Raw genomic sequence first — 57,379 nt, 5'->3', positions numbered from 1 at the left:
CGAGCAGGCGCAGCTGATGCTCCGAGAAGCCTTGAATGGCGATGGAGAAGCCCCCCTGGTGGGCATAGATCTGATAGGAGAGGCCCGCCAGCTCGGCCTGGTAGGTGAGGGGGTTGAGGTGATCGGTGAGCAGCTCGACGACCAGGCGCGCCATGGCGATGTGGCGCGGGCTTCTGACCGCATGCTCGCTGTCGATGGCGATGTAGAGATTGCCCTTAGGCACGTTGAACTGAGGGTCATGCAGGTGCCAGAGACGAAAACCGGGCCGCTCGATGAGGGGGCTCGGCACCGAGGCGGCCAGCTCGGGCTGGCGGGCACTGAGGCGCTGGCAGATGAAAGGGTTAGGGGAAGGCAGCCGCAGCGCCGCATCCGCAAGGGCATCGCGCCAGCGTTGGCGCTGCTCGGCCGTGAGGCGATGCACCGCATAGGGGGTCTGGTACCACTGGGCGTGGCGATCGGTGCTCACCTCGGGGGCGGTGACCAGCAGCCTCAGGTTGTCCGGCGTGAAACGGTCCATCAGCGACAGCAGCGACTCAGGCTCGAGGCCGTTCATCATGTAGTCGCCATAGAGCAGATCCTGCGGCTCGTACATGAACAGGTTCATCACCAACCCCGAAACGGTGTCGATGGGGCGGCCGCGCTCTTGGAAGCGAAACGCCGATTCGAGCACCCAGCGCTTCTCGTCGTAACGCCATGGCTCAATGCCCTGCTCACGAATGAGGCGTAGATAACCAAACAGCAAGGCGACGATGTCGTCGACATGCCCAAGGCCGGCCGGAGTGAGCGCCATGGTGACACAGAAATCCTTGAAGTTGCTGCCGCTGATGCCACTGCCTGCCGAGAGTTGGTTGCACCAGCCCAGGTGCTTGAGCAGCGCCAGCAGGCTGCCATCCCCTTCGTGACCGATGAGGTGGCTTAAGAAGGTGAGCGGTTTTTGCCGGTAGAGGTGATCAACCGAGGGCAGCGGGAACACCACCGAGAGGCGACGGCTCTCCTTAACCGGGCGGATGTCGACGCGAATGCCGAGATCTTCGGGGCGATAAAGCGGCACGACCAACTGGGGAGCGCCCAAATTGCGATTCACGATGGGAGCAAAATAGCGTTCTGCCCACGCCTGCATCTGGGCAAGGCTGGCCGATGAGAGCAGTACCAGTGCCATCCTGTCGGCACTGTAGTGCTGTTCATAAAAGGCAATGAGTTCCTGGCGCAGATCCCGGCCGGGGCGATCGGACAGGGTCTCCAGATTGCCCACCGAGAACTTGGCGAAGGGGTGGAGCGGGTTGACCGTCTCTTTGTGCACCTGATAACTGCGCCGCACATCATCTTGCAGCTTGAGCTTGTACTCCGAATCGACGGCGCTGCGCTCCTTATCGACCAAGGCGGCATCAAAGGTTGGGCAGATGAAGAACTGGGAGAAACGGTGCAGTGCCGGCTCAAAATAGTCGCGGTCGATCTCGAGAAAGAAGTTGGTGAACTCGGTGCCGGTCCAGGCGTTGTTACTGCCCCCATGGCGGGTGATGAACTGCTGGTACTCGCCTGGTTTGGGATAGGTACAGGTGCCAAGGAACAACATATGCTCAAGAAAGTGAGCCATGCCTTGGCGATCGGCGGGATCATCAAAATGGCCGGTGTTGACGGCCAGCGAGGCGGCAGATTTGTCGGCGTCGGGATCTTCGATGAGCAGCAGCCGCAGCCCGTTATCGAGTCGCAGTGCCTGGTAGCGTCGGTGATCATTCGGACTGAGGTGCGGGATCATGCTGTGCTCATTACGCAAGTTATTGTCAAGTAAAGACAATTATTGACCCACGGGGGCTCCTAGGCAAATTCTTTTCTGAGAGCTGTACGATTGTTTCACCCAGATAGCCGGAGTAAAATTCCCGGCTCATTGAGGAGGCCCGATAAGGGCGAGGTAGTGATGAAGATCTATATCATGCGTCATGGCCAGGCTGGCATGAACGCCAAGAGTGACGAGCAGCGCCCCCTGACCGAACAGGGGATCCACGAATCGGTCATGATGGCGCGTTGGCTTTCCCCCCAACTCGAGACGCTCGATCGGGTCATCCACAGCCCCTACCTGAGGGCTCGTCAGACCTGGCAGGCCATATGCAAGGAGTTGCCTGTTCCCACCCATGTTGAAGAGAGCCCCGAGATCACCCCCTATGGGGATCCGGATTCTGTGGCGGCTTATCTTGAAGCGCTGGCCAGCCAGGGGGAGAACCTGCTGGTGGTGAGCCACCTGCCGTTGGTGGGGTATTTGGTGCATCAGCTCTGCCCTGGCCACGATGCCCCCTTGTTTGCCACCTCCGGGCTGGCTTGTATCGATTATCAGGACGGCAAGGGCCAGCTGAGCTGGTTAGAGGGGCCTCACACCATCCGATAAGAAACAAACTGTTAACATTTGGCCGGGCGTATAGTATAAATAGGTAATAGAAGAATAAAATTTCTCTTTATTAGCACTTTTTCGCAGACGCTGTGGTTGGATGGGGTAACTGTCGAGGGGTATAACATGCGTGTGTTCAAGAAGTATCTTCCGCTGATGATTGCCAAGCACGTCAAAACCTTTTTCAAGGGGCGAATTTATGTGCATGGCAAGGGGCGCTTCGATTTTGAAGGGGGACACCTCATCATGCCACGCCAGCCGGACGAACCCCATCGCAGCACGGTGCAGGAGGTCAACGAGTTGATTGATCGCCTGCATGATGAAGCGGCATAACCACTGCGTTCTCGAGTGAAAAGGCGGGCCTGTCAGGGCCCGCCTTTTCTTTATCCTCCTTTTCCATCATCACGCCATTTATTGCTGCTTATTTGCGCAAAAGTGGTCGTATCTCTTGGCGTGTACATGGGTGAGATCCATGGCCCTTGCTGGCTTATGTAAACGAAATGATGGCGATTTGTGATCTGCGCGTGCATTCGTGCTAAAAGTTTTTCTGGTCGCAGTGTTTGTGATGGAAATTCGCCGTAATTGATGGGAGTATCCGAACTGCTCAGGCCGGCGAAACTCCATTATAAAACGGTGCCTAGAGGGTGTATGGGTGGCGGGATCGCTGCCTTGCGTCGATTTGCCGTGCAATGCCTGAGCCACAGCAACGGACGCAGCCATCGGGCACTCAGGGATACGATTCAGATGACGAAACAACAACACCCTCTCGTGAGACTGCTCAATAGTACCAGCCTCGTCAGCCAGATCCTGGTTGGCCTGATCCTTGGTGTCCTACTGGCCTTGCTCTCCCCCGAGACAGCTAAGTCAGTCGGCCTGCTCGGTTCGCTGTTTGTCGGCGGGCTCAAGGCGGTGGCGCCGGTACTGGTCTTTGTATTGGTTATGGCGGCGGTCGTCGGCCATAAACAGGGCCAGAAGACCAACATGAAGCCCATTCTTCTGCTCTATCTGCTCGGCACTTTCTCGGCCGCCGCCGTGGCGGTAGCGGCCAGCTTTTTGTTCCCCACTGAGCTTCACCTCTCGGCCAGTTCGGCCGAGCTGACGCCACCGGGCGGGATCACCGAGGTGCTGCAAACCCTGCTGTTCAATGTGGTGACTAACCCGGTGAAGGCGCTGATTGACGCCAATTACATCGGTATTCTGGCGTGGGCCATCGCACTGGGGATTGCCCTGCGTCACGCCAGCGCCAGCACCAAGGCGGTCATCACCGATCTCTCCCATGGCGTCACCTGGATCGTGAAAGCGGTCATCCGCTGCGCCCCGCTCGGTATTCTGGGATTGGTCGCATCCACCCTGGCCGAAAGCGGCTTTGATGCCCTGCTCGGCTATGCCAAACTGCTGGCCGTGCTGCTTGGCTGCATGTTGTTCATCGCCTTGGTGGTCAACCCGCTGATCGTCTTTTGGAAGATAAAGCGCAACCCCTATCCGCTGGTGTTGACCTGCCTGAAAGAGAGCGGCATCACGGCTTTCTTCACCCGCAGTTCGGCAGCCAATATCCCGGTCAACATGGCCCTGTGTGAGAAGCTGCGTCTGCCGGAAGATACCTATGCGGTCTCCATCCCGCTGGGGGCCACCATCAACATGGCCGGTGCGGCCATCACCATCACGGTACTGAGCTTGGCGGCAGTGCATACCTTGGGCATGAGTGTCGATCTGGGCACGGCCATCCTGCTCTCCGTGGTGGCCACCATCAGCGCTTGTGGCGCCTCCGGTGTGGCGGGTGGCTCGCTGCTGCTGATCCCGCTGGCGTGCAGCCTGTTCGGTATCAGTAACGACATCGCCATGCAGGTGGTGGCGGTGGGCTTCATCATCGGCGTACTGCAAGACTCTGCCGAGACGGCGCTCAACAGCTCCACCGACGTGCTGTTCACGGCGGCGGCCTGTATGGCGGAAGATGAGAGCCTCTGTGAGGCCGCGGCGCGCGAGCCGAGCCAGGTTTGATCAAACACAATGAAAAAACGCCCTCCTCGGAGGGCGTTTTTTATTGGTGTTCTGCCGGTTTGGCTGCGGGCCAGCACCAGGCGACCAATGCCGCCCCGAGCAGGGCAGACACGCCACCGAGAAGCAGGCAGCCGAGCAGCAGTCCGGGGCCGACACTACCGAGTGATTGGGCCAGCCACTCCCAGCTCAGAGCAAAGGAGAAGGGGGCCGGCTCACCCGGGAGCAGCCAGGCTCCCACGCGATAGGCGCCATAGAACATCGGCAGCATGGTGAAGGGGTTATTGAGCCAGACCAGCCCTAGGGTCAGTGGCAGGTGAGCGCGCAGTACGATGGCGCCCAGGGTGGCCAGCAGCATCTGGCAGGGCAGTGGCAACCAGGCGCAAAAGAGGCCGACGACGCAGGCTCGGGTGGCACTGCGGCGATCCAACTGCCAGAGCTGGGGGCAGTCCAGATGCTGGCCGAAGCGTTGCAGCCTTGGGTGAGTGCGCAGCGCCTCGGCACTGGGCAGCCGGCGCTGTAACCTGGCAAGAAGTGTCATGGCGAGGCTCACAGAACATAGGGGAGGCGCAGTCTAACCGCCGCATGCCCGCACGGCAACGTCAGCGCCGCAGCCAGTGTTGCCACAACGTCAGCAAGAGGCGGGTCAACAGGTAGGCGAGCAGGGCGCAGAGCAGGCCGAGCAGCAGCGAGCCGAGCAGGAAAGGGGGAAGCAGACGCTCGGCTTCCAGTTCGAACCAGCGCAGGCTCCACTCCAGTTGAAAATGCTGGGGGGTGATCCCCAGCAACTTACAGCCGGTTTCGTAGGCGGCCAGGTACATCAATGGCAGGGTGGCTGGGTTGTTGAACCAGACCGCCACCAGTGTGAGGGGAAGATTGAAGCCAAGCCAGAGGGCGATGGCCACGGCGATCAGGCTGTGCATCGGCAGCGGGATCCAGGAGGCAAAGATCCCCGCTGCCACGGCGCCACTGAGTGCCACCGGCGTCTTTTGCCACAGGCGAGGCGCCAGCAGGCGATCGCCAAACAGACTGAACCACTTCTGTTGGCGCAAGGATTCACGGGTGATCCGAACCTGTTTGAACATCGCTTTCTCCCCTAAGAAGGGGCCAGTCTAGCGTCGGGCGGCCTCTTCGCCAATACCTGCGGGTTTGCACAGGGTGTGATGGCCGAAGCGGCGCCACACTGGCGGCATGGATGCTCGCCTGCTCTGTTTCTGTCTGGCCGCCAGCTCGGCCCTACTCTGGCCCCGCCTGCCGGCCTGGCCATGGGCGCTGCTGCCCCTAGTGATGTTGCTCGCTCTGCTGACGATGTCCGGGCGCTGGCGCGGCGGTGTGGCGGCCCTGTGTCTCGGTCTGCTCTGGATGCAGGGATCGTTGTTGCTGCGTCTCGGCTGGCTTGATGAACTGCCCGCAGGCCACGCCGTGACGATCGAAGGGACGTTGCTACGCCAGGAGCGCGCCGAGCCTGATTTTACCCGCCTGCTGCTGCGCCTGGACCGGCTAGGAACGCAGCAACGCTGGCCTGCACCACTGATCCAGATATCGGCATACCGGCCACTGCCCGAGTGGCCCACCGGCAGCCATCTTATCCTGAGCGTCGCCCTTAAGCCTGCCCATGGCCTGGCCAATCAGGCCGGCTGGGATGGGCGGCGTAGCCTGCTTGGCAAGGGGATCTTGGCCACTGGCTCCTTGCGCGCCGTGATGGCGGTGACCCCGGCCCCCAGCCACTGGCGCGATCGCTGGTTGGAGGCGGCAGAGCGGGCGTGGCAAGGGCTGGCGACGGCGCCGCTGCTACGGGCGCTGGTGTTTGGTGAGCAAGGGGGGATCAGCCGCGAGCAGTGGGATCTGCTGCGTGGTGCCGGGTTGACCCATGTGATAGCCATCTCGGGCCAGCATATTGCCATCGCTACCGAGCGGGCGCTCATCATGGTGCTGCTGTGGAGCCTGCTGCGCCAGCTCAGGCGCGATTGGCCGGGGTGGCGGATCTGGTTGTGGGCCTTTGCCGCCTTGGTGCTGTGGGACCCATGGGCGCTCTGGTCCGCCGGTTTCTGGCTCTCGTTTCTGGCGGTGGCACTGCTGCTGGTGGCCGGTTTGATTTGGGGGCGCCCCAACTTGTGGCGCATCCAGTGGCTCATGATGCTCGGATTGCTGCCGCTTCAGCTCATGCTGTTTGAAGGGGTAGCGCCGCTGGCGCTGCTGCTCAACCTGCTGCTGCTCCCCTTGTTTGCGCTGATCATCATCCCCTGCGGCTTGGTGGCGGGCCTGCTTGCTCCGCTTGGTGGGGCGGGGCTGCTGTTCTGGCTGGCCGATGCTCTGCTGGGTCATGTGATGCAACTGCTGGCCTGGCTCGATGCGGGGGCCAGACTCTGGTGGCCGCTACCTGCCGAGGGGGCATTGCTCTGCATTCCCCTGCTGCTGGCCTTCACCGCCTGGCGATTACCTGGCGGGCGCTGGTTGCTGTTGCCCTCGGTGGGGCTGATGGGGCTTGCCCTTTGGCCATCCCCTGAGCGGGTCGAGATCAGTGTGCTCGATGTGGGGCAGGGGCTCTCTGTGGTGATCAGCAAAGGCGAGCGAGCCATGATCTTCGACACCGGTGACCGTTACCCCGGCGGGTATAACATGGCCGATGCCGTCGTGCTGCCCAGACTGCGCCAGCGCGGGGTGCGGATCATCGATACCCTTATCGTGAGCCACAAAGACCGGGATCACGCCGGTAATCGAGCGGCGTTGCTGACCGCATTGCCGGTGCGCCGTGAACTCTCCTCTCATCCGTTTGGCCCCTTGACCCACCCCTGCATGGCAGGTCAAACGTGGCGCTGGAGCGGGGTGGAGGTGGCAGTGCTCTGGCCGCCGCAGGGGGGATGGCGTGGCCCTTCGGCGCGCAACAACAACAGCTGCGTGCTGCGCCTTGCCGGAGCAGGGTGGAGCCTGCTGCTACCGGGGGATATCGAGGCGCCGGCCGAGCGCGAACTGGTGCGCCGGCATGGGGCGGGATTGGCGAGCACTGTGCTGGTCTCGGCCCACCATGGCAGCCGCACCTCTTCGACCCCTGCGTTTGTGACGGCGGTATCGCCGGATCTGGTGATCCACAGCGCCGGCTTTCAGAACCGCTGGCGTTTTCCGCGCCCCGAAGTGGTGGCCCGCGTTGAGGCGGCAGGAGCCAGGCAGTGGGTGACCGGTGTGGTGGGAGAGGTGCGACTGACGGCAGGGGATAAGGGGCTCGATATTCGGGTCGAGCGTGAACATGGGCCTTGGTACCGACGCAGTGGAGCTTGGTGGAAACCGGCGCTTTGGCTAGAATAGCCTGTCATTTCAAATCACAAGCAGCTTCTTTCATGCAAGAAACCAGCAACCAGGCTAGTTGGCCTATCTTCAAGCGCCTGCTCGGCTATGTTCGCGATCGCAAGCTCGGACTTATCGGCGGCATCATCGGCATGCTCGGCTACGCCGCCGTTGACACCACCTTCGTCTATTCCATCAAGCCGCTGATCGACAAGGGGATCAATGGCAACGATCCGACCGTGCTCAAGTGGATGCCCTTCTTTGTGCTGGGCATAGTGGCGGTGCGCGGGGTGGCGAACTTTCTCTCCAACTACTGCATGGCCTGGGTCGGCAACCACGTGGTGATGCGTCTGCAACAGCAGGTGTTCAACCACATGGTGATCATGCCGCTGAGCTTTTTCGATCGGCAAAACACCGGTCATCTGCTCTCCAAGGTGACCTATGACGCAAGCCAGGTTTCCAACGCAGCCAGCAACACCCTGGTGACCCTGGTGCGCGAGGGGGCAACCGTCATCGGCCTGCTGGGATTGATGTTCTACCACTCTTGGCAGCTGTCGGTCATCTTCCTGATCGTCGGCCCTGTCGTTGGCGTGATCATCGGCATTATCAGCCGCCGTTTTCGCAAGATCAGCCGCCAGTTGCAGCATGCGGTAGGCAGCATCACCACCTCGACCGAGCAGATGCTCAAGGGTCATAAAGAGGTGCTGATGTTCGGGGGCCAGAAGGTCGAAGAGAAGCGCTTTTTCGATGTCAGCAACAACATGCGCCAGCAGACCATGAAGATGGTCGCCGCCGATGCCATCGGCAGCCCTGTGGTGCAGATGGTGGCCTCGGTTGCCCTGGCGGTCTTCCTCTATGTCGCGACCATCGACAGCGTGCGCGGCGAGCTGACCGCCGGTACTTTCACCGTCATGATCACCTCGATGATGATGCTGCTCAAACCGCTCAAAAGCCTGACCGACGTCAACAACCAGTTCCAGCGCGCCATCACCGCCTGCCAGAGCCTGTTCGGCCTGCTCGATACCGAGCCGGAGCAGGACAGCGGCACCCGCACCCTAGAGCGCGCTCGCGGCGAGATTGAGTTTCGTAACGTCACCTTCACCTATCCGACCAAAGAGAGCCCGGCGCTACGCGACGTCAGCTTCAAGGTGGAGGCGGGCAAGTCGGTGGCCCTGGTGGGGCGTTCTGGCTCGGGTAAGAGCACCATCGCCAGCCTTATTACCCGCTTTTATGACATCGATGAGGGGGAGATCCTGCTCGATGGGGTCAACATCCGCGATTACCGCCTGAGCGAGCTGCGCAAGCAGTTTGCTCTGGTCTCCCAGCAGGTACACCTGTTTAACGACACCGTGGCGAGCAACATCGCCTATGCCGCCGAGGAGCGCTACAGCCGCGAGCAGATCATCGAGGCGGCCCGCACCGCCCACGCCGACGAATTCGTGAGCAAGATGCCCCAGGGTTACGACACCGTGGTCGGCGAGAACGGGGCCTCCCTCTCCGGCGGCCAGCGCCAGCGTCTGGCGATTGCCCGCGCCTTGCTGCGCGATGCTCCTGTGCTGCTGCTCGACGAGGCCACCTCGGCGCTCGATACCGAGTCGGAGCGCCACATCCAGGCGGCCATCGATGAGCTCAGCAAACAGCGTACCTCCTTGGTCATCGCCCACCGCCTCTCCACCATCGAGAAGGCTGACGAGATCCTGGTGATCGACGAGGGGCGCATCGTCGAGCGTGGCAACCACGCCGAGCTGATGGCGCGCCAAGGCACGTATGCCCAGCTGCGGGCCATCCAGTTTGGTGAAAAGGGCTGATGATGGCCTCCCTTTGGTATGACAAGAGCCCCCTTCGCTGGGGGCTGTTGCCATTGGCGGGGCTGTTTGCCGCCGTCTCGGGGGCCCGCCGCGCGGCTTATCGCCTGGGGTGGTGTCAGGCCTATCGCTCAACGCTGCCGGTCATCGTGGTGGGTAACCTCTCGGTGGGCGGTAATGGCAAGACCCCTGTGGTGATCTGGCTGGTGGAGTCCTTGCGTGCCCACGGTTTTCGTCCCGGTGTGGTGAGCCGCGGTTACGGCGGCAAGGCTGCCGGCTATCCGCTGCGACTGACCGGTGACACCGGCACCGCCGAGGCGGGGGATGAGCCGGTGCTCATTCATCGCCGCTGTGGCTGCCCGGTGGCGGTCTCCCCCAAGCGGGCCGAGGCGGTGCGCCTGCTCGAGCAAAGCGGTGAGGTAGACATCATCGTCACCGACGACGGCCTGCAACACTATGGGCTGGCCCGCGACGTTGAAATCGTGGTGGTGGATGGGGTGCGCCGCTTTGGCAATGGGTGCCTGCTGCCAATGGGGCCGCTGCGCGAACCGCTATCACGGCTAGCATCGGTTGACGCCATCATCTGCAACGGCGGCGAGCCGCAGCCGGGGGAGTGGGCCATGCGCTTGGTGCCCGATGCCCCGCGCCGGGTGCTGGATGACGCGCCCCCAACAGGGCCGCTCGGCCCGCGCGTCGATGCCCTGGCGGGGATTGGCCATCCGCCCCGCTTCTTTACCACCTTGCGCGAGCTGGGTTACGACCTAGTGCAGGCGCAGGGTTACCCCGATCACCACGGCTTTGACGAGGCTGAGCTGGTGGCCCGCTTTAACGAGCGGCCACTGCTGATGACCGAGAAGGATGCGGTGAAGTGCCGCGCCTTTGCCCGGCCGAATTGGTGGTATATTCCCGTGCGTGCCGACCTGCCCGAAGGGCTGCTCGGCACCCTCATGACATCCCTAAAGGAGTGACACAGTGGCTCTCGATCCGAAACTGCTGGATATCGTTGCCTGCCCGGTCTGCAAGGGCAAGCTGAACTATGACAAGAGCAAGCAGGAGCTGGTGTGCCGGTTCGATCGCCTCGCCTATCCGCTGGAGGAGGGGATCCCGGTGCTCTTGGAAAACCGCGCCCGCCACCTGCCGCTGGAAGAGCTGAACCCATGAGTTTCGTTGTCATCATCCCGGCCCGTTATGCCTCGACCCGCTTGCCGGGCAAGCCGCTGGCCGACATCCACGGCAAGCCCATGGTGCAGCACGTGGTGGAAAAGGCCATGCAGTCGGGGGCGGAGCGGGTGATCGTCGCCACCGATGACGCGCGGGTGCAGGCGGCGTTAGCCGGTAGCGGCGTCGAGGTGTGCATGACCTCGGCCGATCACCAGTCCGGCACCGAGCGGTTGGCCGAAGTGTGCCGTCTGTGCGGTTTTGCCGCCGACACCATCATCGTCAACGTGCAGGGGGACGAGCCGCTGATCCCGCCCGCCATCATCCGCCAGGTGGCCGACAATCTGGCGGCGGCCGATGCTCCGATGGCAACCCTGAGCGTACCCATTCACGATGCGGCCGAGGCCTTCAATCCCAACGCGGTGAAGGTGGTGACCGATAAGGATGGCTATGCCCTCTACTTCAGCCGCGCCCCCATCCCTTGGGAGCGGGATCGCTTTGCAGCGAGCCATGAAGTGATTGGCCCCTGGTTCCAGCGCCACATCGGCATCTATGCCTATCGCGCTGGCTTTATCGAGCGCTATGTGCAGTGGGCGCCGAGCCAGCTTGAACAGATAGAGGCCCTCGAACAGTTGCGGGTGCTCTGGTACGGGGAGAAGATCCATGTGGCCGAGGCGCTGGAGGCCCCGCCGGTTGGGGTTGATACTCAGGCGGATCTTGAAAAGGTGCGGGCACTGCTCGCTAAATGAGGTAAAAACGGCGCCAAAGGCGCTGTTTTTTTATGCATGTCTGACGTGGCTTTTTGACGCTAATTATCTGATTTGTTGGGACGTGTCGGATCTTAGCGCACCCTGAAAGCCGGTGTTTGCCAAACGCATCAGTTTCGTTATGATGCAAGACAAGTGTGGTATGCCCGCTGGGCAATAAAAATATAAAAAGATGGGGTAATCCGGGTGATAAATGTATTTCTGGTCGATGATCATGAGCTGGTGCGTACCGGGATAAGACGCATCCTGGAGGATGTCCGCGGGATCAAGGTAGTGGGTGAGGCGCAAAGCGGTGAGCTGGCCGTGACCTACTGCCGCCAGAATCATCCGGATGTGATTCTGATGGACATGAACATGCCTGGCATCGGCGGACTGGAAGCCACCCGCAAGATCCTGCGAATTTGCCCGGATGTGCGCATCATAGTGCTCACCATCCATTCAGAAAACCCGTTCCCGACCAAGGTGATGCAGGCCGGCGCCGCCGGTTACCTCACCAAGGGCGCCGCCCCTGAGGAGATGATCCAGGCCATTCGCCTGGTGCACTCGGGCCAGCGTTACATCTCCCCGGAGATTGCCCAGCAGATGGCATTGAGTCAGTTTGCCTCCCATGACGAGAACCCCTTCAAGTCCCTCTCCGAGCGCGAGCTGCAAATCATGATGATGATCACCAAGGGGCAGAAGGTGAACGAGATCTCCGAGCAGCTCAACCTGAGCCCGAAGACGGTCAACAGCTACCGATATCGGCTCTTTAGCAAGCTCGGCATCAACGGGGATGTGGAGTTGACCCACCTCGCCATCCGTTATGGCATGCTGGATGCCGATACCCTCTGAGCGGCAGTGGCCACGCAGTAAACAGCATAAGGAAGGCGGCCATGGCCGCCTTTTCCCTTGATGGAGCACCATGAGCGAGCAGTTTGACAGCAAGGCCTTTCTCAAGGTCGTGACCCACCAGAGCGGTGTTTACCGCATGTATGATGCGGGCGGCACCGTTATCTATGTGGGCAAGGCCAAGGATCTCAAAAAACGCCTCTCCTCCTATTTTCGCAAGCAGGTCGACAGCGCCAAGACCCGCGCCCTGGTCAGCCAGATCGCGGACATTCAGGTGACGGTGACCCACACCGAGACCGAGGCGCTGATCCTCGAGCACAACCTCATCAAGCAGTACCAACCGCGCTACAACGTGCTGCTGCGCGACGACAAGTCTTATCCCTGGATCATCATCACCGATGAGCGCCACCCGCGGATCGGCGTGCACCGGGGGGCGCGCAAAATCAAAGGGGAGTATTTCGGCCCATACCCCTCGGGGGGGGCGGTGCGCGAGAGCCTGCACCTGATGCAGAAGATCTTCCCAGTGCGCCAGTGTGAAGACGCCGTCTATGCCAACCGCTCACGCCCCTGCCTCATGTATCAGTTGGGGCGCTGCGCTGGCCCCTGCGTGGCGGGGCTGGTGAGCGACGAGGAGTATGCACGCCAAGTCGATCTGGCCCGGCTGTTTCTGGTGGGCAAGGATCAGGAGGTGATCGGTCGGCTGGTGGAGCAGATGGAGAGCGCCAGCCTAGAGCTGCGCTTTGAGGAGGCGGCCCGGTTTCGCGATCAGATCCAGGCGCTGCGCCGGGTGACCGAGCAGCAGTCGGTCAGCGGCAACGTGCTCGATGATCTCGACGTGGTAGGGGTGGCCCAGAGCCAGGGCACGGCTTGCGTGCACGTCTTGTTCATCCGTCAGGGCAAGGTGCTCGGCTCGCGCAGCTACTTTCCCAAGGTGCCAAGCGATACGCCGCTCGAAGAGGTGGTGCAATCTTTCCTGCTCCAGTTCTATCTTTCGGGCCAGTCGGGGCGGCAGATCCCCAGCGAGGTGCTGCTCGATGTGGCGCTTGAGGACGAAGAGGTGATCGCCGAGACACTGAGCCAGAGCGCCGGCTACAAGGTGCGGGTGGTGAGCCGCACCCGCGCCGATCGGGCGCGTTTTATCAAGCTGGCCAGCACCAATGCGCTGACCGCCTTGCAGTCACGGCTGGCCCACAAGAGCACCATGACCGAGCGGCTGCGTCAGCTCGAAGAGCTGCTCGAACTCGAGCGCCCCATCGCGAGGATGGAGTGCTTTGATATCTCCCACACCATGGGGGAGCGCACCGTGGCCTCCTGCGTGGTGTTTGGTCGCGAGGGGCCCATCAGCGGGGAGTATCGCCGTTTCAACATCGAGGGGATCACCGGCGGGGATGACTATGCCGCTATGGAGCAGGCGCTGGAGCGGCGCTTTGGCAAGCAGCAAGATGCCGACAAGGTGCCCGATATCCTCTTTATCGACGGTGGCCTCGGCCAGTTGCGCCGCGCCGAGGAGATCCTTGCCTGCCACTTAGACAAGCTCAGCGGTAAGCAGCCGCTGCTGATCGGGGTGGCCAAGGGGGTCACCCGTAAGGCGGGCCTAGAGACCCTCATCATCGGCGAGAGCCACGAAGAGATGAACCTGCCGACCGATATGCCGGCGCTGCATCTCATCCAGCATATCCGCGACGAGTCGCACCGCTTTGCCATCACGGGGCACAGGGCGCGGCGCGCCAAGGCGCGGGTCACCAGCTCGCTTGAAGAGATCCCCGGTGTGGGGCCCAAGCGGCGACAGGCGCTGCTCAAGTACCTAGGGGGGCTGCAAGAGGTTAAACGTGCCGGGGTCGAGGAGCTGGCCAAGGTGCCGGGGATCAGCCTGGCCATGGCCGAAGCGATCCATGCCGCGTTTCACGGCGCAAACGGGTGACGCAGGCGGGTGGCAATGCCATAATGACCGGGCTGCCTTCGGGCGCATTTCCGAGCCTGCTCGGATCCCCGGCGCTGCGGCATTGCCGCCCATCGCCCTCGCTCTCTGCTGAAGTGGCTGACAATAATGACCAATATCCCCAACCTGCTGACCTACTTTCGGATCTTGTTGATCCCCTTCTTCGTCGTTCTGTTCTATCTGCCGTATCACTGGTCTTATATGGCGGCTGCCGTGGTGTTCATTTTGGCGGCGGTAACCGACTGGTTTGATGGCTATCTGGCCCGCAAACTAAACCAGTCCACGGCTTTCGGGGCTTTTCTCGATCCGGTTGCCGACAAGATCATGGTGGCGGCCGCGCTGGTGGTCATTGTCGAGCACTACAACACGGTCTGGGTGACCATTCCCGCGCTGACCATGATTGGCCGCGAGATCCTGATTTCGGCCCTGCGTGAATGGATGGCGGAGATTGGCAAGCGCTCCTCGGTGGCGGTTGGCTGGATTGGTAAATGGAAGACCACCATCCAGATGGTTTCACTGACCGGGCTCATCTGGCAGTACGACATCTGGATGATCTGGTTGGCTTATCTGCTGCTGTATGTGGCGACCGTGCTGACCTTCTGGTCCATGTTCCAGTATTTGAAGGCGGCCTGGGCCGATCTCAGCTACCACTCTCGCTTCTGAGTGAGCAAAGAGGGTGAACGGAATGACCCGGCTTGGCCGGGTCTTCTGTTTTTGCGCCCTTGGCGCTTCTTTTGGGGCAAAAAATGCTCGAACGATCAGTCAATTAACTTTTTTGGGTTGACTCAGTGCGGCAAGCCGATAGAATGCTGCGTCACAGTCAGGGCGAAAGCCGAAGACAGGCGGGAATAGCTCAGTTGGTAGAGCACGACCTTGCCAAGGTCGGGGTCGCGAGTTCGAGTCTCGTTTCCCGCTCCAATCTCTCGTTGAGAGCATGGCGCGTTAACAAAGCGGTTATGTAGCGGATTGCAAATCCGTTTAGTCCGGTTCGACTCCGGAACGCGCCTCCACATTCTCAGGGCCCGCAGAGCGGGCCCTGTTGCAATCAGTCACTGCCCGGATGGTGAAATCGGTAGACACAAGGGATTTAAAATCCCTCGACCTTTGGTTGTGCGGGTTCGATTCCCGCTCCGGGCACCACTTTTTCATATCATATCGTATCATACGGTATCCCAAACCCGCATAGCGTAAGGCTCTGCGGGTTTTTTGTTGTGTCTTGTCGTATCATATCGTGTCGATACATGCCCCCAAGTCTGGGGGCCTTTTTGGGGGCCTAAATCTCAATGGGTGAATTTAGGCCCCCAAAACACCGGCCAGCCGTTGCCATGTAAGGCCTCAAGGAAAATAGTTTAGGCCCCCACGGATAGCGGACTTAGGCCCCCAACACGGGAGATTTAGGCCCCAATGCCTTTGAACGACATCACAGCAAGACAAGCCAAATGGAGCGGCAAACCGAGCGGCGACAAGCTGACCGATGAGAAGGGGCTTTTCCTGCTAGTCAATAAGTCCGGTAAGTATTGGCGGCTGAAATATCGCTTCGCCGGCAAGGAGAAGAAACTAGCCCTGGGGGTCTACCCTGAAGTGTCGCTAAAAGAGGCGAGAGCCAGGCGAGACGATGCCCGGAGATCTATCGCTGAAGGCGTTGATCCGTGCCTTGCTCGCAAGCAGGACAAGATCGCCGGGCAGATAGCCCGTGAGAACTGTTTTGAAGTGCTTGCGAGGGAGTGGCATCAAGGCCAGTTGGCGCGATGGAGCCCAAGCCATGCCGGCAGAGTGATCGAGTCACTGGAGGCCGACGCATTCCCGGATCTCGGCGCGGTACCCGTTACCGAGCTGACAGCCCCCATGATGCTGGAGGCGCTGCGTAAGGTGGAAAAGCGCGGTGCGTCTGAAACTGCTGGTCGTGTGTTGCAGCGGATCAGCGCGGTGATGCGCTATGCCATCCAGACGGGGCGAGCCACATACAACCCGGCGCAAGACCTCAAGGGGGCGCTTGTTGCGGCCAAGAAGGAGCACCGCCCCGCATTGCCACGGGCAGAGCTGCCGGAGTTCTACCGCCGCTTGGCCGCTGAGCCAATGAATCAGGTAACCCGTCTAGCCTTCCATCTGCTTATGTTGACCATGACCCGCCCCGGTGAGGTACGCTTTGCGCGCTGGGATGAGTTCGACATAGAGCGGGCTGAATGGCGGATCCCCGCCGAACGCATGAAGATGCGAGCCCCGCACCTTGTCCCCTTGTCCCGCCAGGTGCTGGCCGTGCTTGATGAGCTGCGCGGTCTGACGGGACATTGTGAGCTGTTGTTTCCCAGTGAGCGCCGCCTAACTACCCCAATCAGTGAGAACACTTTGAGCTATGCCATGGGGCGCATGGGCTACAAGGGTATTGCCACACCGCACGGATTCAGGGCGCTGGCTTCCACCACTCTGAATGAAGAGGGATTCAACCCTGATGTGATAGAGCGCCAACTTGCTCATGCTGAGCGTAACAAGGTTAGGGCGGCATATCACCGCGCCGAATACCTAGACGACCGGCGTAAGCTATTACAGTGGCTAGCCGATTTCTATGAATCACAGCAGGGGAGCAATGTTCAGCCTGTGAATTTCAGCCAGACAGGTTAATAAAGTCGATGAAAATTACACGTGGAAATACCTCACGCTCAGTACTTGTATATATTGCTCTGACCGATTACTGCCATTTATTACTATGGTGAAATCAAAAAAATAATAGCAATAAACATATGCCAATAACGTGTTGCATGGGATGAAATAATACCTCATGCATACACACCATCATTTTTATTTCCCTCCATAACATTAACGCCTGGATAGCCACCTCAGATTATGGGGCGTGCATCATGGATTCATTCCCACTACAGTCAAACTAACTGCCAATTTTTATCAGCCTAACAACTACCTAGGTTACCCAGAAATTTGATATAGATCACGTTTTAGTGAAAATAATCAAAAGCAAGCACCGTCCTATTATGTCGCTATTTGTGGCACTATGTCCCTCGATGTACTTATTTTAGAGCTATTCGCTAGCTGTCAATATTTTAAATTCTATTTCAATACTATTTTTTCTGTGCTCAGATAGTCCTACATAGCAAGACGCATCGAGGAATATCACAACATGTCATTACACGTATCATCTGAATTACCAATGGACGGCTTTGTCCGGGCTGGCACGTTGGCCAAGGTTCTGGGGATATCAGTGGTCACGGTCTGGCGTTGGTCTGCTGCTGGCAAGTTCCCCAAGCCAGTCAAGGTATCCGGTCGCGTTACCGGCTGGCCTGTCGCTGATGTGCGCGCCTGGATTGCTGAAAAAAGCAACCCTACTAGTCAATCCGCTAGCAACTGAGCCGCATTATGGCTGTGCGAGTTCGCTGCAACCAGTGTGGCAGCCTTGGCATCATAACCAAGTCAGACCGCATATCTGAAAACGTCTCTCGTTTATATTGTCGTTGTAAATCAGCTTCCTGCGGACATGCTTGGGTTTCAACACTGGCATATAGCCATACAACAAGGCCATCATCAAAACAGGGCCATTCAGTTGCTATTGCGCTACTTGATGCACTATCACCTGAAGCACGGACAAAGATTATTGAGGAGTTAACCAAGCTGAATAAATAACCCTGTGCAAACGTCAAAATTACTATGTGAGGTTTGAAATGGTCAATCCAGAAATAACAACTGGATGGGTATGCATTGCCTCATCCGGGCCAACAGTGTCAGAAAAAGAAATTAAACCTGAATGGCTTGTCGATATGGCAAGTAGTTATGACCCTGAGTTTTATACCGCCACCATGTGGCCAGAGCATAACCGAACAGAGCCGATGGGCCATGTCATGGCATTAAAGTCCGCTGTGGAAAATGGCATTACCAAACTGTTTGCTGTATTGAAACCAAACCTCGCGCTTATTGAGGTGAACAAAGAGGGGAAGCTCTGTTTTTGCTCGATTGAGCCAAGACCTAATTTTGCCAAGTCAGGCAAGATGTATTTGGCTGCGCTTGGATTAACCGATACCCCTGACAGTACCGGCACAACAGCACTTAAATTTAGTGCTCAAGGTGTCACGCCGAGAGGCGTACCGATGCAGTGGGCTGGTAGTTATGTCGAAAAAAGAGATAACGACTTTTTCAATCTCCTTACTCACGCTAAGGAGCTAAATAAGCAATTCCAGCACATTAAATCCATGACACATGACATGACCAAACAATTTTCAGTGACTAACGCGCCAACTTCGGAGCCCATGAATATGGATATCAATGTTATTACCAGCGACTTTCGTTTTTCGTTCTCGCAGCGTGACGGATTTCTTGACCCCGTTGCCAGTGCTGCGCTGACGTCAGCCTTGGCGCAATCTTCCCCGCTTCTCTCCCGGATCACATTTCTCCATGTGGCAGACCCCCACGCAGCCCAGTTCGATGGGTTCAAACCAGGCTTACGTACCGGGCGGCGCATTGGCGAACGGTTTGAGGTAAAGGCATCCCCTAGCCATACCCCGCCAGAATTGACTGATATGGACAGTGGCACTGTGTTTAGTTGGGGTGAGCTGAGCCAAATCCTCGGCAGGATGACCCAGCAGCAAGCCAACGAGGTGCTACAGGGCTTGATGTTGCTCGCCGTGGCGGAAGACATCATTCGTATTGGCTTTCATGGTATTGCCGCTGAAGCAGAGACCGATCCCTCTGCTCACCCCAACGGGGAAGATGTGGCGCGGGGCTGGCATCAGACGGCAAAGGATGCCGATAAGGCTGGGGAGCGTGTATTGCTGGCCCCTGTAGTGTTTGATGTCAAAGGTGGCGGCGATTATGCCGATCTGGATGCCATGGCCTACCACCTGGTAAACAAACTGCCGGAAGCATACCGCGACGACCCGCGTTTGGTTGTGCTGGTCGGTGGCGAGTTGTTGCGGGCTCACAAGCAGGCTTATATCAAGCCCGGCCAGGTTCGCGATAAAGACCAGCGCATGAAAATTGCCGATATGCCGGTAATGACCAACCAAAATATGCCGAGAAACTATTTCGCTATCACTTTCCTTGAAAATATGATGGTTATTACTGAGGAAAATAGTGAGCGAGTAAACGCAACAGACGTGAATGATAGCAAGGCATGGGCAATGCGTTATTACCGCCATTCAGGTTATTCGTTGGGAGAGCCCAAAGCGTATGCGGCTTTCGATGCCATATCCATTGCTAAATAACAGGAGATAGAGCATGAACCATATTGAAAAAGCAGTGAGTGATCTTGAGCATTCCAAATCTCGCTTTAATGCTAGCGCATCAGAAATGGATGCAATCCGCAATAAACAAGCTGAACTGAAGGCAATGATTGCGGATGCTAAAAGTAAGCTAGATAACTGGAAGGTGCTGGCCCCTTCTGCCGGTGTTGCTGAAGCAATGGCAGACCGTCAGTCATCGCGTGACCTGGCTAATCACATGGAAGATGCAAGTGAGCTGCTGGAGGCGCTAAAAATTGATGATGAGTGCCATTGGCCTGACCTTGCCAATGCCCATGCGGCGCTCGAGAATGCGCGTAATAAGTTGCGCTATGAATACAAGCGCCTGGCCAACGCTGAAATCACTGGTCGCATTAAAATGGTAACCGCTAAATTGCTGCCTCATATCGGCGGACTTGCAGAACTGGCCGTAATCAAAAAGATTGCGGAAGGCGAGGAGGCCGCCATTGCGTGGGCACAAGCTGAACTTATGAAATTGCTTAAGCCTGCAATGGATAATGTGGATACAGATAAAACTGGTGTTCGCATGGATATTGCCGAAATGCTGACTGAGCAAGTCAACACTAAATATCATCACGAAATCAGCAAGGGTTCATCACCTGCCTATAAATGCAAAGTTAATCATATGAAAAACCGCAAATAAAAAGTGGCGGGCCTTGTACGCCCGCCACTTCTATTTCCCACTGCCTTTCAATTTACCCAAGGAAAGACCTGTGCATTATGCTATTCATGTGAAATGCTGGCAATGTATTTCACTTATATTGACGAGTCTTGTCACGCAATACATTCATGGACGCAACCTGCATACTTGGCGACAAGTTGAACATCTGGTACTCGGTGGCTTGCGTGATACGTATCGACACGGTAAGATCTTCAACGCAACGGCAAAATCCGTTGCCGGGCGTGGAAACCCGGAATTGAACTCAGCGCCAACCCACGCGCTTGCGTGGTTTTTTGTTGGCACTCGATCCCCTTTGCTTGGGGCGCTGTTGGCCTATCTGGTCGGCGGGGTCTGCTGTGTCATGGTGGCTCGGGCGGGGCAGCTTTCAGGCTGGCCGGTTTCCTCTGGGTTCGCCGGTATTTCCACCCCCGCTCGGGCTACCGCCATGAGTGTGGAAACTCTGGTCGGTAGTGAATATCTATCGAACTCAGAGGCTGCCATCATGGCTACTATCCCCACCCTTGCTACATCCAAACTCTTTACCTTTCTGCTCGCTGCGCACGGTTGTCGTGTGGCCGAGCTACCCCGCATTCGCACCGTTTCGACCACGGCTCATACCGAAGCTGAGGCCCGCGCCCATCTGCCTGGCCTGCCGCTGGTGTTCCTGTCCCGCACCCCGAGTAACAAGGGGGTGGCAGCATGACAAGCCATCTGACCCATCATATCGATTTGAACCGTGTGCAACTTGAGCTTGATACCTCTGTATCCGCACTCCAAACCCTATCTTACCTGTTGGCAAGCAATGCCGAACAAACCAAGACCGATCCCCGTTTTGACCCTGCAACTCTGTCATATGGGGTTTCTGGCTTGCTGGAGTTGGTTGCCGGTAATCTGCACGAAAATTCATGCCATATCAGCGAACTTAACGACCAGCTGAACCGTGAAGGGGGTATGTCATGAGAATGCCATTCACTTTTTTCGCATGGGCAGCAGCCAACGAACCCGGATTCGTTGACCCTATCAATCCACGCACCGGCAAACGCTCGCAAGCGGATAGCTTGAGCGTCTTCCCGAGCCGTAAAGCCCGTGGCCAGTTCATCGCCCAGGCCCGAGGTACGGCGCTCGCTGTGACTGCCAAAAAGGCCCGCCAGTTGAAAGCCGGTTTAGATGACCGGGCATTTCATGAGCTGGTCGATCTGCTGGCTGGGGGTGACCTGTGAGCGCCTTCGAACGGGGTGACGGCTACTCCATACAGACCTTGAAATTTCAATGCCAGGAACTTGGTTTAGACCCCAGTTTATTGCCCAGACGGCTGTTGGAGATCACGAGCGAAGCCAGGACGTGCAGACATCCTGATCCCAACGTCGGGTATGAGAGAGTCGTTTATTTCAAGCCTGAAACACACGAGCACATTCTGCGGGCGGAAATATTCGCGATTGAGGCCGCCAAGATCTGCGAAGAGGAGCGACAGAAGCAACAAGAACAAGGGGAAAATCATGAGCGCGAATAACAACCACTATGCAAGCACAGTCTCTGATGTCGCGGCAGCCGCTTGTGGGCGCTGGCCTATGGTCTTGGCGTCATTGGGGATCGATGTCCCTAGTGGGCGCAAGCATGGCCCTTGCCCAGCCTGTGGTGGGAAAGACCGTTTCCGCCTTGATGACAAGGGGGGGCGCGGTACATTCATTTGCAACGAGTGCGGTGCGGGTGACGGGTTGGACTTGGTTGCCAGGGTGACCCGTCAACCACTCAAGGAGGCTGCCGCCATGGTGGCCCCTCTGGTGGGGTTAAGCGGTGCAGGGATGGATCCCGCAGAGCGTGAGCGCTTACAGCAAGCGCAACAGGCAAGGGCAGAGCAGGAGCGCAAGCAAGGCGAGCTGATGCGCAAGAAGGCCGCCAGTCGGGCCGCTGCTATCGTGCAGGACTGCCAAACGGGGCATTCTCCCTATCTGGTCGGTAAGCGCGTGAGATGGCCACATGGGCTGATGACACGCACGGTGATCGCCATTGGCAAGGAGAGCTTTCCCCATGGTTCAACCGTGGTGCCACTGACCGACGAAGGCGGCTACCTGGTGAACGTGCAACTTATTCGGCATGACGGATTCAAGAGCTATCTGCCAGGTGGTCAGAAACAAGGGGCTTATCACCGCATCGATGGCGGGGATCTGATTGCCGTGGTGGAGGGCTATGCCACGGGGTTATCTGTGCACCTGGTGACCGGGGCCACGGTCTATTGTGCGATGGACGCCGGTAACCTGGTGAACGTGGCCGGCACGGCTCGCCGGCAATATCCCCAGGCAATGATCTTGGTGTGTGGTGACAACGACGTGGCCAAGCCGAACAACCCCGGCAAGGTCAAGGCCGAGGAGGCCGCGCAAGCCGTGGGAGGGCTGGTGTCGCTACCGCCTGCCCCAGGTGATTGGAACGACTATCACCAAGCCTATGGGCGTGAGGACACAGGGGCGGTGATCATGGGGGTGATCCCTGTTGCGCCGCCGCCAGCCGAGACGCCAAAAGCGGCTAGCCAGAAGAAGCACAAGGGCCAGCAGGCGGCCAAGCAGGCAACCCCGGACAGCGCACAGGGGGTGAGCACTGAGCCAAACCCAGTAAGTGCGGTACAAGAAGGGGATCCCGGCTTCCTGCCGGATCAGCAAGCAGACCCAGCCTCGCAGGCACACGATGAAAATGATGATCTGCCGGAAGGGTTCATTATCAAACATGGCGGGCTGTACGGGATTGAGTGGGTCGGGCGCGGAGAAGAGGCGCGGCGTGAAGAGGTGCTGTTATCGCCAGTTGTGCGCGTGTTGGCACGTACCGCCAACGAGCGGGGCTATGGTCATGGAAAACTGTTGGAGTGGCAGGACAGCAAAGGCCGTCTGCGTCAATGGGCTATGCCAATGGACAGGCTGATCCAACGTGGAGGGGAAGCGGCCTTAGTGTCACTGGTTGATGGCGGGCTGGCGTTCGTGAACATGGAGAAGCGCAACAAGTTCACCCGCTATCTGATGATGTGCCAGCCGAGCCGTGAGATCACCTGTGTTGAACATACCGGTTGGCATGATGGAACGTATGTACTGCCAAGCGGTGGCATTGGGCCGAATGCCGGTGATGTGATCCTGCAATCGGGTGGCTACATGGACAGCGATTTCACCAGTGCCGGGGAGCTGGCCGAATGGCAGCGCCAAATTGCCTCTGTGGCTGTTGGTAACAGCCGACTTGGGTTTGCCCTGTCTTTGGCCTTTGCCGCGCCCCTGCTGTCTCTGGTGGGGCTTGAGGGCGGTGGTTTCCACCTCAAGGGCGAGAGTACAGACGGTAAATCAACCATCATGAAGGCGGCGGCAAGTGTTTACGGCCAGCCTGATCGTTTTAGCCACACTTGGCGGGCAACTGGTAACGCTATCGAGGGGATTGCCGGACGGCGTAATGATGCGCTGCTGTGTCTCGATGAGTTGGGCGAGCTGGACGGGCGCGAGGCCGGGCAAGTGGCCTACATGCTGGCGAACGGACAAGGCAAGGGCCGCAGTCGCCAGGATGGCGAATTGCGCGAGCGCAAAGCGTGGCGGCTGCTGTTCCTCTCGACCGGTGAGTTGTCCCTTGAAGATCATGCCGCCGAGGCAGGCAAACGCACACAAGCAGGGATGGAGGTGCGGACTATTCAGATCCCGAGCAGCACCGGCAAGCATGGGGCGTTTGAGGCGCTTCACAGCCAGCCGGACGGGCGAGCGTTCGCAGATGCGCTCAATGATGCCTGTAAGCGCGAATACGGCACCGCCTTTCGTACCTATGCCGAAGCGTTGGCCGCAGGGCTGGATGTGTACAGGGAGCGGCTGAAGGCGGAGATGAAGCGTTTGGCGTATGAGTTCACCCCAAAGGATGCCGGTAATCAGGTCGGGCGAGCTATCAACCGCTTTGCCCTGGTGGCGGCGGCGGGTGAGTTGGCGAGCGAGCTGGGGATCACCGGTTGGCCCCAGGGGGAGGCTACAAGGTCGGTGCGGGTGTGCCTCAAGGCGTGGTTGGATGAGCGGGGGCACTTGGGTAACAAGGAAGACAAGGCGACACGCGATCAAGTGCGGGGCTTTATGGTTGCGCATCAGTTCAGCCGCTTTGCAGACTGGTTTGACCCTAATCACCGCCCGGCAAACATGGTGGGTTACCGCAAGGTGGAGGGGGGCAGCGTGAGCTTTATCGTCTTGCCGTCGGCTTGGGCGGAGGTCACCAAGGGGCACGATCCAAAGCGAGCGGCGCAATTGTGCGTTGAGGCGGGTTGGTTGCGCCCGTCAAAGGACAGCCAGAAGCGATCGCAAAGCGTGGTTAAGTTGCCAGGCATGAGCAAGGCTAGCCGAGTCTATCATCTGACCGAGCTGGTTCTTTCAGATGCAGCCGAAGAGCCGGAAAACGACGAATAAGCCAGCCAGAAGAACGATCAGGGTCGCCATGTGCGGCCCTTGCTTCTTTCTGGTTGAGCATGTATCACGCGTGCGCGCAGCCGCGCGCACGAAAAACTTTAAAAGTTGAGGTAACGAGGTAACCACAGATATAAATCAAGCTGTAGCCCTTTATTTATAAGGGTTTGCTTGGTTACCTTGAAGGTGAAATTTCGAGGTAACCACGAGGTAACCTGAGGTAACCGAGACAAAGCAGGTTACCTCGATGGAAAAAGTTACCTCGGCCCTACTTTTTCGAGGTAACCAAGAAACCCAGTAACGGCGCGGCCTAGAGGGTCAAGTTACCTCGTTACCTCGGTTACCTACGTTTTTTGAGTCAGGTGTGCGCAGGTGCGCGCGAATAGCAAAGCTGCTGAGTTTACGTCAATAGTTTTTTCTCTGGCTGGCGATATTTATTTTTTGCATTGCGGTTGCCGGGGAACGCGTACCAACTTGAATTTTTGTAATTTATAAACTACACGCTTAAGTGTGATCGAGATCAAGCAAACCGCCGCCTTCATGGCATGGGAAAGCAAGCTGAAAGCTCAGCGAGCAAAGGCCGCTATTGCTGCCTGGATCTTCCGTCTCGCTAACGATCTCCCCGGAGACGTCTCACCGTCGGGCAAGGGGTAAGTGAGTTGAGGATTCATTACGGCCCAAGCTACCGGGTGTACTTCCAGCAGCGGGGGACTGAAATTGTCATCCTGCTATGCGGTGGAGATAAGGGCAGCCAGGCCAGGGATATAGATACCGCAAAGCGCCTAGCAAACGAGTGGAGGCCACAATGACAGAACCCATCTATGACTATGACCTAGCACAGGCGTTGGACGGCCCGGAGGCTATCGCCGTATTCCTAACGGATGCCCTGGAAACTGGAGACGCCGCCTATATCGCCAAGGCTATGGAGGTCGTTGCCCGCGCCAAAGGAATGTCAGAGCTAGCCAGGGAAACAGGATTGGCCAGAGAGCAGCTATACACATCTTTCAGCGTGCGCGGGAACCCCACACTAAAAACCACGCAGGCAGTGATGCGAGCGTTGGGAGTTGATCTGACTGCTCGAGCACACGCGAAATAAGAACATACCCGGCGCGGATAACTCGCCATCAAAAACAACAGGGGCGCTACAATGGCGCCCCTGTTGTTTTTTGCTGAAGGTCAACAACCTAACCCACCACTACCGCCACGCCAAGGGGCCGCCACCGCTAGCAACAAACATCCTCAAATGAATACTTATGCGCAACTCTATTCAGCCTCACCAAGCCTATCGGACTCTGTATGGCGATTATTCTCTGTTTCTGTGGCCACCACACAGGCCCGCAGCCCAGTATCTACGGCGAGATCCTCTGACTCACGGAATCCGCACTCCTCCCCCCCCACCTGCGGGCTGTATATAAATTTTTTTGTGAAATTTTTTTTTGTGCATTTCTATTCGCCAGCCCGCGCCAGTATTGGGGCTTTGGGGTAAAACCAGAATTTCACAAAACTGCATTTTGTGATCGTTTTGTGGCGATTCGATCACCACGAAAACGCGAAACGAAAAAACGCAACCAATTGAATTCTATGAAATAAATTCTATTTTTCGTGGGTTGTGAACAGACAGGCGTCTAACTGGTACAACCAGCGTGCAAAAGTGGCAAGCCCAGACGTGGCGCGGCCTAGCTGGCTGTTTTGGCTCGATTGAAGAATTTCACGAGTGAAATTTTTAAGGTGCCTCGCCTCCCGATCCTGGTGAGTGGATCAGCCGCAAACAGCCGAACCGGATGACCGAACACACCAAGCCAAATGGGGGGGATTTTCTATTTTCCGTGAGGTGCTACCACGTGGGGCGGTCATGCCCTGCCGATGGCACAGGAAACCACTCAGGGGCTCTCAGGCGGTCGCTGGTGCGTTGGGGGATGATCATGCCCTGCCGATGGCACAGGAAACCACTCATGAGCTCTCAGGCGGTCGCTGGTGCGTTGGGGGATGGTCGGCTCTGCCGATGGCACAGGAAGCCCCTCAGGAGCTCTCAGGCGGTCGCTGGTGCGTTGGGGGATGGTCAGCCCTGCGCCGATGCACAGGAAGCCCCTCATGAGCTCTCAGGCGGTCGCTGATGCGATGGGGGATGGTCAGTGTGTCAAACAGGCTACCGCCAGACCCTTGGGCTTCTTCTGGCTGGCCGCCTTTTAGGGGCTAAGGAAAACGAGCCTGGGGGCCTTTTTGGGGGCACAAACAATGATGACGAATAAAAATAACCAACAAAATCATAATGTTATTTGCTCGATTCTAGAGACGCTCCGGGCACCACGATTTAATGCTGTAATATCAGCATGTTAGAAAAGGCCACTCCAACGAGTGGCCTTTTTTGTTTATGTAGCGCACATCGCCGGTGCCTACATTATGTCCACGCAGGTTTAGCCACATTCGAAAGTCCATCGACACTCACCTCGAGGCTCGCTTGAAGAAGAGGTGCTGGTTTCTACCCCATCAATGAGTGCCAGTTAAGCCGCATCGAGTGGGGCAACAGCGCCGCCACCTCGTGTGGTATTACGCCGTAGTGCGCTAGAGCGTCGCCGTCGCAAGCGATATGAGGCGCGCCAGAGCCGCATCTTCCCTTGAAAGGAGGAAGGCGCAGGTGGCGCTGCTGCTCTGGTTGAGCACTGTTTGCCTCAGCGCCGCTGATGCTGTCAGCTCACCTACCCGCCAAGTGTTGGGGGAGGGCCGCGATCGAGTAAAACGCGGCCCCGCCTTTGGGCAGCCTTGGCTGCTGATCAGCCTAGGTCACCGCCGGCGACCGGCAAAATCGTGCCGGTGATGTAGCTGGCGTCATCGGATGCCAGAAACAAAATCGCCGACGCCTGTTCGTCCAGGGTGCCGTAGCGGTGCATCAGGCTCGTGGCTCTGGTCTGATCCACCAGGGTCTGGTACCACAGCCGTTCCTGCTCACTCTGGGGATCGGTATTGCGCGGGGTCAGCCGGGGCGGCGCCTCGGTGCCTCCGGGGGCGGTGGCGTTGACCCGGATCCCCTGCTCGGCGTATTCATAGGCCAGATTGACGGTGAGGGCATTGACCCCCCCCTTGGCTGCGCCGTAGGGCACCCGCATCACGCCACGGGTGGCCACCGACGATACGTTGACGATGGCTCCTCCCTGCTGCGCCAACATATAGGGCAACGCGGCCCGGCAGCACCACAGGGTAGGAAAGAGCGATCGCTGGATCTCCTTTTGGATCTGCTCCGGGCGATAGTGCTCGTAGGGTTGAGCCCAGATGGTGCCGCCCACGTTGTTGATCAGGATATCGATGCGGCCAAAGCGCGCGTGCGCCTGGTTCATCAGGGTTTCAGCGCCTTCCCACGTTTCCAGATCGGTCTGCACGGCGATGACCTCGCGGCCCTGACGTTGCAGCTCGGCCGCCAGATCGTGCACATACTCCGCCAGATCGGCCAGTACTAGGCTTGCGCCTTCCGCCGCCGCCCGCTCGGCCACCCGCCGCCCTATGCCTTGGGCCGCGCCGGTGATCACCATGACCTTGTTACTAAAGCGGGCGCTCATGCGACGTGCTCCGTGATGGCGGCAATGCTGGGGCTGAACCTCTCGTAGTAAAAGGAGGCCGGCTCAATGCCCTGGTCGCGAAAGTGTGTCAGTACGGCGTCCACCATGGGTTGCGGCCCGCACAGGTATACATCCACTTCACCTTGTCCCATCGTGGCCTGCTCCATGTGGTGGGTCACATACCCCTTGTTCGGGTGGCGGCTGTTGGCATCAGCCACCACTGTCTTGAAGCTGAACTGATCCAGCTCGGCCGCGCATTGCTCCAGTGCTTCGATACCCACCAGATCGTCGTCATGGGTGACGCCGTAGATAAGGTGCACCGGCTGCTTGCAGCCCGTCACCTTAAGCTGCGCCAACATGGCCAAGAATGGCGCCAAGCCAGTGCCCCCGGCCAGCATCAGCACAGGGCGCACCACAGGGCGCAGGTAAAACACCCCCATGGGGCCGCTCAGAGTGAGGCGCTCGCCGATCCTGGCCTGTCTCACCAGCCAGGTGCTCATCAGGCCGCTCGGGACGTTGCGGATCAAAAAGTGCAGCTCACGGCACCCCGGACGGGAGCTGAAAGAGTAGGCGCGGGTTTCATGGCTGCCCGGTACCTGGATGTTGACGTACTGGCCGGGTAGGAAGTGGATGGGCTCATCGGCCACCACGTTCAGCGCGATGGCGGTGGGGGAGACCAGGTTGATCTCGGCCAGCGTGCCGCCAAATTCGGTGGTGCCGGTTTTGCACAGGCTGGATGCGGCTGGAATATCGACCACGCAGTCGCTGGAGGGAACCATCTGGCAGGTCAAGATGTTGCCTGCGGCCCGCTCCTGCTCGGTCAGGGCTGCGTCGATGTAGTCATGACCCAGCTCGAAGCTTCCCTGGCGGCAGCGCCCTTTGCAGGTGCCGCACACGCCGTCGGCGCAGTCCATGGGGAGCTTGATCCGGTTGCGGTAGGCCGCATCCAGCACGGTTTCCCCTGCGTTGCAGCGGATAAAACGGGTCACGCCGTCTTCAAAGTTGAGGGCAATGTTGTAGCTCATGCTCTGCTCCCGCCGGTTACAGGTGATAGATATCAATCACTTGATTGATGTAGTCGTTGTTTAGGATCACCTTTTTTTCCGTGATCAGCGGTTGCTCGCCGCGGGTATCCAGGGTGTAGAAGGAGGTGCCAAAGTAGGTCTGCGTCTTTTGGTAGCGGTGGCAGAGGGTCTGCCAGTTAAAGCGCAGCCTCACGGCGTCGGCATCTTGCGCCAGGATCTCCAGGTTGCTGATCAGGTGAGTGGTGCGCGGCTCTGGCGGTGAGCTGGCACCCGAGCGCTCGGTCTTGATGCGGTAGACGCGATCTTCCAGTCCTTCCCTGTTGGGGTAATAGATGAGGGAAATCTCGGTCTGGGGATCCTCCGTCAGCCTGTCATCGTCGTCCCAGGCGGGCATCCAGTACACGACCTCCTTGCTGTAGCACTGCAACCATGGCTCCCACTGGCGATCATCCAGCAGACGGGCTTCCCGAAATACAAAGGCCTGGATCTGTTCAATGGGCATGGTCATGCGAGCGCCTCCTGTTCGGTGATGGCGATCTGCTGGGCGCGTTCGCTGGCCACCGCCTGTAGCATTTCGTTGACCCAGTGCTGGTGATGGGTCACATAGAGGCCTTCATCCTCGGGCTTGGCTCCGCTTCGCCGAGGCGTAAGGCCGATGGCAACGGCGCCGACATCTGGGCCATCAATCCAGTGGGCGGCGCCCCGGCTCATGTCGTTCCATTGCATGCCACGGGCCTGGTAACCCTGCTGGCAGGCTCGAAACTCTTCCAGATCGTCCGGCGTCCCCATGCCGCTGACGTTGAAGAAGTCTTCATACTGGCGCAGGCGCTTGGCTCGCTCAGCGGCCGGCTCGTTCTTGGGGGCCCAGCAGTAGATGGTGACTTCAGTCTTGTCGACGGCGATGGGGCGCAGCACGCGGATCTGGGTGGAGAACTGATCCATCAGGTAGACGTTGGGGTACAGGCATAGGTTCTTGGTGGTGTTGACGATGGCATCGGCACGGGCCTCGCCGACTTTTTGTTGCAGTCGCGCCAGGTGATTGAACACCGGGCGTACCTGGGGATTGGTGAGTCGGGTCCACAACATGATGTGGCCGTGGTCAAAGGCGTAGAAGCCCCCTTCGCTGGACCAACTCTTGGCGTCCACCGCCTCGGTACCGCCTTTTTCATAGTTGCGCTGACCCATGGTGGACAGGTAGTTCCAGTGCACCGTGCCCACGTGGTAGCCGTCGGCGCCGTTCTCGGCGGTCAGCTTCCAGTTGCCTTCATAGGTGTAGGTGGAGCTGCCGCGCAGGAGCTCGAGGCCCTCTTCCGCCTGATCGACCATGTTGTCGATGATCTTGGTGGTTTCCCCCAGATACGCTGCCAGCGGCAGTACGTCGGCGCTCAGGCTGCCGAACAGGAAGCCGCGATAGGACTCGAACTTCGGTAGCGGCTTCAGATCGTGGGAGCCGTCGTGGTTGAAGCTCTCCGGGTAACCGCCTTTTTGCTGATCGCGGGCCTTCAGCAGCGTGCCGTCGTTTTTGAAGGTCCAGCCGTGAAAGGGGCAGGTAAACGAGGCCTTGTTGTCGCGCCGCTTGCGGCACAGGGTGGCCCCCCGGTGGGAGCAGGTGTTGAGCAGGGCACGCAGCTCGCCCTCCTTGGTTCGAGTGATGAGCACAGGTTGGCGACCGAGCGTGGTGGTGTAGTAATCATTGGGGTTTTCCACCTGGCTTTCGTGGGCGAGATACACCCAATTGCCTTCAAAGATGTGCTTCATCTCCAGATCGAACAGCTCTTTATCGGTAAACATGCTGCGGTTACAGCGGTAGTGGCCGGTTTGCGGGTCGGCTTCTACCGCGCCCCGGATTTTTTGTTCGAGCCGGTCCAGTTGGTTAGTCATCTCTTTCACTCCATGTGGTGTTATTGTCCGGCCCGCCTTGGGCGGCCGGACGGCAGGCTGCAAGCAGCGATGAATACTCAGGCGCGAGGGCGCTTATGGCGCGCGCCCTCGCTCGGGGTAGTGGGGCCCAGGCACGCTGCCTTGGTGGGGGGCAACGCTGGGTGTGTGGCGATGGTGGCCTCGTCGATGCGAACCGCCCCCATCCCCCACGCTTTGCTGGTGGCAAGGGGGGCGCCCTCGCCAGCTAGGAGGATCTGCGCACTCAGGTGCAGCGCGCATGGCGTCGAGATAAGAAGGGGAGGGCGGCGGTCAGGCTGGCCCAGCGGATTTCGCCGGGCGGTGATCACAGTGGGTTTGACCCAGCGGTAGCTCAGGGCGGCCCGCTTAGGCTCTCCTTTAAGGCGTGGCTGGCGTGCGCCGGCTGGGGCCGCCTTGTGAGCGTGGCTATTTATGGTCAGCTTAATGCGCTCCGGGCTGCCTAATCCCTCAGCCAGCCCGGCGATGGAGGATGGCGTTCTCCACTTCTTATCTGAGCATCCCCACGTTGATACGCCCGATGAGCATGGGCGGCGGGCGTGGCGTAGGGTCGGTCCGGTCTTAATGGGGGATATGGTTGCTGACATGACGCTTCTACCACCTTGGTGATAATTGATTGTTGCAAAAAGGTTACATTTACGCTGTCATACGCACCAATATTGATTTAGTCGCCAGCAATACCCTGGAGGTATGGATGGAGCTGAGATACCTCCGCAATTTCATTGTGGTGGCGGAAGAGCTGAACCTGACCCGGGCGGCGGAGCGGTTGTTTATTGCCCAACCGCCGCTGACCCGCCAAATCAAACAGCTAGAGGAAGAGCTGGAGGTGCAGTTGTTTATTCGCAAGGCGCGGGGATTGGAGTTGACCCAGGGCGGCACCTACTTTTTGCAGCAGGCTCGCACTCTACTGGAGCGGTTGGAGGCCAGCATCGAAGGCACCCGGCAGATCGCCCAGTTGCGCAAGATGGTGTTCGCCATCGGCTTTGTGCCCTCGGTGTTCTATGGTCAACTGCCACTGATGGTGCGTCGGCTACGGCGCAACAAGAACCTGGAACTTGTGCTGCATGAACTCAAGACCCAGGAGCAGGTGGCGGCGCTCAAGAGTGGCAAGATAGACATCGGTTTTGGCCGGGTGCGTATCGACGATCCGGACGTGGAACAAGAGGTGCTGTTTAACGAGCCTCTGATTGTCGCTCTGCCCGCCTCTCATCCTTTGACCCGGCAGGCGCCGACCATGGCCGAGTTGGCAGAAGTGCCCATGGTGATTTTTCCTGCCGGCGCCGGCCCCCATTTTGCCGATGTCGTCCAGGGGTTGTTTCACCGTCGTGGCCTGAAGTTGCAGGTGAGCCAGCAGGTTAACGATGTGCAGACGGCGCTGTCACTGGTGGCCTCGGACATGGGGTTTGCCCTGGTGCCTGAGCAGGTGCACAAGCTGAACCGGGAAGGGGTGGAGTTCATGCCGGTGGCGGATGAAAAGCTCTCCATATCGGTGATTGCCTCGCGGCGCCGGGGTGAAACCCCGAGCGCGGCCATGCGTCTGGTAAACACCATACTGGCGGAGCTGGTGGAGAATCGGCGGAGCGGGCGTTATCCCTAAGCCACCATGCCCGTTTTCCTGGCGTAGCCTTTGCAACCATTGATCTCGCGTGCGGTCAATCCGCGCACTGAGATCGTTGATCGTCATGTGGGGGGCTTATTACTTAAATCAGCCAGTAAGTCATGACTCTCCCAGCCCCTCGTGATTGCGACATGTGGTGCTTTCTTAGGCGGGCATCCCCAGAGCGCTGCGCCGGGGGAGGGAGAGAGCCCTATCCCCTGCCTGGCTGGGAAGAAATAGGGGATAGTGCTGGTGAATGCGCTAGTCAGGATCACGCTTTTTTTAGTACTATCATGCCCTTTCCTAATTTTTGCTTGAGCAGGCTCCCATTCCGGGAGCGGTGACGAGGAAGACATGCAGCAGCTTGAAGAAGTGGTCGGCCAGGCGAAGGCCGAGATCGGGGGCGTAAGCGATATCGCCGCCCTCGACGAAATCCGGGTCAAGTATCTGGGCAAGAAAGGGTTCTTTACCGAGCAGATGAAGGGGCTGGGCGCGCTTTCGCCCGAAGAGCGTCCCGCCGCCGGCGCCGTGATCAACCAGGCCAAGCAGGCCGTGCAGGATCTGCTCAGTGAGCGTCGCGAGGCGCTGGAAGCGGCGGTACTGAACCAGAAGCTGGCCGCCGAGACGATCGACATTACCCTGCCGGGGCGTCGCATCGAAAATGGCGGCCTGCACCCGGTGACCCGCACCATCGAGCGCATCGAGCGTCTGTTTGGCGAGATGGGGTTCACCGTGGCGCGCGGCCCGGAGATCGAAGATAGCTTTCACAACTTCGATGCCCTGAACATCCCGGCTCACCACCCGGCGCGTACCGACCACGATACCTTCTACTTCAACCCGGATCTGATGCTGCGTACCCACACCTCGGGCGTGCAGATCCGCACCATGGAGCAGCAGCAGCCGCCGATCCGCATCATTGCGCCGGGCCGCGTCTATCGTAACGACTACGACATGACCCACACCCCCATGTTCCATCAGGTCGAAGGCCTGCTGATCGACGAGCATGCCAGCTTCACCGAGCTCAAAGGCATTTTGCACGACTTCCTGCGCAACTATTTCGAGGAAGACTTGACCATTCGCTTCCGCCCCTCCTATTTCCCGTTCACCGAGCCGAGCGCCGAAGTGGACGTGATGGGCAAGAACGGCAAGTGGCTGGAAGTGCTGGGCTGCGGCATGGTGCACCCGAACGTGCTGCGTTCGGTTGGCATCGATCCGGAGAAATACGCCGGCTTTGCCTTCGGCATGGGCGTTGAGCGCCTGACCATGCTGCGCTATGGGGTCAACGACCTGCGCGCTTTCTTCGAAAACGACCTGCGCTTCCTCAAGCAGTTCAAGTAAGGGCGAGAGAACATGAAATTCAGTAAATCCTGGGTGATGGAGTGGGTCCGCACCGAGATAAGTGACAACGCGCTGGCCGAGCAGATCACCATGGCTGGCCTGGAAGTGGACGCTATCGAGCCGGTGGCGGGCCAGTTCAACAACGTGGTGGTCGGTGAAGTGGTTGAGTGTGCCCAGCATCCGGATGCCGACAAGCTGCGGGTGACCAAGGTCAACGTGGGCGAGGCCGAGCTGCTCGACATCGTCTGCGGCGCGCCGAACTGCCGCCAAGGTCTCAAGGTCTGCGTGGCCAAGGTCGGGGCGACCCTGCCGGGTGATTTCACCATCAAGAAGGCCAAGCTGCGCGGCCAGCCGTCCCACGGCATGCTCTGCTCTTTCAGCGAGCTGGGGATCGATGTGGAAGCCGATGGCATCATCGAGCTGCCGAGCGATGCTCCGGTTGGCACCGATGTGCGTGACTATCTGAACCTCAACGACGTTGCCATCGACGTGGATCTCACCCCGAACCGGGCCGATTGCCTCGGCATCGCGGGTCTGGCCCGTGAAATCGGCGTGCTCAACCGCGCCGACGTGGTCGAGCCGAGCTGGGCCCCGGCCCCTGCCACCATTGATGCTACCTTCCCGATCCGGGTTGAGGCGCCGGCCGATTGCCCGCGTTATCTCGGTCGCGTCATCAAGGGGCTGAACCTCAAGGCTCAGAGCCCGCTCTGGATGCAGGAGAAGCTGCGCCGTGGCGGCATCCGCTCCATCGACGCCATCGTCGACATCACCAACTTCCTGCTGCTGGAATACGGTCAGCCGATGCACGCCTTCGATCTGGCCAAGCTGGACAAGGAGCTGGTGGTGCGCCGCGCCAAGGCCGACGAGCCCATGACCCTGCTCGATGGCAGCGACGTGAAGCTCAAAGAGAATACCCTCGTCATCGCCGACAGCACTGGCCCTGCCTGCATGGCCGGGATCTTCGGCGGCGATCGCACCGGCGTCAGTGAGACCACCACCGACATCCTGCTCGAGTGCGCCTTCTTCGCGCCGCTCTCCATCACCGGTCGCGCCCGTGCCTACGGCCTGCACACCGACTCCTCCCACCGCTTCGAGCGCGGGGTCGATCCCGAGCTGCAAGCCAAGGTGATGGACAGAGCCACCCGCCTGCTGCTGGATATCTGCGGCGGCGAAGCCGGCCCGGTGGTCGAGGTCAAATCCGATGCTCACCTGCCCAAGGCTCAGCCGATCACGCTGCGTCGCAGCAAGATGGAGCGCGTCATCGGCATCGCCATCGCCGACGAGCAGGTGGTCGAGATCCTGACCCGTCTCGGCATGCAGGTCACTGCCAATGCCGACGGCTGGACTGCGCTGGCCCCCTCCTGGCGTTTCGATATCGCCATCGAGGAAGATCTCATCGAGGAAGTGGCCCGTATCTACGGCTACAACAATATCCCGAACCTCAAACCGGTCGCTTCGCTGGCCATGGTCGAGCAGGCCGAGGGGCAAGTGACCCTCAAGCGGGTGCGCGATCTCCTGGTTGACCGCGGCTTCCAAGAGGCGATCACTTACAGCTTCGTCGATCCCAAGGCCCAGCAGGCCCTGTTCCCGCACAGTGAAGCCATCGTGCTGCCGAACCCCATCTCGGTCGAGATGTCCGCCATGCGCGTGTCACTGTTCCCGGGTCTGGTGCAGGCAGTGGTGTATAACCAGAACCGTCAGCAGCCGCGCGTGCGTCTGTTCGAGCAGGGGCTGCGTTTTATCAAGGACGAGGGCGCCGAGAACGGCATCCGTCAGGAGCCGATGCTGGCCGGTATCATCACCGGTAACCAGAGCGAAGAGCACTGGGATGGCAAGGGCCGTGGCGTCGACTTTTTCGATCTGAAAGGCGATCTGGAAGCGGTACTCGATCTGACCGCCGAAGGGGCCGCTTTTACCTTCGAGCGTGCTGAGCACAGTGCATTGCACCCGGGCCAGTGCGCCGCCATCCTGCGCGATGGCGTCGTCATCGGTCACATCGGTGTGATCCACCCGAGCCTTGAGAAGAAGCTGGGCCTTAAGACCCGCGCCGTGCTCTTTGAGCTGGAGCTGGACAAGCTGACTCCGGCCAAGGTGCCCGCCGCGACCGAGGTTTCCAAGTTCCCGGCTAACCGCCGTGACATCGCCGTGGTGGTTGACGTTGCGGTTCTGGCTGGCGATATCTTGGCAGTAATTAAAAAAGTTGGCGGAAATCAGGTAGTTGGAATAAACTTGTTCGACGTATACCAGGGTGCTGGTATGTCCGAGGAGAAGAAGAGCCTCGCCATCAGCCTGGTGTTGCAAGACACCCAGCGTACTCTGGAAGAAAAAGAGATTGCCGAGACTGTCGATCGCGTGGTCAAGGCGCTCGCTGAAGAGTTCAACGCATCCTTGAGGGACTGAATCTATGGCGCTGACCAAAGCCGATATTGCAGAGCACCTGTTCACCCAGCTTGGGATGAGCAAGCGCGAGGCCAAAGAGTTGGTGGAAGCCTTCTTTGAAGAGATCAGAATGGCCCTAGAACGGGGCGAGCAGGTCAAGATCTCCGGCTTTGGCAACTTCGATCTTCGCGAGAAGAATCAGCGCCCGGGTCGTAACCCCAAGACAGGGGAAGACATACCTATCACGGCCCGGCGCGTCGTCACCTTCCGTCCAGGGCAGAAGCTGAAAGCCAGGGTCGAAAATGTCGAACCCAACGAAGAGTAATAAAAAGCCAGGCTCCGCCTGGCTTTTTTCACTGTTGCTATTGGCGGTTTCCACCCAGGCTGGCACGCTACCGCTGTCGCATGAGGTGGATCATTTTCTCAAGCAGCACCGTCAGCTGACCATCTGCTATCCCGATATTCACTATCAGCCCTATTTCCAGCAAGGGAAGGGACTGGTGCCGGATTTGGTGGCACAACTGGCGGAGTTGCTGGGAGTCGAGACCAAAAACCGTATTTACCCCGACTGGCAGCAGGCCAAGGAGGCCTATAGGCAGGGGCACTGCGATCTGTTGCCGCTGGTCTCAGCGGAAGGCGTTGGTAGTGAGCTGGGGCCGCAGAGTGCTCCGCTGATGACGGTGATGGCCGCCATGCTCTATCGCACCGAGGAGGACAGTGGCCCCGTGCTGATGCAGCCGGCCTGGTTTTCCCATGTGCTGCTCAACCATTTCATGCCAGAGCGCACGATCACCCCGGCGCAGCCTAGCGTCTCCATACCCGCGTTGCTGCATAGCGAGCCTTCCTATGCCTATCTGGGTGATTACCTCTCATTGCGTGAGCTGCTGCGTCAGCACCCGGATCTCAATGTCCGTATCCGGCTGCTTGAGCACGATCACTGGCAGATGAGCATGCGCTTGGTGATGCGTGACGAGCCTTCACTGCGCGAAGCCATCAATACCGCGGTGCGCTACTTACCCCCCGCCAACGTCTATCGTCTGCTCGACAGCTATGCCATCAGTAGCGCTGGCAGCATCAACTTGCCTGAATGGAGTGATGAGGAGCAGTCCTGGTTGGCCCGCACCCAGGTACTGCGGGTGGCCATCAATCCAGGCCTTCCCCCTTTCGCCAGCCGGGATCGCAACGGTGTTCCCGTCGGCTGGTCGGTGGATATGCTGCGTGAGTTGCTACGCCCCCATGGTATTCGGGTGGAGTGGCGGGGCGTGCGCGACAGGGAGGAGGGGATCCGCCTGCTGCGTAGCGGCGAGATTGACATGATGCTGGGGGTGCCGGAGTCGAGTGCCTTGGCTGAGGTACTGCGCTTTACCCGCATCATGGTGATGAGTCACTGGGCCTTGCTCAGCCGCGATGGGTTGCACGCCAATCTGAAGGAGCTAGATGGCGAGACGGTATGGGTGCCAGCGAGCTTGTGGGATCCTTCCCTGCTTGAACGCTTGGGCAAGGCTGATTGGCAGCCGGTACCCTCTGTGGTGGAAGGGGCTGCGCGTCTGCGCCGTGGTGAGGGCAGGGCGCTGTTAGCCGATCTCTATCAGTTGCAATATCCGCTGCGCCTCAATCAGTTACAGGATTTGAGCATCAGTGATCTGGTCGATGAGCGCTGGGGGTTGCCGTTTGCCATCGCCCCCAACCGCCCCATGTTGGAGCGGATCCTCAACAAGGCGATGATGGGGATCTCGCCGGTCCAGCAAGACGAGCTGCGCCAGCGTTGGTTGCAGCTCTCGGTCACTCAGGTCGAGGGCGTGAGCTATGGCTTCTGGATCAGCTCGACCCTGCTGCTCTTGCTAAGCGGTGGGGTGGTCATCTTCCTCATTTGGCGCTCTCGGCGGCAGTTGGCGCTTGAGATTGAGCGGCGGCGGTTGGTCGAGCAGGGACTCTCGGAAGCTCGCCAGCGCGCCGAAGCGGCGGCGCAGGCCAAGGGGCGTTTCATGGCGGCGATCAGCCATGAGATCCGTACTCCCATGAACGCCATCATAGGTTTGCTCGAATGGCTGGCGGGCACCCGTCTTGGACAGGATCAATCGCGCGCGCTGGAGCGAGTGCGTCAAGCGACCGATGAGCTGCTTGGCTTGCTCAACGACATCCTCGACTTTACCCGTAACGAGCAACACAGCCTGGCCTTGACGCCGCAGCGGGTGGATCTGGCGTGGCTCTGTGAGCGGGTGATTGCCATACACTGGCCCAAGGCTAAGGCCCGTCACATCGCATTAAGTCTGTCTATCTCGGCCGATCTTCCCGAGACGCTCTGGCTCGATCCCCATCGCATGGCGCAGATCCTGCACAACCTGCTCTCCAACGGGATCAAGTTTACCGAGCAGGGGACGGTGCGCGTTATTCTGACCCGACTGGACTCCCAGTTGCTGTTGCAGGTGGAGGACGAGGGGCCGGGGATCGATGCTTCCTTGCGTTCACGCTTGTTTCTCCCCTTCGAGCAGGGGCGTGACGCGCAGCAGACCGGCGAAGGCACCGGGCTTGGCCTAGCGATCACTCATCAGCTGGTGACCCAGATGGAAGGCTCTATCGGTGTGATGGCACGTCGACCGAAAGGGAGCTGCTTTTGGTGCCGCTTGCCGTTGGTTCAGCCTGAGCATCCCTTGCCACGGCGTCGCCAGGTGAGTCGTATCGCGCTGCACATGCCGGCCGAGCGGCGTCTGGAGTGCCTGCACTGGCTAGCTCGGATGCAGGTGATCGAAGATGCCAGCGCCGAACCTCTGATCGAAGAGCCCGATGAATATGGACTGCCTTGTTGGCGTTGGCGTGGTCAACAACTGGTACCTGGTAGCATGCTGAGTGTGCTGGCCGAAGAGGTGGGGCATGATGGTGCTGAACTCCCGCGGCGGGGAGATGAGCTACGGGTGCTGTTGGTGGAAGATCATGAGCTCAATCGGCACGTGCTGGCGATGCAATTGCAGCAGTTGGGCGCCATGGTCACCATGGCTGAGGATGGCGCCGTGGCCCTGACCCTGCTTGAGCAGGGGTTGATGGTGGATCTGATCCTGACTGATCTGCAAATGCCCCGTCTCGACGGCGCCGATTTATGCCTGCGCCTTAAGCAGGAGCCTCGCTGGCGCCATCTGCCGGTCTATGTGATCACGGCCGATTTGAGCGTACAGGCCATCAAGCGGCTCGAGCAATGCGGCTGCGATGGGCGGTTGGACAAGCCGGTGCGCCGTCAGGAGCTCGCGGCCTTGCTGCAACGCTACGTTCCTTCGCCCGTGGTAAGCGATCTGCCGTTACTGGATGAGGCGACTCTGGCGTTGTATTGCGAGACGAACCGGCGCGATCTTGACGCTGTAATGCACTGTTGGCGAGCACAGGATTGGCCGGGATGGGCTGCCCAATTGCACCGCATCAAGGGCTCGGCGAAGATGGTGGGGGCCAGGGAACTGGTTCGATTGATAGACGCGTGGGAGCAGCGGCGGGAATGGGATGCCATCGACGCCCTGCAACAGATGATGGAAGAGACAGAGCAGAGGTTGCGACAACATGACCAGCATCATCAGTGACGAAGAGCTGAGCGCCCTGCTGGATGGGGTGGGGGAGGGTGAGGAGTTTCGTCCCCTAACGCTGTACGCCCTCGATGAAGCGAGCTTCCGTGCGGTGTCAGCCCACTCTCTGCCCCACGGGGTGGTGGTGCTGTGCGCCGATCCCCAGTTGGATTGGCAATGGATGCACTGGTTTGGCAGCACCCAGTTTGCCCTCTACGATCCTGCGCAGCATGAGGGGCGCCTCTATATGGCGGCGTTGGCGCAAGCCCCCGGCGTCCTGAGTATCGATGAGCCTTGGCTGGAGCGTCTGGAGCAGGCGATGGCGCGCTGGAACCAATGGCTGACCGGGCAGCAGATCTTGTTGCTTGAAGATCACCCCTTCCAGGGGGAGCAGATCGCGCAACAGATCCGCTCCACCGGTGCCAACTGCGTGCTGGTGCAAGATGGCCAGCAGTGGGCACTCGAGTTGGCGCGCCAGCCGTTTGACTGGCTCATCTGTGATCTGGCGCTGGCCGAGGATGATGCTATCCACCTGCAGGGACAAAGCGGCACCCAAACGCCGGTGATCCTGCTCTCCGGCCATGATCAGGTATTGATCGACGGCGCGGCGCGTCTGCTGGGGGAGAAGGGCGTCCCTGTCGTCGGCGCGTTTACCAAGCCGCTCGATCTGGCCCGGCTGCTGCCTATCTTGCTACAGGCCTATGGTGGCCGGCCACGGCTGCCGACCAACCGGTTTCGTCTGCGCCATATCCGCTCATGGGAGGGGTTGACGCTGGGCACCTTGGGTCGCCTTAGCGATCTGCCTCTGAGCTGCGATCCCGCTTGGCTGTTGCTGGGGAGTCTCGGCATGAACTGGGAAGCGCTGCGTGAGCGGCTCGAAGCCGGAGGGCGTGAGGCGGCGCACCTGACCCTGCTCATCCGTCCTCAGGATGAGCTGCTACAGCGTCAGGAGCATTTTTCACTGGCCCTACAGGCCCGTCTGGCCGGCGCTGAACTGGCGTTGCTCATCGATCGCCCGGAGTTTCTCTCCTTTGAGCTGCTCGAGCGGCTGCCCCTCTCCGCCTTGCTACTCGGGCGCCGATTGCTGCCCATGCTGGAGCAGGGGGGATGGTTGGAGAGCTTCCTGCAACGGGCCCGTGACAAGGAGTTGCGCCTCTATCTGGACGATCCTTACGCCCTGCTCGACAGTGTCTGGTGGGAAGGGCGGGGATTTCACGGGCGCTGGTAGGATGGGCCGCTATCAGTGTCAGCCTGCCGATGAGAGGCGTCTGTCGATAAGCTTGCACCGGCCCGGCTGGCCCTCTTCTCGCCGCCAGTTGCCCTGCCAGGTGCCGTGGAGAGCGCTGACGCTGCGTCTGTGTGAGGTTGCCGAGCAAGATGAGCCCGCCTTGCTGCGCGCTTACGCCATGCTGGGCGAACAGAGTCGTTACCTGCGTTTCATGCGAATGCTGGCCGAGCCGACAGCGGAGCAGTTGGCTTGGTTTACCCGCTATCCCCGAGAGCGGCAACTGGCGCTGCTGCTAAAAACGCCGGAAGGGGAGGTGATCGCCCACGCCCAGTCGGTGCGACGCCGGTGTCCCGAGCGGGCCGAGTTTGCCTGTGTGGTGGCCGATGCCTGGCAGGGACAAGGGCTGGGCCGCGCCCTGTTGCTGACGTTGGCGCTGCTGGCCAGAGAGCAGGGCGTAGAGGAGTGGGTGGCCGAGGTGTTAAGCGAGAATCGCCCCATGCTGACCCTGCTCCGAGGGCTGGGATTACCGCTCTCTTGTGTGACGGGGGGCGCGACCCAGGTGGTGCGGCTCGATTTGACGGCGCTCGATCCCTGGCGCTCTGCGACCAAGGGCGAATAGGCAGCCAAGCGTAGCCAATGCTAGGGTCTTGAAAAAGGAGGTGGCCATGGCGCAACCCTATCAGCACATCGTGATTCTTACCGGCGCAGGCATCTCGGCCGAGTCGGGGATCCGCACCTTCCGCGCCCATGACGGGCTGTGGGAAGAGCACCACATTGAGGATGTGGCCACCCCTGATGGCTATGCTCGCGATCCGGCATTGGTACAGCAATTTTACAATGCCCGCAGAGCCCAGCTACAGCAGGAGGGGGTACACCCCAATCCAGCCCATTACGCTCTGGCGCGTCTTGAGCGCCTGTTTCCCGGTACCCTGACGCTCATTACCCAGAACATCGACAACCTGCACGAGCGTGCCGGCAGTCGCCACCTCATTCACATGCACGGGGAGCTGCTCAAGGCGCGCTGCCCCTCTTCCGGTCAGGTGGTGGAGTGGAAAGGGGCGCTGGATCAAGATGATCTGTGCGCCTGTTGTCAGTTTCCCCAGCCGCTGCGCCCGCACGTGGTCTGGTTTGGCGAGATGCCCATCGGGCTGGATCGCATCTACTCGGCACTGGGCCGCTGCGATCTTTTCATTGCCATCGGTACCTCGGGGGCCGTCTACCCGGCGGCGGGGTTTGTCCACGAGGCAAGTCTAGTTGGGGCCCATACCCTCGAGCTCAATCTTGAGCCGAGCGAGGTCGAGAGTCAGTTTGACGAGAAGCGCTATGGGCCGGCCTCTCATCTGGTTCCGGCGTTTGTCGACGAGCTACTGGCCGGGATGGGAATGATAGGGCCAAGGGCCATGGCTGAGCCCTATTCCGGGCTGATTGGAAAAGAGTAAAGGTCATTGCAAAGGTATTAATAAGTGACCAAACTGGCCGCAACGTTCTCTTTACGGAGTTGTGCCATATGATGCCACCCTTACCGCGTGTGCTACTCCCCTTCATCCTGTTGATTGGCGCTGCCTTTGCCCCGTTGCAGGCAGCGCCTCTTTTTGTCTTGACCCTTCCCGATGGGCGCCAGCAAGCTTGGGATGAGACAGCCCTGGCCGCATTGCCACAGCAGCAGTTCACCACGACGACCCCTTGGACGGTGGGCAAGCACACCTACCGTGGCCCGCTGCTGAGCGATCTGCTACGTCAAGCCGGCGTGATGGAGGCAGAGCGCGTGTCGGTCACGGCGCTCAATGACTATCAGCAGGTGATCGAGCTGGATCAGTTTCGTAACGCGCCGCTGGTGCTGGCCCGCTATCAGGATGGCCAGCCCATGAGCCGGCGTAACAAGGGGCCCATCTGGCTGCTGCTCTCTTTTAGCGACTACCCGCAGATGGATGTGCCGGCTGTGCACAATGCCATGGTGTGGCAGGTCGAGCGCATCGAGGTGCTGCGCTGATGCATCGCCGCCAGGATCTGCTGCTCGGGGCGATCGTCACCCTCTTTCTGGCCTCTTCGATCACCAGCCTATGGCTGGAGCGTCGCCATGAGCAGCTGGTGGACAACGTTTATCGCAATGCCCAATGGAACGTGACCCAGATGTTGCTGCGCTCCCAGCGTCTGCTGTTCGAGCTGCGTCTGTTCAAGCTGGGGGCGCTCTCTTTTGACGAGGTGGCGCGCAGTTATGACATTCTGTGGAATCAGCTCGATGTGTTCCTCGTCGGCCAAGAGACGGCCGACATGCGCCAGCGCTATGGCATGGGGGAGCGGTTGCAGGCGCTGTTTGTCGAGATCAAGGGGCTAGAGCCCATGATGGAGAGCGCCACCCGCTTGCAGCAACCGGCCCTGGCTGGCCATCTGGCACGCTTGCAGCCGCTGGTTGAGGAGGTCAATCGGGTAGGCAGCCGCATTCTCTCCAGCCATGAGCAGGAGCGTTCGGTCAGCGACATCCGCGAAAACCTGCGCTGGCTCCAGTGGTGCCAGTTCATCTTGCTGCTGGCGGGGAGCTTGCTGGTATTGGCGCTGATCCGGGCCAATATCGGCAATCGGCGGCTGGCTCGCCTCGATCCCTTGACCCGGCTTGGCAACCGCCGTGCTCTGCACGAGCGCCTCGCCGAGCACGGGGGGGAGCCTTGCGCCCTGGTGGTGCTCGATCTCAAGCGCTTCAAGCAGGTCAACGATCTGATGGGTTATCAGGTGGGGGACCGCCTGCTCTGTCAGGTGGCCGGCATGTTGGCACAGCGCTATGGCGAGCACGCCTTTCGGCTGGGCGGGGACGAGTTTGCCGTGCTGCTGGTGCAGACCAGCCCGCCACTGCTGGAGGCGCAGTGTGAACAGCTCGGCCAGCTCATCAGCTTCGATTTTGCCTGCCGCGAAGGGGTCTTTCGGGTCGAGTGCCGGCTCGGGATCGCTTTTTTGCACCGGGATCACGCCACCTTGCTCGACGAGGCCATTTTGGCGCTCAACCGCGCCAAATTAGGGGATCTCGGCGAGCGGGTGCACTACCACCCCGCCTTGCACGAGGAGCTGCGCACCCGGCTCGATGAAGGGACAGGCACGGATCGCGTTCATTGAGTCGATGGGGTAGAGCAGGAGCGGCGGATCACCAGATTGGGCTCCAGGGTGATCAGGGTCTCCTGAGGGCGCTCGCCGTTGATGCGGGTCAGCAGCCGGGTGACGGCGAGGCGGCCTAGCTCCTCCTTGGGCTGGTTGATGGTGGTGAGCGGCGGTGACATGTATTCGGCCAGTGCCACATTGTCATAACCGATGATCGAGAGATCCTCCGGAATGCGCAGCCCCGCCTCGGTGGCGGCGCTGATCGCCCCCATCGCCATCATGTCGTTGCAGACAAACAGGGCGGTGGGGCGCTCAGATTGTGCCAGCAGCGAGCGCATGGCCTGATGGCCGCTGGCGCAGTCGAAGTTGCCCTCCAAGATCCAGTCGCTGCGAAGGGGCAATCCCGCCTCTTGCAATGCCTCGATAAATCCCGCCAGCCGCTCGGTTCCGGGGGCCCGATCCCGTGGCCCTGTGATGCAGCCCATCTTTTTGTGACCCAGGGCAATCAGGTGGCGGGTGGCCAGCATGCCGCCGTGGTGGGAGTTATCGGCGATGAGATCGCAGGCGCCGCCGCTGCCCCAGTCCATCTGCACCACCGGCAGATCCCCCAGCCAGTCGAGCTGGCCCAGCACCTCGCGCTGCCCTTCGCTGCACATGATGAGCAGACCGTCGACCCGCTTGCGCAGCATCATCTTGAGATAGGATTGGGCGGTGGTCGCTTCCCCTTCGGTGTTACCCAGCATCAGGTTATAGCCCTGCTCGAAGCAGTAGCGCTCCACCCCGCGCACTACCTCGGCGAAGAAGGGGTTGCTCGAGGTGGTCACCAGCATGCCGATGCTGTGGGTCTCTTTGACCTTGAGGCTGCGCGCCACCAGACTCGGCGCGTAGTTGAGATCGCGCATGGCGGCAAACACCCGCTCGCGGGTCTCGTCCGCCACGAAACGGGTCTCGTTGATGACGTGGGAGACGGTGGTGGTCGACACCCCGGCCAGCGTCGCCACGTCCCGGATATTGGCCATCAGGGGTGCTCCTTGAGAAAGGCGCGCACCTCGGCAAGGTGGGGGATCGAGCTTTGCGCGCCGAAGCGGGTAACCGAGAGGGCCGCCGCCGCGTGGGCGAAGCGGATCGCCTCCGGCATCGAAGCGCCGCGTAGCTGCTCGGCCAGCAGCGCCCCGTTGAAGGTATCGCCGGCCGCCGTGGTGTCGATGGCGGTGACGCGAAAACCGGGGATGAGGGCCGCTTCGCCCTGCTCGCTCCAGTAGACCCCTTGGGCACCGAGCGTGATCATCACGCTCGCGATCCCCATGGCGTGGAAACGCGCTGCCGCCGCGCGGGCGCTCGCCTCATCGGTGACGGCCACGCCGGTCAGCAGCTCGGCTTCGGTCTGGTTTGGGGTGATGAGATCGACCAAGGCGAGCAGCGATGCGGGCAGCGGTTGGGCCGGTGCGGGGTTGAGCACCACCCGGGTGCCGGCCGCATGGGCAAGCGTGGCGGCGTGCAGCACGCTCTCAAGCGGCACTTCCAGTTGCAGCAGCAGGGTATCGGCGCCGGCAATGCGCGCAGCGTGGCGCTCGACCACCTCAGGGGTCAGCGCCCCATTGGCCTCGGCAGAGAGGCCGATGTTGTTTTCCCCTTCGTCGCTCACATAGATGATGGCGATGCCGGTGGGCAGGGCGGGATCACACTCGACTGCGCTCACGTCGATGCCGTCGGCGGCGAAGCCATCGCGCATCTGGCGGCCGATGGCGTCATCGCCGATGCGGGCGATAAAGCCGATGTCGGCGCCAAGGCGCGCCGCGGCCACCGCCTGATTGGCGCCCTTGCCGCCGGGCAGCACCTGATAGCTGTGGCCGCGCAGGGTCTCGCCGGGGCGGGGGAAGTGGGGGACGCGCAGGACATGGTCGGCATTGACGCTGCCGAGAACGACGAGTTGCTTCATAAGAGATCCTGTTTCGATACGGCTTGGGATGGGGCCGCGTGGCGGCCGCATGCCAGGCGATACTGAGCCGGCGACGAGGCGGGGGCTTGTGCCCCCGCACCGGAGTTTACTTGGAGACGACTTGCAGCGGTACCGGGATGGCGCTCGGCACCTCTTGGCCCTTGAGCACCTTGTCGGCGGTGTCGACGCCGATGGCACCGATCAGCGCCGGTTGCTGGGCCACGGTGGCGGCCAGCTTACCCTTGGCCACGGCGGCCTTGCCATCGTCTGTACCGTCGAAACCGACGATCATCACCTCTTTGCCGGCGGCCTGCACGGCGCGGATGGCGCCGAGCGCCATCTCGTCGTTCTGGGCGAACACCGCCTGCACGTCGGGCTGAGCGGCCAGCAGGTTTTCCATGACGTTGAGCCCCTTGGTGCGATCAAAGTCGGCCGGCTGGGAGGCGAGCACCTTGAAGTCGTTGGCCTTGACGGCCAGGGCGAAGCCTTCGCCGCGGTCGCGGGCGGCGGAGGTGCCGGCAATCCCTTCGAGCTGGATCACCTTGGCCCCCTTGCCGAGCTTCTCGGCGATGAAATCACCGGCCATCTTGCCGCCCGCCACGTTGTCGGAGGCGATGTGGGCCTTGACCTTGCCTTGGGCGGCGCCGCGGTCGAGGGTCAGCACCGGGATGTCGGCGCGGTTGGCCAGCACGATGGCGTTGCCGACGGCGGCGGAGTCGGTTGGGTTGATCAGGATGGCACTGACCTTGCGCACGGTGAGATCTTCCACATTGGCCAGCTCCTTGGCCGGGTCATTCTGGGAATCCAGCACGATCATCTGGTAGCCCAGCTCCTTGGCCTTGGCTTCGGCCCCCTCCTTCATGGTGACGAAGAAGGGGTTGTTGAGGGTCGAGACCACCAAAGCCAGGGTCTGATCGGCAGCGTGGGCGGTGCCCATGACAGACAGAACGGCGGCGGCGAGCAGGGTATTGAGCTTTTTCATCGTTTCATTCCTTGTGTGTGTCATCACTTGCTTTTGTTGTCGATCATCACGGCGAGCAGGATCACGCTGGCCTTGGCAATCATCTGGTAATACGAAGAGACGTCGAGCAGGTTCAGGGCGTTGTTGAGAAAGCCGATGATGAGGGCGCCGATCAGGGTCCCCATGATGCGGCCCTTGCCCCCCATCAGGCTGGTGCCCCCCAGTACCACGGCGGCGATGGCGTCGAGCTCATAGCCCATGCCGGCGGTCGGCTGGGCCGACGACAGACGGGAGGTGACGATCAGCCCCGCCAGGGCGGAGAAGACGCCGCACAGGCTGTAGACCGCGAGCTTGACCCGCGCCACGTTGATGCCCGAGAGGGCGGTGGCCGACTCGTTCCCCCCCAGGGCATAGATGTAGCGGCCAAGGCGAGTGTGGTTTAGCAGATACCAGGCAAACAGGAAGGTGAGCGCCATCAGCCAGATGGGCACCGGAATGCCGAGAAGATAACCGGTGCCGAGCCAAGCGAACTGATCGGCCCCGTCGCTAAAACCGGTGGAGATGGGGCGCCCCTCGGTATAGACCATGGTGACGCCGCGCAGGGCGGTCATGGTGACCAAGGTGGCGATGAAGGCCTGCACCTTGCCCAGGGCAATGATGGCACCGCTGAGGCCCCCCAAGGCGGCGCCGGCCAGCAGGGCGGCGGGTACGGCCACGTAGATGGGCAGCTCCATGCCGATCATGCTGGCGGCGAAGGCACCGCACAGGGCCAGCACGGCGCCGACCGACAGATCGATGCCGGCGGTGAGGATCACCAGGGTCATGCCGACGGCGATGATGGCGTTGACCGAGGTCTGACGCAGGATGTTGAGCAGGTTGTCTAAGGTGAAGAACTGGTTGTTGAGCAGCGAGACCACGACGATCAGCAGCAACAGGGCGACCAAGGATTTGTTGTCAATCCACCAGCGTTTGCTCAGAAAGCCCGTCCGGGCTGCGGTTTGGGATGTCATGCCGGCACCTCTTGCCATTGTTTTCCTACTGCGGCAGCCATCAGGCGCTCCTGATTGGCCTCTTGTCGATTCATCTCGGCGCTGACGCGCCCTTCGTGCATCACCAGGATGCGGTCACTCATGCCGAGCACTTCCGGCATCTCGGAGGAGACGATGATGACGCTCATCCCCTCCTTCTTGAACTCGTTGATGAGCTGGTAGATCTCCTTCTTAGCCCCCACGTCGACGCCGCGGGTCGGCTCGTCCAGGATCAACACCCGCGGGCGGGTGAGCAGCCCCTTGGCGATGGCCACTTTCTGCTGGTTGCCCCCCGAGAGCAGGCGGATCGGCTGCTCGGCGCCTGGCGTTTTGATGTTAAACAGGCGGATGTAGTCGTTGACCGCCTGGCGCTCGGCGTTGCCGTCGATGTGAAGGCCACGCACGAACTCGCCAAGGGCGCACAGGGTCATGTTCTCGCGTACCGACATGGGCAGCACCAGGCCATCGCCTTTGCGATCCTCCGAGATATAGGCGATGCCGGCTGCCAGGCCATCGGCCGGGGAGCGGGTCACCAGCGGCTGGCCGCCGAGGGTCATGCTGCCGGCGCTGGGGCGCGCCGCACCATAGATGAGCTTCATCAGCTCGGTGCGCCCGGAGCCCATCAGGCCGCTAAAGCCGAGGATCTCCCCCTCGTGCAGGGTGAAACTCACGCCGTGCACGCCGGGGCCACAAAGCTGCTCCACCTGGAGGCTCACCGCACCGGGGGCGCGGGCTAGACGTGGGTACTGCTCGTCGAGACGGCGCCCTACCATCATCTCAATCAGGCGATCCTCGTCGAGGTCGCTCACCGGGCACTCGCCAATCCACTTGCCGTCGCGCAGCACGGTGACGTCGCCGCAGATCTGGAAGATCTCCTTGAGCCGGTGCGAGATGTAGACGATGCCGCAGCCCTGGGCGCGCAGCTCGCGAATGACCTTGAATAGCTGCTCGGTCTCGGTGTCGGTCAGGGCATCGGTCGGCTCGTCCATGATGATGACGCTGGCATCAAAGGAGAGGGCTTTGGCGATCTCCACCATCTGCTGCTCGCCGATGGAGAGATCCCCAAGCCGGGTATCCGGGCCGTGGCGCACGCCAAGGCGCGAAAGCAGGCTGGCGGCGCGCTCACGCAGTGCCCGGTGATCGATGTTGCCAAAACGGGTGCGCGGCTCGCGCCCCAAGAAGATGTTGGCGGCGATCGAGAGCTCGGGCAGCAGGTTGAGCTCCTGGTGGATGATGCTGATCCCCTGATCCTGGGATTCACGCGGGCCGCGAAAGGCGATGGGCTGGCCGCGGTAGGTGAGGGTGCCGCTGTCAGCCTGGTAGATGCCGGTCAGCACCTTCATCAGGGTCGACTTGCCGGCGCCATTTTCGCCGAGCAGGGCCATGACCCGGCCCGGGTAGACGCGCAGGCCCGCCTCGTCGAGGGCGCGCACGCCGGGGAAGGTCTTGACGATCCCGGTCAGCTCAAGCAGTGGAGTGGTCATCGGATTCATGCATGCTCCCGTCAGAAGGCGACGCCGGCGCAGAGGATGAGGTTGGCGTAAGGGGTGGTCTCGCCGCTGCGCACGATGGCGCGGCTGCGCACGCTTCTGGCTTTGAACTCCTCGTGTAGCTGGTATTCGATGGCGATGGGTTTGCCCTGCTCGGCGCCGTGGCGCTCGAGGCGCTCGAGGATGAGCTGGTGACAGCGCGGGCTCACGCTCTTGATCTCGCTGGCGAGGATCGCCTTCTCGACGGTGAGTTCGCACAAGAGGGCGTCGAGGGTGGTCAGCAGGGAAGGGGTGCCAGGCATCAGCGCCAGATCGATGCGCTCGGGGCCATCGGGGATCGGGAGCCCCGCATCGCAGACCACGATCTCGTCGGTATGACCGACCCGGGCGACCAGTGCGCTAAGCGGCGCATTGAGCAGCTTGCCTCGTTTCATACTACACCTCTTGGCCCTGTGGCCTTGTCTACTGAGTTGTTACGCAACCGGTTGCGTAACCGGTTGCGTTGAAGGGTAGGCCCCTTGGGATGGGGATGCCAGTGCGATATTTCAGGAGTGTGAAAAGGATCTCAAAGGAAGGGAGAGGGTGTTGTCGCTTGGGGCTGGGAAGGGGAAAAGAAGGGGCCAGGGGGCCCCATCTAAGTCAGAGGGCGAGCGCCTGTTGCACGGCGGGGCGTGCCAGCATGCGGCGGTGGTGCTCAGCCAGCTTGGGGAACTCATCGAGCGCGATGTCGATGCTCTTGAGCCAGCCGGCCACCACGAACAGGTAGATGTCGGCGAGGCTGAAGCGCTCCCCCAGCACCCAGGGGCCGGTGAGGTAGTACTGCTCTATCTGGGCAAAACCGTCGCGCATGTTGGCGGGCACCTTGGCGCGCATGGCGGCGATCGCTTGCTCGTCATCGGCCCAGCGGCTGCTACGCCGACCGTGGGCAAAGGCGATATGCACTGTGCTGGCCAGGAAGCAGTGCACCTCCTGCATGCGGGCCAGCAGGTAGGGGTCGTCGAGCGGCGCCAAGTTGGCGGCGGGGAAGCGTTGCGCCACATAGAGTAGCAGCGCCGGGGTCTCGGTCAGCACTCCCTGCTCGGTGATCAGGGCGGGCACCCTTCCCTTGGGGTTGATGGCGAGGTATTCGGGGCGACGCTGCTCGCCGGCGGCCAGATCCAGCTGGTGATAGCGGTGCCCGGCATTGGCCTCGGTGAGGGCGATGTGCACGGCCATGGCGCAGCTACCGGGGGCTAGATAGAGGGTGAGATCAGACACGGGAGGCTCCTTGCAACGTTCCTTATGGGGACTCCATCCTACGCTCCTGGCGATGGCAGGCAATGAGGCAGGATGAAAAAGGGGCGCCATGGTGGCGCCCCTTGTTCTGCTTAGCCCGCCTTGGCCACCATGGCCTTGAGCTGCTGGAAGTACTGCTCGTAGAGGACGGAAGCCTCACCGACATCAGATTGGAACTCCCCCTTCTGCTTGATGGCCTCGCTTGGGAAGATCATGGGGTTATTGCGAAACGCGGGCTTGAGCAGGGGGATGGCATCCTTGACCGGGGTCGGATAGCCGATCGCCTCGGCAACTTGGGCGGCCACATCCGGGCGCATCAGGAAGTTGATGAGGGCATGGGCCTCCTTCACGTGCTTGGCCTTGGCGGTGACGGCCAAGTTGTCCATCCACAGTATGGTGCCCTCCTCGGGCCAGGTGAAGGTGATGCTGGGGTACTCCTGCTGGGCGCCATAGGCGGAGCCGTTCCACAGCATGCCGAGGTTGACCTCACCGGCGATAAAGGGATCGGCCGGGTTGTCGGAGTTGAACGCCTTGACGTTGGGCATCAGCTGTTTCAGGTACTCGAAGGCCTCCTTGATCTCGGCAGGCTTTCGGCTGTTGGGGCTGTGGCCGAGCTGCACCAGGGCGATGTGGAACACCTCGCGGGCGTCGTCCATCAGCAGCAGGCTCTCTTTCCACTCAGGGGCCCAGAGATCTTTCCATGCGCTCACCGGCTGGCTCACTACGTCGCTGTTGCGACCGATGCCGGTGGCGCCCCAGATGTAGGGGATGGAGTAGGTGTTGCCCGGATCGTACTCGTGGTTGAGCAGGCTCGGATCGAGGTGCTTGAAGTTAGGTAGCAGGGCCCGGTCGAGGGGTTGCAGCATCTGCTCTTTGGCCATCTTGGCCACGAAGTAGGTGCTCGGCACCACCACGTCGTAACCATCGGGATGGGTCTTGAGCTTGGCGTAGAGGGTCTCGTTGGATTCATAGGTGGAGTAGATCACCTTGATCCCAGTCTCTTTCTGAAACTGCTCGAGCAGGCCATCGGGCACGTATTCGGACCAGTTGTAGAAGTAGACTACCTTGTCATCGGCCAATGCTGCTGGCGCAGGGGCCAGGGCGCCGAGGAGAAGGGCGGCGCCGAGGGCAAGAGGGGTCGCCTTTTTGAAAGTGCGGTGGGTCATCGCAACACTCCTTTCGGGGTTGGGGGCCCGCAGGCCCGCAGTCAAACAAGCCGCCCGTCCGGGCGACGGGGTTATTTGCGGCGCAGCAACCACTGGGAGAGCAGCACCAGCGCCAGTGAGAAGCCGAGCATCAGGGTGGCCAGGGCGTTGACCTCGGGTGAGACCCCGACCTTGACCATGGAGTAGATCTTGAGCGGCAAGATCTCGTAGCTGGGGCCGGTGACAAACGAGCTGATCACCACATCGTCGAGTGACAGGGTGAAGGCCAGCAGCCAGCCGGCGGCGATGGCGGGCATGGCCAGGGGTAACAGGATGCGGCGAAAGATCACCCACTCTCCTGCACCGAGATCACGGGCCGCCTCCAGCATCTTCACATCAAACCCCACCAGCCGCGCATAGACGGTGATCACCACGAACGGCAGGCTGAAGGTGATGTGGGCGATCAGCAGGGTCACAAAGCCGAGCTTGACTCCCAGCAGCACGAACAGGGTGAGCAGGGAGATGGCCATGACGATGTCGGGGGACATCATCACCACAAACAGCAGGCCGCCCACATAGGGCTTGCCGCGAAAGCGGTAACGAAACAGGGCCACCGCCGCCAGGGTGCCGATGGCCACCGCCGCGCTGGCCGAGAGGGCCGCTATGGTCATCGAGTGCTGGGCCGCCTGCATCATGCTGGCATTGCCAAGCAGCTTCTCGTACCACTGCCAAGTGAAGCCACGCCAGTCGATGCCGTATTTCGAGGCATTGAAGGAGTTGGCGATCAGCACCGCAATGGGGATGTAGAGGTAGGCGTAAATCAGGGCCAGGTAGCCCCCCTTGAGCAGACGCATCATGCCAGAGCCCCCTTCCTGCGCAGCAACTTGCCGGCGCGCCAGTAGCACCAGAGCAGCAGCCCCATCAGCACGGTGAGCGTGACGCTGGTGGCGGCGCCAAACGGCCAGTCACGGGTGTTGAGAAACGCCGTCTTGATGACGTTGCCGATGAGCAGGTGCTTGGCGCCCCCTAACAGATCCGAGACGTAGAACATCCCCATGGCGGGCAGGAATACCAGCAGGCAGCCGGCGACGATGCCGGGCAGGGTCAGGGGGAGCACCACGTGGACAAAGCGCTGCAAGGGGCTGGCACCGAGATCTTGCGCCGCCTCAAGCAGGCGCAGATCGAGCTTCTCCATCGCCGAGTAGAGGGGCAGGATCATGAAGGGCAGCAGCACATAGACCAGGCCGATGATGACGGCAAACTCGGTATACATCATCTGTATAGGGCGCTCGATGAGCCCCAGATCCAGCAGCAGGCTGTTGACAAGGCCACGGGTACCCATCAGCACCTTGAGGGCGTAGGTGCGGATGAGGGAGTTAGTCCAAAACGGCACCACCATCAGAAACAGCAGCAGGGGGCGCACTCGGGCCGGCAGGCGGGCCACCAGCCAGGCAAACGGATAACCGGCCCCCAGACAGATGAGGGTCGCCAGCAGCGCCAGCCAGAGTGAATGGAGGATCACATCCCAGTAGAGGGGGTCGAGCAGGCGCAGGTAGTTGCCGAGGGTAAACAGGGGGGCAATCATCTGGCTTTCATCCCGGGTCAGCAGGCTGACCGCCAGGATCATCAGGTTGGGAAACAGCACAAACAGGGTGAGCCAGCCGACAATGAGGGCGATGGCCAGATTGCGAAAGCCGTTGTGGGCAAAGCCGTTTGAGGGAGGGCGCAGAGGGGCCTCCTTGATGCGATCACTGCTCTTCATGGGGTAATACCACCTCCCAACTGTCGACCCAGTGGACGGCCACCGTCTGACCGATGCGGTAGTCAAAATCGGGGTCGTCCTCGTCGAAGAACTCCGAGACCAGAATGCGTTTGCCCGACTCGAGCTCGACCTGTGAATCCAGGGTGGCGCCCTTGTAGTTACGATCCAAAATGCGGCCCGGCAGGCTATCGGCAGCCGGCTCGGCCGCGGCGATCTCCATGCGCAGATCCTCGGGGCGCAGCAGCACCAGCACCGGCTCGCCGGCCTGGAAGGGCAGGGGGGTATGGATGCGGCATTCACGCCCCTCGACCCGGGCCTGCCAGACATCGCCGCCGAGGTGGCTGATCAGTGCCCCCTCCATCACGTTGATCTCACCGATGAAGCGCGCCACAAACAGGGTGGCCGGGGTTTCGTAGATGTCGCGCGGCGTGCCGGTTTGCACTATGCGTCCTCCCTCCATCACCACGATGCGATCCGACATGGAGAGCGCCTCTTCCTGATCATGGGTGACGAAGATAAAGGTGATGCCAAGGCGCCGTTGCAGGGCCTTGAGCTCACTTTGCATCTGTTTGCGCAGCTTGTAGTCGAGCGCCGAGAGCGACTCGTCGAGCAGCAGCACCCGCGGCCGATTGACCACGGCGCGGGCAATGGCCACACGCTGTTGCTGACCACCGGAGAGCTGATCCGGTTTGCGATCGGCCAATGACTCGAGTTGCACCATGGCCAGTGCTTCGCGCACCCGGCTCTCGATCTCGCCCTTGTCGATGCCCTGCATTTGCAGGCCGAAGGCGACGTTGTCGAACACCGTCATGTGCGGGAAGAGCGCATAGCTCTGAAAGACGGTATTGATGTGCCTATGCTCGGCCGGGATCTCCGTGATGTCATCATCACCCAGCAGGATGCGCCCTTCATCGACCGATTCGAGACCGGCGATCATCCTGAGCACTGTCGTTTTTCCGCATCCGGAGGGGCCGAGCAGCGTGAGAAACTCGCCGTCCATGATCTCCAGATCCAAGCCCTGTATGACCTGTTTTCCGTCATACCCCTTGCTGATCCCCGTCAGCGAAACGATAGTCCTGGTGTTGTTTGTCATCGACGCAGTATTACCCCACCCGCTGGCCATCATGAAAAAAGAGGGCAGTATTTTAGGGCTGCCCCCTTTGAATTCAAAGCCTTTTCACCCTTCATGAGACGATCCTGCCAGGAGATGATGGCAAAAAAGCTGATCCACGCATGATTCGAGATATAATGCAGCGCTATTTTTCACGCATATCGAGAGTCAGCACAAACGTGAGCAACAGAATTCGTATCGGGGGAGATCTGCAACACTCCCTGACCCAGGGCTATCGTATCGATCTTCGCGGCCTGCTGACGGAAGGGTGGACCCAGACTCGTCGCAATGGTTTCGGGTTGCTGTTGGCCATCGTCGGCGTGGTGGCCATCTGGTTGCTGCTGACCCAATGGGTGCTGGGCCACTCCATCACCACAGAGGGGGAGGAGAGCATGGATTTGTCGCTCACCTTAAGTCTGCTCATCACCGTCATCATGGCCCCCATGACCGCCGCCCTCGATATGCTCGGGGTGCAGCAGGCCATCGGAGTCCGGGCCCGCGCCGCCCAGGTGTTCGACTTCTTTCGCCACTTCATCCGCCTTGGCACCCTCTCCTTGCTCACGACCCTGATGGGGTCGCTGGCGGGGACCCTGCTCTCCATGCTGGGCGCTCCCATGCCACTGGTGTTGCTGCCCACCGCCTTGCTCAACATGGCGCTGCTCTTTAGCGTGCCGCTGCTGCTGGAGCGGGGCATGACCCCCTGGCAGGCGATCGTCACCTCGGTTCGTCTGTTCCTGCACGGCTGGACTTCGCTCATCGTGCTGCACATGGTGATGCTGGCGCTCTTCATGCTGGCGGTCATCCCCATGGGGCTTGGCCTGCTTCTGGTTGCCCCCCTTTATTACAACATCAAAGGCATTCTCTACCGGGATCTGTGCGGCATCGCCGTGGAGGTGTCGGAGGCGCCGACGGAGCCGGATCACTTCAACGCCTAGGAGGGCAGATGAAGTCAGCATGGATGGGGGCGCTGCTGCTGGCCGGCGGCGCATCGGCTTGGCCGCTCGAGATAAACTATGCCGACTTCTACGGCCCGATGCAGCGGGCGGCCAAGGGGGAGTTTGGGTTGGCCAGGCTCGGGTTTTATCTGACCGATCAGCAAAATGGACGGCGCTGCGCCGTGCTGGGCGGCAGCGTCGAGACGCTGGATCGCCATGTGCCGATCCCCATCACGGCCGATGCCGAGTTGCGTTTGCCGTATGACGAGGGGCTGAACCTTGACAAGGCGAAGGTGGTGCTTGAGCTGGGCGACGAGTCCCAGTGCAGCCTCTCGGTGCAGGTGATGGCCGAGTTATCACCCGGTCTGCTTCAGGTGGCGACACTCGAGCAGGCACAGGGTGACATGCAGCGGCTGCTCGAGCAGATGTCGGGCAGGCTCGGGCGGCTCTTTTTGCCCGAGATGCAGGGGGTACGCCTTGAGATGCTGGCCGAGCGCGGCGAGGGCGCGTTGCAGGTGCAGGGGCGCAGACAAACGCTGGCCTGGAAAGCGCATCAGCTGACCCTCGATAAGGACTCGCTGGCGGCCTTCTCTGCCGGCACGTTGCAACTGGACTCGCCGGTGCTGCGCCTGACCCCCTGGCTGCCGGCGCGATAACCGGTCAAGGTGCGGTGCATGAATACAGTACGTAAAAAGGAGCCATCAAGGCTCCTTTTTACTCTCTGCATCTCGGGTGGCTAGGGTTAGCGCACCTCAATCACGTCGAGGCGCTCCATGCTGTCGATGTCGAGCAGGGGGGAGGCCGGCAGCTCGGGGGGATCGAAGGCCTTGTCGCCGCCATCGATGATGCCGGAGTCGCGGTTGATACTCTTGAAGTCAAACAGCGAGTGATCGAGCAGGTGGCTCGGCACCACGTCCTGAATGGCGGTGAACATGGTCTCGATGCGACCGGGGAAGCGGCGATCCCACTCCTGCATCATCTGCTTGATGGCCTTGCGTTGCAGGTTCTCCTGCGAGCCACACAGGTTGCAGGGGATGATGGGGAAGGCCTTGGCGTCGGCATAGCGCACCAGATCCTTCTCTTTGCAGTAAGCCAGCGGGCGGATCACCACGTTCTTGCCATCGTCGCTCACCAGCTTGGGCGGCATGGATTTCAGTTTGCCGCCATAGAACATGTTGAGGAACAGGGTCTCGAGGATATCGTCGCGGTGGTGGCCCAGTGCAATCTTGGTGCAGCCCAGCTCCTGGGCGGTGCGATAGAGAATACCGCGGCGCAGACGTGAGCAGAGCGAGCAGGTGGTCTTGCCCTCGGGGATCTTCTCCTTGACGATGGAGTAGGTATCCTCCTCGACAATCTTGTACTCGACGCCGAGGCCGGCAAGGTATTCGGGCAGAATGTGCTCGGGAAAGCCGGGCTGCTTCTGATCTAGGTTCACGGCGACCAGCTCGAAATGCACCGGCGCGCTCTGCTGTAGGTTCATCAGGATGTCGAGCATGCCGAAGCTGTCCTTGCCACCGGAGAGGCACACCATGATCCGATCGCCTTCCTCAATCATGTTGAAGTCGGCAATGGCCTGGCCTACGTTACGGCGCAGGCGTTTTTGCAGCT

General features: G+C 60.5%; 54 protein-coding genes and 3 tRNA genes (2 of these 57 cut by a window edge). 38 read left to right on the top strand and 19 right to left on the bottom strand.

Going from position 1 to position 57,379, the window contains the following annotated elements; genetic code table 11:
• A protein-coding gene (locus tag FE240_RS08955) for an insulinase family protein (protein WP_193004248.1) crosses the window boundary here: on the bottom strand, positions 1-1,756 show its 5' portion. The gene continues 1,022 nt to the left of window position 1, outside the view; only the first 1,756 of its 2,778 coding nucleotides appear in the window; the start codon lies at positions 1,754-1,756; the stop codon falls past the left edge of the window.
• A gap of 159 nt (positions 1,757-1,915) precedes the next feature.
• Between FE240_RS08955 and sixA the strand changes: the two genes are divergently transcribed.
• The 3 genes from sixA (at position 1,916) to sstT (ending at position 4,378) form a co-directional block, all read left to right on the top strand.
• Positions 1,916-2,380, top strand: coding sequence for a phosphohistidine phosphatase SixA (gene sixA / locus FE240_RS08950; protein WP_193004246.1), 465 nt, complete (start codon positions 1,916-1,918; stop codon positions 2,378-2,380).
• A 126-nt stretch (positions 2,381-2,506) separates the two neighbouring features.
• Positions 2,507-2,713, top strand: a complete 207-nt coding sequence (locus FE240_RS08945) for a DUF1107 domain-containing protein (RefSeq protein WP_042045265.1) — start codon at positions 2,507-2,509, stop codon at positions 2,711-2,713.
• Positions 2,714-3,124: 411 nt separating this feature from the next.
• Positions 3,125-4,378: a serine/threonine transporter SstT gene (gene sstT, locus FE240_RS08940; RefSeq protein ID WP_193004244.1), complete on the top strand. Its 1,254-nt coding sequence runs from the start codon at positions 3,125-3,127 to the stop codon at positions 4,376-4,378.
• Between the two features lie 40 nt (positions 4,379-4,418).
• Here the strand turns inward: sstT and FE240_RS08935 are convergent, their stop codons facing one another.
• Entirely contained in the window at positions 4,419-4,916 is a 498-nt protein-coding gene (locus FE240_RS08935; protein WP_193004242.1) for a DUF2062 domain-containing protein, read from the bottom strand.
• A gap of 61 nt (positions 4,917-4,977) precedes the next feature.
• The gene (locus tag FE240_RS08930; RefSeq protein WP_193004240.1) at positions 4,978-5,460 is read right to left on the bottom strand and encodes a DUF2062 domain-containing protein; all 483 of its coding nucleotides are present in this window, start codon (positions 5,458-5,460) and stop codon (positions 4,978-4,980) included.
• A gap of 106 nt (positions 5,461-5,566) precedes the next feature.
• Here FE240_RS08930 and FE240_RS08925 point away from each other — a divergent pair, with 106 nt between their 5' ends.
• From FE240_RS08925 to FE240_RS08815, 23 genes are all read left to right on the top strand, one after another.
• Entirely contained in the window at positions 5,567-7,678 is a 2,112-nt protein-coding gene (locus FE240_RS08925) for a DNA internalization-related competence protein ComEC/Rec2 (protein ID WP_193004238.1), read from the top strand.
• 32 nt (positions 7,679-7,710) lie between these two features.
• Positions 7,711-9,465, top strand: a complete 1,755-nt coding sequence (gene msbA / locus FE240_RS08920) for a lipid A ABC transporter ATP-binding protein/permease MsbA (protein ID WP_193004236.1) — start codon at positions 7,711-7,713, stop codon at positions 9,463-9,465.
• On the top strand, positions 9,465-10,430 hold the full coding sequence (gene lpxK, locus FE240_RS08915) for a tetraacyldisaccharide 4'-kinase (RefSeq protein ID WP_193004234.1): 966 nt from the start codon (positions 9,465-9,467) through the stop codon (positions 10,428-10,430). Before msbA ends, lpxK begins: the two co-directional genes overlap by 1 nt.
• 4 nt (positions 10,431-10,434) lie before the next feature.
• A complete protein-coding gene (locus tag FE240_RS08910) occupies positions 10,435-10,623 on the top strand; it encodes a Trm112 family protein (RefSeq protein ID WP_042045257.1) in 189 nt (62 codons plus the stop codon).
• Positions 10,620-11,369 carry a 3-deoxy-manno-octulosonate cytidylyltransferase gene (gene kdsB / locus FE240_RS08905; RefSeq protein WP_193004232.1) on the top strand — a complete coding sequence of 250 codons (750 nt, stop codon included), beginning with the start codon at positions 10,620-10,622 and terminating at the stop codon, positions 11,367-11,369. The genes FE240_RS08910 and kdsB overlap by 4 nt, the downstream gene beginning before the upstream one ends.
• A gap of 204 nt (positions 11,370-11,573) precedes the next feature.
• Complete coding sequence (gene uvrY, locus FE240_RS08900; protein WP_193004230.1) at positions 11,574-12,218, top strand: UvrY/SirA/GacA family response regulator transcription factor; 645 nt, start codon at positions 11,574-11,576, stop codon at positions 12,216-12,218.
• 70 nt (positions 12,219-12,288) lie between these two features.
• Complete coding sequence (gene uvrC, locus FE240_RS08895; protein ID WP_193004228.1) at positions 12,289-14,136, top strand: excinuclease ABC subunit UvrC; 1,848 nt, start codon at positions 12,289-12,291, stop codon at positions 14,134-14,136.
• 126 nt (positions 14,137-14,262) lie between these two features.
• Positions 14,263-14,817: a CDP-diacylglycerol--glycerol-3-phosphate 3-phosphatidyltransferase gene (gene pgsA / locus FE240_RS08890; RefSeq protein ID WP_193004226.1), complete on the top strand. Its 555-nt coding sequence runs from the start codon at positions 14,263-14,265 to the stop codon at positions 14,815-14,817.
• A gap of 179 nt (positions 14,818-14,996) precedes the next feature.
• Positions 14,997-15,072: transfer RNA gene (locus FE240_RS08885), tRNA-Gly, on the top strand.
• 18 nt (positions 15,073-15,090) lie between these two features.
• Positions 15,091-15,164, top strand: a tRNA-Cys gene (locus FE240_RS08880).
• Between the two features lie 44 nt (positions 15,165-15,208).
• A tRNA-Leu gene (locus tag FE240_RS08875) sits at positions 15,209-15,294 on the top strand.
• A 264-nt stretch (positions 15,295-15,558) separates the two neighbouring features.
• A complete protein-coding gene (locus FE240_RS08870; protein WP_193004224.1) occupies positions 15,559-16,773 on the top strand; it encodes a tyrosine-type recombinase/integrase in 1,215 nt (404 codons plus the stop codon).
• Between the two features lie 511 nt (positions 16,774-17,284).
• Complete coding sequence (locus FE240_RS08865) at positions 17,285-17,512, top strand: helix-turn-helix transcriptional regulator (RefSeq protein ID WP_193004222.1); 228 nt, start codon at positions 17,285-17,287, stop codon at positions 17,510-17,512.
• Between the two features lie 8 nt (positions 17,513-17,520).
• On the top strand, positions 17,521-17,784 hold the full coding sequence (locus FE240_RS08860) for an ogr/Delta-like zinc finger family protein (protein ID WP_226799081.1): 264 nt from the start codon (positions 17,521-17,523) through the stop codon (positions 17,782-17,784).
• A 38-nt stretch (positions 17,785-17,822) separates the two neighbouring features.
• A complete protein-coding gene (locus FE240_RS08855; RefSeq protein WP_193004220.1) occupies positions 17,823-19,358 on the top strand; it encodes a P2 family phage major capsid protein in 1,536 nt (511 codons plus the stop codon).
• Between the two features lie 13 nt (positions 19,359-19,371).
• Complete coding sequence (locus FE240_RS08850) at positions 19,372-20,037, top strand: hypothetical protein (protein ID WP_193004218.1); 666 nt, start codon at positions 19,372-19,374, stop codon at positions 20,035-20,037.
• A gap of 13 nt (positions 20,038-20,050) precedes the next feature.
• Positions 20,051-20,758, top strand: coding sequence for an ash family protein (locus tag FE240_RS08845; RefSeq protein WP_226799079.1), 708 nt, complete (start codon positions 20,051-20,053; stop codon positions 20,756-20,758).
• Complete coding sequence (locus tag FE240_RS08840) at positions 20,755-21,015, top strand: hypothetical protein (protein WP_193004216.1); 261 nt, start codon at positions 20,755-20,757, stop codon at positions 21,013-21,015. Before FE240_RS08845 ends, FE240_RS08840 begins: the two co-directional genes overlap by 4 nt.
• A complete protein-coding gene (locus FE240_RS08835) occupies positions 21,012-21,275 on the top strand; it encodes a hypothetical protein (protein ID WP_226799077.1) in 264 nt (87 codons plus the stop codon). Before FE240_RS08840 ends, FE240_RS08835 begins: the two co-directional genes overlap by 4 nt.
• Complete coding sequence (locus tag FE240_RS08830) at positions 21,272-21,565, top strand: hypothetical protein (protein ID WP_193004214.1); 294 nt, start codon at positions 21,272-21,274, stop codon at positions 21,563-21,565. Before FE240_RS08835 ends, FE240_RS08830 begins: the two co-directional genes overlap by 4 nt.
• Entirely contained in the window at positions 21,552-24,461 is a 2,910-nt protein-coding gene (locus FE240_RS08825) for a DUF927 domain-containing protein (protein ID WP_193004212.1), read from the top strand. The genes FE240_RS08830 and FE240_RS08825 overlap by 14 nt, the downstream gene beginning before the upstream one ends.
• A gap of 686 nt (positions 24,462-25,147) precedes the next feature.
• Positions 25,148-25,267: a type II toxin-antitoxin system RelE/ParE family toxin gene (locus tag FE240_RS18940; RefSeq protein ID WP_264293202.1), complete on the top strand. Its 120-nt coding sequence runs from the start codon at positions 25,148-25,150 to the stop codon at positions 25,265-25,267.
• The gene (locus tag FE240_RS08815) at positions 25,264-25,554 is read left to right on the top strand and encodes an addiction module antidote protein (RefSeq protein WP_193004210.1); all 291 of its coding nucleotides are present in this window, start codon (positions 25,264-25,266) and stop codon (positions 25,552-25,554) included. Before FE240_RS18940 ends, FE240_RS08815 begins: the two co-directional genes overlap by 4 nt.
• Before the next feature lie 1,675 nt (positions 25,555-27,229).
• Here FE240_RS08815 and benD read toward each other — a convergent pair.
• From benD to FE240_RS08795, 4 genes are read right to left on the bottom strand one after another with little or no spacing between them, the layout of a single operon-like run.
• A complete protein-coding gene (gene benD, locus FE240_RS08810) occupies positions 27,230-28,009 on the bottom strand; it encodes a benzoate diol dehydrogenase BenD (RefSeq protein ID WP_193004208.1) in 780 nt (259 codons plus the stop codon).
• Entirely contained in the window at positions 28,006-29,034 is a 1,029-nt protein-coding gene (gene benC / locus FE240_RS08805; RefSeq protein WP_193004206.1) for a benzoate 1,2-dioxygenase electron transfer component BenC, read from the bottom strand. The genes benD and benC overlap by 4 nt, the downstream gene beginning before the upstream one ends.
• 16 nt (positions 29,035-29,050) lie before the next feature.
• Positions 29,051-29,542: a benzoate 1,2-dioxygenase small subunit gene (gene benB / locus FE240_RS08800; RefSeq protein ID WP_193004205.1), complete on the bottom strand. Its 492-nt coding sequence runs from the start codon at positions 29,540-29,542 to the stop codon at positions 29,051-29,053.
• On the bottom strand, positions 29,539-30,915 hold the full coding sequence (locus FE240_RS08795; RefSeq protein ID WP_193004204.1) for a Rieske 2Fe-2S domain-containing protein: 1,377 nt from the start codon (positions 30,913-30,915) through the stop codon (positions 29,539-29,541). The genes benB and FE240_RS08795 overlap by 4 nt, the downstream gene beginning before the upstream one ends.
• Before the next feature lie 730 nt (positions 30,916-31,645).
• On the opposite strand from FE240_RS08795, the gene FE240_RS08790 reads away from it, so the two are divergent.
• The 10 genes from FE240_RS08790 to FE240_RS08745 all read left to right on the top strand — a co-directional run bounded on the left by FE240_RS08790 (position 31,646) and on the right by FE240_RS08745 (position 44,143).
• Positions 31,646-32,548: a LysR family transcriptional regulator gene (locus FE240_RS08790; RefSeq protein WP_193004203.1), complete on the top strand. Its 903-nt coding sequence runs from the start codon at positions 31,646-31,648 to the stop codon at positions 32,546-32,548.
• A gap of 354 nt (positions 32,549-32,902) precedes the next feature.
• Positions 32,903-33,886, top strand: coding sequence for a phenylalanine--tRNA ligase subunit alpha (gene pheS / locus FE240_RS08785; protein WP_193004202.1), 984 nt, complete (start codon positions 32,903-32,905; stop codon positions 33,884-33,886).
• Between the two features lie 12 nt (positions 33,887-33,898).
• Positions 33,899-36,286: a phenylalanine--tRNA ligase subunit beta gene (pheT, locus tag FE240_RS08780; protein WP_193004201.1), complete on the top strand. Its 2,388-nt coding sequence runs from the start codon at positions 33,899-33,901 to the stop codon at positions 36,284-36,286.
• 4 nt (positions 36,287-36,290) lie between these two features.
• Positions 36,291-36,590, top strand: a complete 300-nt coding sequence (gene ihfA, locus FE240_RS08775; RefSeq protein ID WP_042045243.1) for an integration host factor subunit alpha — start codon at positions 36,291-36,293, stop codon at positions 36,588-36,590.
• A gap of 85 nt (positions 36,591-36,675) precedes the next feature.
• Positions 36,676-39,828, top strand: coding sequence for an ATP-binding protein (locus tag FE240_RS08770; protein WP_193004200.1), 3,153 nt, complete (start codon positions 36,676-36,678; stop codon positions 39,826-39,828).
• Positions 39,809-41,038, top strand: coding sequence for a response regulator (locus FE240_RS08765; protein WP_193004199.1), 1,230 nt, complete (start codon positions 39,809-39,811; stop codon positions 41,036-41,038). Before FE240_RS08770 ends, FE240_RS08765 begins: the two co-directional genes overlap by 20 nt.
• 1 nt (position 41,039) lies before the next feature.
• Entirely contained in the window at positions 41,040-41,657 is a 618-nt protein-coding gene (locus tag FE240_RS08760; protein WP_193004197.1) for a GNAT family N-acetyltransferase, read from the top strand.
• A 46-nt stretch (positions 41,658-41,703) separates the two neighbouring features.
• Complete coding sequence (gene cobB, locus FE240_RS08755; protein ID WP_193004195.1) at positions 41,704-42,477, top strand: Sir2 family NAD+-dependent deacetylase; 774 nt, start codon at positions 41,704-41,706, stop codon at positions 42,475-42,477.
• 71 nt (positions 42,478-42,548) lie between these two features.
• Positions 42,549-43,028, top strand: coding sequence for a molybdopterin-dependent oxidoreductase (locus FE240_RS08750; RefSeq protein WP_193004503.1), 480 nt, complete (start codon positions 42,549-42,551; stop codon positions 43,026-43,028).
• Complete coding sequence (locus tag FE240_RS08745) at positions 43,028-44,143, top strand: GGDEF domain-containing protein (RefSeq protein ID WP_193004193.1); 1,116 nt, start codon at positions 43,028-43,030, stop codon at positions 44,141-44,143. Before FE240_RS08750 ends, FE240_RS08745 begins: the two co-directional genes overlap by 1 nt.
• Here FE240_RS08745 and FE240_RS08740 read toward each other — a convergent pair.
• From FE240_RS08740 to potA, 11 genes are all read right to left on the bottom strand, one after another.
• Entirely contained in the window at positions 44,137-45,144 is a 1,008-nt protein-coding gene (locus FE240_RS08740) for a substrate-binding domain-containing protein (protein ID WP_193004192.1), read from the bottom strand. The genes FE240_RS08745 and FE240_RS08740 overlap by 7 nt on opposite strands.
• Positions 45,144-46,064, bottom strand: coding sequence for a ribokinase (rbsK, locus tag FE240_RS08735; protein ID WP_193004191.1), 921 nt, complete (start codon positions 46,062-46,064; stop codon positions 45,144-45,146). The genes FE240_RS08740 and rbsK overlap by 1 nt, the downstream gene beginning before the upstream one ends.
• A 106-nt stretch (positions 46,065-46,170) precedes the next feature.
• Positions 46,171-47,046 (bottom strand): ribose ABC transporter substrate-binding protein RbsB, encoded by an 876-nt coding sequence (gene rbsB / locus FE240_RS08730; protein WP_193004190.1) that lies wholly within the window; start codon positions 47,044-47,046, stop codon positions 46,171-46,173.
• Positions 47,047-47,069: 23 nt separating this feature from the next.
• Entirely contained in the window at positions 47,070-48,035 is a 966-nt protein-coding gene (rbsC, locus tag FE240_RS08725) for a ribose ABC transporter permease (protein ID WP_193004189.1), read from the bottom strand.
• On the bottom strand, positions 48,032-49,546 hold the full coding sequence (gene rbsA / locus FE240_RS08720; protein ID WP_193004188.1) for a ribose ABC transporter ATP-binding protein RbsA: 1,515 nt from the start codon (positions 49,544-49,546) through the stop codon (positions 48,032-48,034). The genes rbsC and rbsA overlap by 4 nt, the downstream gene beginning before the upstream one ends.
• Positions 49,547-49,557: 11 nt before the next feature.
• The gene (rbsD, locus tag FE240_RS08715) at positions 49,558-49,977 is read right to left on the bottom strand and encodes a D-ribose pyranase (RefSeq protein WP_042045233.1); all 420 of its coding nucleotides are present in this window, start codon (positions 49,975-49,977) and stop codon (positions 49,558-49,560) included.
• Between the two features lie 205 nt (positions 49,978-50,182).
• The gene (locus tag FE240_RS08710; protein ID WP_193004187.1) at positions 50,183-50,800 is read right to left on the bottom strand and encodes a glutathione S-transferase family protein; all 618 of its coding nucleotides are present in this window, start codon (positions 50,798-50,800) and stop codon (positions 50,183-50,185) included.
• A gap of 110 nt (positions 50,801-50,910) precedes the next feature.
• The gene (locus FE240_RS08705; protein WP_193004186.1) at positions 50,911-51,984 is read right to left on the bottom strand and encodes an extracellular solute-binding protein; all 1,074 of its coding nucleotides are present in this window, start codon (positions 51,982-51,984) and stop codon (positions 50,911-50,913) included.
• Positions 51,985-52,055: 71 nt separating this feature from the next.
• Entirely contained in the window at positions 52,056-52,820 is a 765-nt protein-coding gene (potC, locus tag FE240_RS08700; protein WP_042045228.1) for a spermidine/putrescine ABC transporter permease PotC, read from the bottom strand.
• Entirely contained in the window at positions 52,817-53,725 is a 909-nt protein-coding gene (gene potB, locus FE240_RS08695; protein ID WP_193004185.1) for a spermidine/putrescine ABC transporter permease PotB, read from the bottom strand. Before potB ends, potC begins: the two co-directional genes overlap by 4 nt.
• Entirely contained in the window at positions 53,712-54,818 is a 1,107-nt protein-coding gene (potA, locus tag FE240_RS08690; RefSeq protein WP_193004184.1) for a spermidine/putrescine ABC transporter ATP-binding protein PotA, read from the bottom strand. Before potA ends, potB begins: the two co-directional genes overlap by 14 nt.
• A 209-nt stretch (positions 54,819-55,027) precedes the next feature.
• Between potA and FE240_RS08685 the strand changes: the two genes are divergently transcribed.
• Both FE240_RS08685 and FE240_RS08680 read left to right on the top strand, forming a co-directional pair.
• Positions 55,028-55,771 carry a DUF2189 domain-containing protein gene (locus FE240_RS08685; protein WP_193004502.1) on the top strand — a complete coding sequence of 248 codons (744 nt, stop codon included), beginning with the start codon at positions 55,028-55,030 and terminating at the stop codon, positions 55,769-55,771.
• Positions 55,772-55,779: 8 nt separating this feature from the next.
• Positions 55,780-56,427: a DUF2987 domain-containing protein gene (locus FE240_RS08680; protein WP_193004183.1), complete on the top strand. Its 648-nt coding sequence runs from the start codon at positions 55,780-55,782 to the stop codon at positions 56,425-56,427.
• Between the two features lie 86 nt (positions 56,428-56,513).
• Here the strand turns inward: FE240_RS08680 and ttcA are convergent, their stop codons facing one another.
• Positions 56,514-57,379 carry the 3' portion of a tRNA 2-thiocytidine(32) synthetase TtcA gene (gene ttcA, locus FE240_RS08675; RefSeq protein ID WP_042045225.1) on the bottom strand. The gene runs 43 nt beyond the window's last position, so only the last 866 of its 909 coding nucleotides appear in the window; the start codon falls outside the window, past its right edge; it ends in the stop codon at positions 56,514-56,516.

It is taken from the genome of Aeromonas simiae (genome assembly GCF_014892695.1).
GTDB classification, from domain to species: Bacteria; Pseudomonadota; Gammaproteobacteria; order Enterobacterales; family Aeromonadaceae; genus Aeromonas; species Aeromonas simiae.
Note: the sequence above shows the minus strand (reverse complement) of the source record. Positions and strands in the feature narration are given on the sequence as shown.

Bases quoted from the DNA above. Each gene is read 5' to 3' on its own strand.
- benC (WP_193004206.1), bottom strand. From the start codon at position 29,034: ATGAGCTACAACATTGCCCTCAACTTTGAAGACGGCGTGACCCGTTTT.
- FE240_RS08765 (WP_193004199.1), top strand. From the start codon at position 39,809: ATGACCAGCATCATCAGTGACGAAGAGCTGAGCGCCCTGCTGGATGGG.
- kdsB (WP_193004232.1), top strand. From the start codon at position 10,620: ATGAGTTTCGTTGTCATCATCCCGGCCCGTTATGCCTCGACCCGCTTG.
- FE240_RS08855 (WP_193004220.1), top strand. From the start codon at position 17,823: ATGGTCAATCCAGAAATAACAACTGGATGGGTATGCATTGCCTCATCC.
- FE240_RS08925 (WP_193004238.1), top strand. From the start codon at position 5,567: ATGGATGCTCGCCTGCTCTGTTTCTGTCTGGCCGCCAGCTCGGCCCTA.
- FE240_RS08850 (WP_193004218.1), top strand. From the start codon at position 19,372: ATGAACCATATTGAAAAAGCAGTGAGTGATCTTGAGCATTCCAAATCT.
- FE240_RS08865 (WP_193004222.1), top strand. From the start codon at position 17,285: ATGTCATTACACGTATCATCTGAATTACCAATGGACGGCTTTGTCCGG.
- FE240_RS08945 (WP_042045265.1), top strand. From the start codon at position 2,507: ATGCGTGTGTTCAAGAAGTATCTTCCGCTGATGATTGCCAAGCACGTC.
- pheS (WP_193004202.1), top strand. From the start codon at position 32,903: ATGCAGCAGCTTGAAGAAGTGGTCGGCCAGGCGAAGGCCGAGATCGGG.
- FE240_RS08760 (WP_193004197.1), top strand. From the start codon at position 41,040: ATGGGCCGCTATCAGTGTCAGCCTGCCGATGAGAGGCGTCTGTCGATA.
- rbsB (WP_193004190.1), bottom strand. From the start codon at position 47,046: ATGAAAAAGCTCAATACCCTGCTCGCCGCCGCCGTTCTGTCTGTCATG.
- FE240_RS08835 (WP_226799077.1), top strand. From the start codon at position 21,012: ATGAGAATGCCATTCACTTTTTTCGCATGGGCAGCAGCCAACGAACCC.
- FE240_RS08935 (WP_193004242.1), bottom strand. From the start codon at position 4,916: ATGACACTTCTTGCCAGGTTACAGCGCCGGCTGCCCAGTGCCGAGGCG.
- rbsC (WP_193004189.1), bottom strand. From the start codon at position 48,035: ATGACATCCCAAACCGCAGCCCGGACGGGCTTTCTGAGCAAACGCTGG.
- FE240_RS08745 (WP_193004193.1), top strand. From the start codon at position 43,028: ATGCATCGCCGCCAGGATCTGCTGCTCGGGGCGATCGTCACCCTCTTT.
- msbA (WP_193004236.1), top strand. From the start codon at position 7,711: ATGCAAGAAACCAGCAACCAGGCTAGTTGGCCTATCTTCAAGCGCCTG.
- potB (WP_193004185.1), bottom strand. From the start codon at position 53,725: ATGAAGAGCAGTGATCGCATCAAGGAGGCCCCTCTGCGCCCTCCCTCA.
- cobB (WP_193004195.1), top strand. From the start codon at position 41,704: ATGGCGCAACCCTATCAGCACATCGTGATTCTTACCGGCGCAGGCATC.
- uvrC (WP_193004228.1), top strand. From the start codon at position 12,289: ATGAGCGAGCAGTTTGACAGCAAGGCCTTTCTCAAGGTCGTGACCCAC.
- FE240_RS08680 (WP_193004183.1), top strand. From the start codon at position 55,780: ATGAAGTCAGCATGGATGGGGGCGCTGCTGCTGGCCGGCGGCGCATCG.
- rbsK (WP_193004191.1), bottom strand. From the start codon at position 46,064: ATGAAGCAACTCGTCGTTCTCGGCAGCGTCAATGCCGACCATGTCCTG.
- FE240_RS08790 (WP_193004203.1), top strand. From the start codon at position 31,646: ATGGAGCTGAGATACCTCCGCAATTTCATTGTGGTGGCGGAAGAGCTG.
- FE240_RS08705 (WP_193004186.1), bottom strand. From the start codon at position 51,984: ATGACCCACCGCACTTTCAAAAAGGCGACCCCTCTTGCCCTCGGCGCC.
- benB (WP_193004205.1), bottom strand. From the start codon at position 29,542: ATGACCATGCCCATTGAACAGATCCAGGCCTTTGTATTTCGGGAAGCC.
- FE240_RS08870 (WP_193004224.1), top strand. From the start codon at position 15,559: ATGCCTTTGAACGACATCACAGCAAGACAAGCCAAATGGAGCGGCAAA.
- FE240_RS08825 (WP_193004212.1), top strand. From the start codon at position 21,552: ATGAGCGCGAATAACAACCACTATGCAAGCACAGTCTCTGATGTCGCG.
- sstT (WP_193004244.1), top strand. From the start codon at position 3,125: ATGACGAAACAACAACACCCTCTCGTGAGACTGCTCAATAGTACCAGC.
- pgsA (WP_193004226.1), top strand. From the start codon at position 14,263: ATGACCAATATCCCCAACCTGCTGACCTACTTTCGGATCTTGTTGATC.
- potC (WP_042045228.1), bottom strand. From the start codon at position 52,820: ATGATGCGTCTGCTCAAGGGGGGCTACCTGGCCCTGATTTACGCCTAC.
- ihfA (WP_042045243.1), top strand. From the start codon at position 36,291: ATGGCGCTGACCAAAGCCGATATTGCAGAGCACCTGTTCACCCAGCTT.
- FE240_RS08930 (WP_193004240.1), bottom strand. From the start codon at position 5,460: ATGTTCAAACAGGTTCGGATCACCCGTGAATCCTTGCGCCAACAGAAG.
- sixA (WP_193004246.1), top strand. From the start codon at position 1,916: ATGAAGATCTATATCATGCGTCATGGCCAGGCTGGCATGAACGCCAAG.
- benD (WP_193004208.1), bottom strand. From the start codon at position 28,009: ATGAGCGCCCGCTTTAGTAACAAGGTCATGGTGATCACCGGCGCGGCC.
- potA (WP_193004184.1), bottom strand. From the start codon at position 54,818: ATGACAAACAACACCAGGACTATCGTTTCGCTGACGGGGATCAGCAAG.
- FE240_RS08860 (WP_226799081.1), top strand. From the start codon at position 17,521: ATGGCTGTGCGAGTTCGCTGCAACCAGTGTGGCAGCCTTGGCATCATA.
- FE240_RS08840 (WP_193004216.1), top strand. From the start codon at position 20,755: ATGACAAGCCATCTGACCCATCATATCGATTTGAACCGTGTGCAACTT.
- FE240_RS08740 (WP_193004192.1), bottom strand. From the start codon at position 45,144: ATGGCCAATATCCGGGACGTGGCGACGCTGGCCGGGGTGTCGACCACC.
- FE240_RS08795 (WP_193004204.1), bottom strand. From the start codon at position 30,915: ATGACTAACCAACTGGACCGGCTCGAACAAAAAATCCGGGGCGCGGTA.
- rbsD (WP_042045233.1), bottom strand. From the start codon at position 49,977: ATGAAACGAGGCAAGCTGCTCAATGCGCCGCTTAGCGCACTGGTCGCC.
- lpxK (WP_193004234.1), top strand. From the start codon at position 9,465: ATGATGGCCTCCCTTTGGTATGACAAGAGCCCCCTTCGCTGGGGGCTG.
- FE240_RS08815 (WP_193004210.1), top strand. From the start codon at position 25,264: ATGACAGAACCCATCTATGACTATGACCTAGCACAGGCGTTGGACGGC.
- pheT (WP_193004201.1), top strand. From the start codon at position 33,899: ATGAAATTCAGTAAATCCTGGGTGATGGAGTGGGTCCGCACCGAGATA.
- FE240_RS08750 (WP_193004503.1), top strand. From the start codon at position 42,549: ATGCCACCCTTACCGCGTGTGCTACTCCCCTTCATCCTGTTGATTGGC.
- rbsA (WP_193004188.1), bottom strand. From the start codon at position 49,546: ATGAATCCGATGACCACTCCACTGCTTGAGCTGACCGGGATCGTCAAG.